Origin of the sequence: Rhizobium sp. NPDC090275, from assembly GCF_044772225.1 — a bacterium.
Lineage (GTDB): Bacteria > Pseudomonadota > Alphaproteobacteria > Rhizobiales > Rhizobiaceae > Rhizobium.
In genome coordinates this window covers 172,229-226,097 of the sequence record NZ_JBIVYL010000001.1, presented here as the reverse complement: position 1 = coordinate 226,097, position 53,869 = coordinate 172,229, and the positions used below count along the sequence as shown (strand labels likewise).

Here is a 53,869-nt window from a genome sequence, read left to right as displayed (position 1 = left end):
TAGATGCTTTCAACAAGGACGTCGTACTGGCGGGTCAAAACGAAACTTCAAGGACGCACTATCTGGTGAAGAGGTAAAGTGGACAACGGCCCTCGAGATGGTTTTGAATTCGTTGGCTGCGCTATCTTCTGAAATGTGCATCGTGGGCACCGCCTTTTCCCTCCTCCCATAGTCTCCCCCCAATTTGACATCAATCAAAGCACAACACGCCCAATCCGCTAAACTCCTCAAAGTTGATCCCATCAAGATCCAAAAGAGGATATCCGATGTACACACGCATTCTCATACCCACCGACGGCTCGGAACTGGCCACCAAAGGGCTGGATCATGGTCTGGCCTTGGCGAAGGCGCTTGGGCTAGCCGTCACCGTCGTTTGCGTCACGGTGCCGCTGGGCGGCCTGGCGCTGCAGGGCGTCGTGCAAGCGCAGGCATTGGAGAGCTATGACCTAGGCGTCAAGGACGATCTCGCCGCCACCGAAAAGCTTGTCCGGCAGAAGGCCGCGGAAGCGAGCGTGGAGGCCGAGTTCATCAACGCGACTGCCATCTCGGCGGCAACCGGCATCCTCGAGACCGCGCAGGCGCGCAATTGCGGCCTGATCGTTATCTCCTCGCATGGCCGCACCGGCATCGTCCGCATGATCCTCGGTAGCCAGACGCAGGAGGTCCTGGCCAAATCGACGATCCCGGTTCTGGTCGTGAAATAGCGGTTGCGCGCCGCGCCTATCTCACCTCGTCGAAATCCGCCGGCTTCCAGCTGCCGTCGAAGGCCGGCTTGTCTGGGCCGTAGTTGCGGACGTAAGCGACCTAGCCGTAACCGGGCGCGGTCTTGATCCCGCGCCCTCCTGCTCCGCCGGCGCGGTCGGGCGCCCGGCTCTTATCTTTACGGGTCTCACACCCAACCCCGCTCGTTTACGCACCAGTTACACCGCCATTTACCGTTACGTACTTACGCCCGTGCGCATAAAGCGAAAGGCTCCCCTCGCGTCGGCTGACGACGATCGATATCCGGCGGCACCGGCCGCCCGGCACAAGGGAGACCGCAATGTTGAACGATCCATCCGTGAGGAGTGCGTCATGACGAACTCACTCCCAAAGAAGCTGTTTTCGGCAACGATCGCGGTCGCGATGGCGCTGACATCCACCACCTTCCTCTCTCCGGCCAGCGCCCAGCAGGCAGCGCCGGCAGCCCCTGCGCCCGCCGCCGATGCCGCGGCTACGCAGGACACATCCAAGCCCAACATTCTCGTCATCTTCGGCGACGATATCGGCCAGACCAATATCAGCGCCTATTCCTTCGGCCTGGTGGGCTACAAGACGCCGAATATCGACCGCATTGCCAAGGAAGGCATGATGTTCACGGACTATTACGCCGAGAACAGCTGCACGGCCGGGCGTTCGACCTTCATCACCGGACAGGTCTGCCTGCGCACCGGCCTCTGCAAGGTTGGCATCCCCGGCGCGACTGTCGGCCTGCAGCCGCGTGACATCACCATCGCCCAGGCGCTCAAGCCGCTCGGCTACGCCACAGGCCAGTTCGGCAAGAACCATCTCGGCGACCGCGACGAGTTCCTGCCGACGAAACACGGCTTCGACGAATTCTATGGCAACCTCTATCACCTGAATGCCGAGGAAGAGCCCGAGCGGCCCTATTATCCGAAGGGCGATGAGGAATTCGTGCGGTCCAATGCGCCGCGCGGCGTCCTGAAGGCATCGGCGGACGGCAAGATCGAGGATACCGGTGCGCTCACCACTAAGCGCATGGAAACCATCGACGACGAGACGACGTCCGCGGCCATCGACTTCATGGATCGGCAGGTCAAGGCCGGGAAACCGTTCTTCACCTGGATGAACACGACCCGCATGCATGTCTTCACGCATGTCAGGGACTCGATGAAGGGCCAGAGCGGCATGCCGGGCAACGAGTATGCCGACGGCATGGTCGAGCATGACGGCGACGTGGGCAAGCTCTTGAAGGCGCTTGACGACCTGAAGGTCGCCGACAACACGATCGTCGTCTACACGACCGATAACGGCCCCAACCAGTTCTCCTGGCCGGATGCGGCAACCACCGCGTTCCGCAGCGAAAAGGACACGAACTGGGAAGGCGCCTTCCGTGTTCCCGCGATGATCCGCTGGCCGGGCAAGATCAAGGCCGGCGAAGTGTCGAACGAGATGATGTCGGGCCTCGACTGGTTCCCGACCTTGCTCGCGGCTGCCGGCGACGGCGACATCAAGGAGAAGCTTGCGAAAGGCACCTCGATCAGCGGCAACCAGTTCAAGGTTCACCTCGACGGCTTCAACCAGCTTCCCTACCTCAAGGGAGAGCAGCCGAAATCCGCACGTGACGAGTTCTTCTACTTCAACGACGACGGTGAACTCGTCGCCTATCGCTACGACAACTGGAAGATCGTTTTTTGCGAACAGCGCCAACCGGGCGGCTTCGTTGTATGGGCCAATCCGTTTACCTGCCTGCGGGTGCCGAAGATGTTCAATCTCAGGATGGACCCCTATGAGCGTGCGGATGTCGTGTCGGATCAATATTACGACTGGGTGATGAAGAACGCCTATCTCGTGCAATACGGCGTCTACAAGGTCGCTCCCTTCCTGCAGACGTTCCGCGAATATCCCCCGAGCCAACGGCCGGCGAGCTTCAGCGTCGACCAGATGATTTCGGCGCTGATGAACTCGATCGACCAGGTTCCAGGCGCGAAATAGCGGGAAACCGAAATTGCCGGGCGCGACCACGATCGCGCCCGGTACATCTGACCTGTCGTAGGCATTTACGAGCCCGCGCCGTAAACGCGGCCGGCATTTACCGTTGCGTACTTACCTCGCGCGCGCGCCTGCGCGATGCTGGGCCCTCACAATCGGGAGACAGCGATGACGCTTGCGTTCAGCGACACCATCGACATCGACGCAGCACCGGCGGGAATGCGCTGGATCGAGGGCGGCACCTTCACCATGGGCTCGGACCACCACTATCCCGAGGAAGCGCCGGCGCATCCGGTGACGGTGGATGGCTTCTGGATCGATGAAACGCCCGTCACCAACCGCAAGTTCATGGAGTTCGTCAAGGCGACCGGCCATGTGACGATGGCGGAGAAGGCGCCGGATGCGCGCGACTATCCGGGCGCGCTGCCGCACATGCTGCGGGCAGGCTCCCTGCTCTTCACGCAGCCGAAGACAGTCAATGGCACCGACATCTCGCAATGGTGGACGTTCAAGTTCGGCGCCAACTGGCGGCGCCCGCTCGGCGGCATCAGCGACCTGCGCGGCAGGCTCGACCACCCGGTGGTGCACGTGGCATGGTCGGATGCGAAGGCCTATGCCGACTGGGCGGGCCTTGAGCTTGCCACCGAAGCGGAATGGGAGTTCGCCGCGCGCGGCGGATCGGAGAGCGAATATGCCTGGGGCGACGAGCTCTCCCCCGATGGCAAGGCGATGGCGAATACCTGGCAGGGCATCTTCCCGACACAGACGACCAAGCCGAAGGGCGAGGAGCGGACATCGGCCGTCGGCTCCTTCCCGCCCAACGGATACGGCCTTTACGACATGATCGGCAATGTCTGGGAGTGGACATCGGACTATTGGACGACGCGCCATCCGGAACCCGCGAAACATTCCTGCTGCATCCCGAGCAATCCGCGCGGGGGTGACGCAGAGGCAAGCTACGATCCGCGCCTGCCCAATATCCGCATTCCACGTCGCGTGCTGAAGGGCGGCTCTCATCTTTGCGCGCCCAATTACTGCCGCCGCTACCGCCCCGCCGCCCGCCATGCCGAGCCCGAGGACACATCGACGAGCCATGTCGGATTTCGCTGCATCAAGAGAGTTGGCCGCAAGGGAGACGCGCGATGAACGCCATGGCACCCTTGCTGACTGCAGCCCGCACCTGCCTTCTCGCCGTCGCCATGCTTGCCGCACCCGCGGCCGCGCTTGCGCAGGAGCCACTCGCCTCGTGGAACGACACCCCTGCCCGCCAACGGATCATGGATTTCGTCAAAGCCACGACGACCGAGGGCGGCGACGGCTTCGTCGCTCCCGATGATCGCATCGCCGTCTTCGACAACGACGGCACGCTGTGGACCGAACAGCCCTTCTATATCCAGCTCGGCTTCATGCTCGACCGGGTGAAGACGCTGGCGCCCGAACATCCAGAATGGAAGACCAAGGAACCTTTCGCCAGCATCCTGAATGGTGACGTCAAGGGCATTGCTCGAGGCGGCGAGATGGGGATGGTCGAGCTCGGCATGGCAACGCATGCCGGCATGACGACGGACGAGTTCGAAAAGATCGTGACCGATTGGTTCGCGACCGCCAAACATCCGAAATCCGGCCGCCCCTACACCGAGATGACCTTTCTGCCAATGCGCGAGCTGCTGGACTATCTGCGCGCCAACGGCTTCACGACCTATATCGTCTCGGGCGGCGGCGTCGAGTTCATGCGGCCGGTGACGGAAAAGCTCTATGGCATCCCGCCGCAACAGGTCGTCGGCAGCACCATCGCCACCCAATATGCCATTGTCGACGATGTGCCGGTGCTGAAGCGCCTGCCGAAGATCGATTTCATCGATGACGGCCCCGGCAAACCTACCGGCATCAACAAGTTCATCGGCCGCAAGCCGATCTTCGTGGCTGGCAATTCCGATGGCGATTGTGAGATGCTGCGTTGGGTGACAGCCAGGAAGCCCGGCTTCGCGCTTATCGTGCACCACACCGATGGCGCGCGCGAATATGCCTATGACCGCCAATCCGCCTTCGGCAAGCTCGACAAGGCGCTGGATGAAGCCGAACGCCGCAACTGGCTCGTCGTCGACATGAAGAACGACTGGAAGAAGGTCTTCGCCTTCGACCAGTAATGCCGCCGGCGATGATCGGTCTTATTGCACAGCGACCGGCTTGGTGATCGACAGCGGCATCGAGATCGTCAGAAACACCGAGTCTCCTTCCGCGCGGTTCTCGGCGGCGAACTCGTGGAAATATTTGATCCGCGCCGAGATCGGCAGCTCGCCTGCCTTGAAGTTCCAGCCGATCGTCGCACCGATCGCAGCCACGCGTCCCTTGAACGGACCGAAGGCGCCCTCGCCGCTATCTCCTGTCAGTTGGTCGTAATAGTAGCCGACCAGACCGGCGTCGAACTGCTCGTTGAAATGCTGCACGGCAGCCCATTCGAAGTGGAACTCGGTGCCGGTGCGATAGTTCGTATCCGGGTTCTCGCCGTTGAAGGTCACGCCGATCGCCGCCGAGAGGTCGAGCCCGATTTCCGGATCGAGCCATGTTCCGGCAGCGCTGACATCAGCACCCCAGCGATGGAACGCGATGTTGGAGATCTCGCCATCTTGATAATCGCCGATCGGGACGTTGACGAGAACGCCCGTGGTCCAGTGGAAATTGCCGGCATCCCAGCCGAGCGTGCCGCTGACGAGCGGATCGCCGACGGTAAACACCGTGTCCTTGGTGGCGCCCGACAGCACGCCGCCGCCCGGCCCCGAGAGCGTCAGGTCGGCAATCGTCTCTTCCCATCCGACGGGGATGGTTGCACCGAGCCCAAGCCGCCCGCCCATCACTTCCTCAGGAACGACCCAGATAACGGTTGGTGCCGCGAGCGCCGCCTTGCCTTCGACGCCGACGGCGACGCGGCCGCCGGTCGGAAGCTGCGTGCCGCCGCCGAGATCACCCTTGTAGAGCCAGATATCGTTTTGAAGGTAGACGCCGGGTGGTGGGAGGATACCCGCGGCCGGCCCCTTGGAACCGAGGAGATAGAAGCCGGCGCCGCGTTCGGCAGCAGCAGCCATGTGCGCGCAGGCAAGCATCGATGCGCCGGCAAGAAGCGCTCCGGTCAGAAATCTCAGTTTCATGCTCTTCCCCTCACTCGTCCCATGGCCCTGCCTTTCGGCTGCCCCGGACCTGCAACAAACCTTCAGTCCCCCCATTCGCCGTCGCAAGTACGCAACGGTAAATGCACCCGTAAATCACTGCCCCGCAATGCTCGCGACGGCCTCGAAGCTCGCGCCCGCCTTCCCAAGCCCCATCTCCAGGCTTGTGACGAGATCGGCCCGAAGCTGCGCCATTTTTGCGGCCTGCCGGAATGCCGCAACGAATGCCGCCCGATCCGGCGCTGCCTCTCCAAGACGCTGCCCCGCGCTCTCCGCGCCCAGTTCACCAAGAGCGGCCACGCGAATGGCGCGCGTCAGGATATCGTTGCCGATGGCCTGCTCGGCGGCAAGCGACGCCTGCGACCACCGTCCGTTCCGGTAGGCATCAAGCGCCAGCACCAGAGAGGCATCGCGCGGCGGCGTTTCCTCCATCGCGACAGCCTCCTGCGCCAGGTCGTTGGCCGCCTTGAAATAGCCGGCGGCGAAGAGCACGAGGCTGAGCGACGCGGCATTCGCCGAATTGTTGGGATTGAGCGCCATCGCTCTGTTTCCGGCATCGATCGCCGCGTCCAGCCTTCCGCTGGCGAAACGCGCCGCCATCAGCGCCCCCTGTGCCCGATCGGAAAGGGGTGCTGCATCCGCCGCGGACTTCGCCATATCAAGGCTTTGCGAAATGGTCGCCGTATCGCGGGCATAGAGCCGGGCCAGCATCGCGGTAGTGTCGGGATCATCGGGATCACCCGCCAGCGTCCGCTTCAGGCATCGCCGAAGAACTTCCACGCCGCCGCCGATTTCACTGCCGTCGAGCATGAATTCCGCCCTCGAAACGCAGGCATTGCCCAAGGCATCCGCAGGAGCCTCCCTGGCCTCAAGCGCATTGATTACGCCACGCGACGACGCGATCTGCCGCGCCACGGCGCCGGCGATCTCAAGCCGCACCGTCGCCGGCTCCTTGCCCTCGGTCTCGACCCGCTCCAGTCCCGATTTGAGCAATGTCCCGCTCGCTGTATCGACGACCTGCCACCACAAGGAGCGATCATCGCTGTCGGCGTAATATTTGAGATCGACCTCGTAACCCCGGCGCGACGGCTGCGTCGGCGAGCCCGGCCTCGTCACCACGATCGTGCTGAAGGCGGAGAGCGCGGTCAGCAGCGTGTCCCTGGCGACGCTTGCCTCGCCCGCCATGTCAGGCGAGGCCGCGCTCATCAGGATGGTCACGGCCGGCTTCAGCGTCACGACAGGGCGGTCGATGGCTTTCCAGCCCGCAACAGCAGCAAGGGCGAGCAACCCGACGCACAGAGCCGCCGGGATCCACCGTGACATTCGCGAGCGTGGCGCCGTCACCGAGCCATCCCGTGCGGTATCCGTCAGCGCGGAGTTCGGGCGATGCGTCAGCAGCGACGGCGCAACCTGAGCGCTGGCGCTTACACCGGTCTGCGGAAACAGTGCGACGTAGCTGCCCTTCGGAATATGAACGGAGACGCCCAATTCGGCGCCGAACGTGGCATAATAGCTGTCGAGCGCAGCTCTGAGACGACTGATCTCGATCCGCACGATCGGATCGATGGAGGCATCGAAATTGCTGGAGCGCCCAAGCACATCGAGCGCGATGGAATAGGCTTTCACACCCTCGGTGCATCCTGCAAACCGGCGCTCGGCGAGGTAGCGCAGTATGTCCCGCTGCCGGTCCGACACCCTGAAGCGGCCATCCGCAAGGAGCCGTTCCAGCTCCACCTCGGCCTCTTCAAGGCTGACTTCACATGCCCTCTCACCGTGTACTTCAGCACTCATGGGCTGTCCCCCCGATACGCACTGATCACTAAAGCAGAACATGAAAACTATCGCGCACTTAACATTAAGTTGCAATACGAAACGCTAACAAGCCCAATAAATGATACATTTCGTGACAGGTAGGCCTTATTACCAGATATGTGAATTCGTGCGTAGGATGTGCTGAGTTACATCGTCCTCGATACCGGAACAGAGCCCTTCATATTCGCTGGTCCGCACGTGGTCGCCTGCCCTGCGAAAGGTCTCGAGCGCAACAGCGGCGATTTCATAGGCCTCGAAGAGTTCGTCAAGATCAGGCGATCGCGATGCAGCCGCCTGCAGGCTTGTTCGCAATGCGGGCAACTTCAACATAAGGCGCGCGAGGCCGCGCCGCGCCGCGTCGCTGGTCGTTCCGCCTGTCCCTCCCTGCCTGCTCATCGTCGTGAGACCTCCCCGCAAGGGTAATCGAAACAGACTAGAGCGGGCCTCCTATCGGTGTAAGTACGCAACGGTAAACAACGCGACGTTACACCGAAGGGCGCGCATTCACGCGGCCGTTTACCGTTGCATACAGCCGTCCGTGCGGATACATCGCCTGGCGCGACGGAGCCGGTGCCTCGCGCCGGCAGATCTTCGCGAGCAGGTCGATGTCACTGTGCCTTGTCGACTGGCCTAGCGTTCTGAATACCGGCGCCGTCACGTCCGGCCGGCTGTACGACGCGTTGCTGACTTCCCGCCATCCGCATCCACCACGTATCGGACAGGACAGGCGCCGCGAGCGCGCCGTCGTGCGGGTTCAGCTTGATGACATCACGGACGGAAATCATGGCGCCCGGCGGTGCGCGCCTGCCCGCTTTCTCCTGCGCCAACAGCGGCACCGCCTGGCCCACGACGGCGGCGGCGATGACGAATGATGTGAGCGATACTGTCCTGTTGTACAGCATGAGCATTCATCCAGCGGGAGATGAAAGCGAGTGTAAGGCCGAAAGCCCGAGGAAGGGAAGTGGCTGCTGAAAATACTGTTGCCAAGGGCTATGCCACAATGCGAGATCGGTTGGTTTCGCCAGCACTTGCAGGCGTCGACAACGAACAGCAAGGACGCATTGAATGAAGACCAATCCGCCGCTGCCGATGGGCTACTCCGAACTTCCGCGTGGCAAGCTCGCCAATGTCGTGACCTGCCTGGAAATGCGCGAGAAGCCTGACGTCAGCGTGCCAGCGCCGGGTGCTTTGCTTTTCGAGCGCTGGCAGACGCCTGCGCTCGACGACTATCGGAAGCTGTTTCGCGAAGTCGGCGAGAATTGGCTCTGGCTCTCGCGGCTGATCATCAGCGACGAAAAGCTCGCGGCGATCATCCATGATCCCGACGTCGAGATTTACGTGATCCTGTCGGAAGAAGGCCGCCGGATCGGCCTGCTCGAGCTCGATTTTCGCGAGCCCGGCGAATGCGAACTCGTCTTCTGCGGCCTCGTTCCCGATGCAATTGGCCAGGGCGCCGGCAAGCTGCTGATCACCCAGGCCGTTGCCCGTGCATGGGCGCGGCCGATCAACCGCTTCTGGCTGCACACCTGCCATTTCGATCATCCGTCGGCCATCTTCTTCTATCAGAAGGCCGGCTTCAAACCCTATGCTTTCCTGGTGGAGGTGATCGACGATCCGCGCCTCTCCGGCCATATGCCGGAGACAGCCGCTCCGCACGTTCCTTTGCTTCGCCCCTGATCGGCAAATCGCTCAGGACCACAAACAGCGGCGTTATCGATCATAACGACGGCGCATCTCGGCCGCCGCCAAAGGCAGGGCGGCACTCGCGACCGCACCGAGCGGCAATTGCCGAAGCAATCGGGTCGCGACGAAGGTGAAGGCCATGGCACCGGCAAGCTTCGCCCATGGATAGGACCCGAGCTGCTCGTGAGCGCTGGCATCCGCCCATTTGGCATTGGCGGTGACAACGGTGCCCGCCTGCTCGCGGATGACATGAAGCCGGGCGCGCAGATTGTCGACCTCTTCCTGCAGCCGTCGCAGCGATCCTTCCTCATCGAGCAGGTCTTCATCGGCCACGTGATCGTCTTCGAGCACATAATCGGCCGGCGGCCCTTGCTGGCCCTCTTCGGCGGGCGCGTCGGCCTCAAGAGCAGCCAGATGCTCCTTCAAGTCGGCCTCCGTCTCAAGACCTTCTACCCTGCCTTTCTTGCCGCTCGCGGCCTCGCTGGTCTTCACGGACGCAGCCGACGACGCGGCGACGGCCGGGTGCTCGCGAAGCTCGTCAGCCGCGATGAACACATCGGTCTTCCCCGCCTCGTGATCGGGATGCGACACCTCGACATCGACGCTGTCGGCAAGCTCGAGCGCCTGCTCCGCGTTCATGATGCCCACCGCCACGCGCCCTTCCTCGGATGTGACGGCGACTTCGACGATGGGCGGCTTCGACTTCTTTTTCATGCCAGTCTTTTTTTCCATGCAAAGTCTCCTTTGGCAGGGAAACACCTGCGGGACTCGATGGGTTCCATGACAGCTCAATCAAATTCGCTGCGACAGACCGTCTCTGGAACGCGGGCTTCCCGATCCCCATATATCTCTGGACCACGGAGCAGATATCGCGACGAACCGCGATCCGCCTTCCGCGAAAACCCACACAATGGATTGGAGATAAAGGATGGCTCAAGCCACACGAACGGCTGCGTCCGAAGGACCCTATGATGCGGTCACGCTTGCCAAGAAGCACCGCATTTCGGTCGAGGACGCCAAGCAAATCATCGAGCAATATGGCGACGATCGTAAGGCGTCCGACAAGGCCGCGCGCCGCATTGCCGTCTGATATGCAAAGCGGCGGCCAGGAACCCCGGCCGCCGCACACGAGAAAAATATATTTATAATATCAGTGCATTGCCGAGAAGTTCGGAATCACATCGAAAGATCGTTCAACAAGCGCTCGAAGTCATCAGCAAGCGCTCAATCGAACCGCAGCTTGCTCTTCTGCTGCCCCGCATCGTCGAAATTGTCGGGATCGAGCCACGCCTCGTAGCCGGCCTTCAGCTTCGGCCAGTCGGCATCGATCATCGCGAACCACGCCGTATCGCGGTTCTTGCCCTTGGCCACCATGTGCTGGCGAAACACGCCCTCGAAGGTGAAGCCGAAGCGCTCAGCCGCCTTCTTCGACGGCTCGTTCAAATTGTTGCACTTCCATTCGAAACGGCGATAGCCGAGCTTGTCGAAGGCGAGCTTGGCGAAGAGATAGAGCGCCTCGGTCGTCACCCGCGTGCGCGCGATCGCCGGCCCCCACAGGATGTTGCCGATCTCGATCACCCCATGCGCGGCATCGATGCGCATCAGCGCCTGACGCCCCTCGGCCCGGCCGCTACGCTTGTCGATGACCGCGAAGAACATCGGGTCGGCCGAAGCCTCGGCCCTTTCCAGCCACGCGCTGAAGGCTGCCATGTCGGCCGGCGCGTCCTCGAAGAGATAACGGAAGCGATCGTCGGCGCCGGGCTGCTGTGCCGATGCGAGCAGATCGCGCCCATGCCGGCCGGCGTCAAGCGGCTCAAGCCTGACATAAAGTCCTTCGAGAGCAATACGCTCCGGGCGCTCCACGCCCTTCCAGTTTGAGAGATCCATCCAAAATTCCTATCGTCTGCGTGGCATAAGATCAGGCGCCGGTGACATCAGTTTGTCGCTTTGCGGTGGAGTTGTTTTTCGATTAAAGAGGTCTGCTGTATCCATCCACTTTTTCAATTTCTGGCAAACCACTTGGCAAGGCACCATGGCTGCAGCATCGACCGCCTGGCTTCCCATCGAGCGCGCCCTGGGCGATCTGGAAGGCCAGATCTACCGCGAGTTGCGCGAGCGCATCCTGTCCGGTGAGATCGCCGCCGGCCAGCGCCTGCCCTCCACTCGCGACCTGTCACGTTCCCTCGGCCTCGCGCGCTCGACAGTCGTCAACGCTTATGAGCGCCTAAAGGCAGAGGGGTATCTAGAAGCAAGGTCGGGATCGGCAAGCCGCGTCGCAGTTCTCAACACCTCGCCGCTCGGCGAACGCGCCAAGCCTGCAGCCCCGATGCCGACAATGACGCCCGCGCCCTCGATGCTGCTGGAGCCCGGCCCGCCGGACCTTGAGCATTTCCCGCATGCTGCCTGGGCGCGGTGTCTGGCGGCACGCGCCCGCCGGCTGCGGATCCACGACCTCGGCTACGGCGATGCCTGCGGCCTGCGCGATCTGAGAGAAGCAATCGCCGAACATCTGGCCGCCACCCGTGGCGTCACCGCCCGTCCCGAACAGGTGCTGATCCTGCCATCGACGCGCGTCGCCATCGATCTGCTTGCAGGCTTGCGATTGAAGGACGCGGGCAGCAACCGCGTCTGGATGGAGGAACCTGGCTACCCCTCGGCGAAGACGCTGATGCGGGCGGCGGGCGGCGAGATCGTCCCGATTGCCTGTGATGCGGCGGGCATCGATGTCGGCAAGGCCGGAGGACTGCCCCCGAGTATCATCTACGTTACCCCCTCGCATCAATATCCGACCGGCGCCACGATGAGCCTGCAGCGCCGACTGGCACTGCTCGATCTCGCCCAGGCGACCGGCGCCCTGATCCTCGAGGACGATTACGACAGCGATTTCCAGTACGGCTCACGCCCGATCGCCTCGCTTCAGGGCATCGATCGCAATGGTGTCGTGGCCTATCTCGGCACCTTCTCGAAGATCCTCGCGCCTGGGCTGCGCGTCGCCTACGCGATCGTGCCCAGCTGGCTGGCGGCGGAAGCATCAGCCGCGCTGCAGATGCGCGGCGCAGTCGTCTCCGTCCATATCCAGGCGGCGCTTGCCGATTTCATTCGCGATGGCAGGCTGCGCGCCTATCTCAGGCAGATGAATGCCATCTACGCCACACGCATGAGAGCCACCACCGATGCGTTGCGGCGGCACTGTGGCCATCTGCTGGACATTGCGGAAGGCGCCGGCGGCTTGCAGCTCGCCAGTTGGTTCAAGGACGCCTCAGTCGACGACGAAGACATCGCAAGAGCGCTGCGCGGCCACGGCCTCGCGCCGCAGCCCATGTCGCGCTTTCATGTCGGGACACCGCGCACCGGCCTGCTGTTCGGCATTGCCCGCGTGGTTCCCGCCGAGATCGACGTCATCGCCGCGCGGCTCGCCAAGTTGATCGAAGCCCAGCTCGAACGCGGAGCCGTCAGAGCGTCGGAAGAAGCGTGAAGAGTTCCTGGGCGCGGTTGACGCCACGCAGCGCGTGCTGGCCGATCGACATCAGGTCGATCTGCGTTGAGGGAACGATCGCCGCGAAGCTTGCCGACATCAGCACCTTGCGCTGCAGCGATCGACAGAGCGACACGATGCGGCTGACCTCGTTGACGGCAGGGCCGATGACCGTGAAGTCGAGACGGTCCTTGCTGCCGATATTGCCGTAGAACACATCGCCCATATGCAGGCCAAGATAAACGTCTGTGACCGGCCGGCCCTCGATGCGACGCTGAGCGGTCAGGTCGGAAAGCCGCTTGTCGAGCAGCGTCCGCGCCTTCAGCGCCGAAAGACAGGCGTCGCTCGGCTTCTGGCCCTTGAAGATGGCAAGTGTTCCGTCGCCCATCAGCTTCAGCACCTCGCCGCCCGCCTCCCGCACCGAGGAAATCACCGCGTCGGCATAGTCGTTGAGCATCGGAATGATCTCTTCCGGATCGACCGTGTCGGAGATATGGGTGAAATTGGCGAGGTCGGAAAACCAGAGTGCCGCCGAAATCCGGTCGCTGCGCCCGCGGGTGATCTTGCCGTGCAGCACCTGGTTGGCGGCGTCGTCGCCAAGATAGACCTTGGCGATTGTTCCGGCGACACCGCTGACGGTCACGCATTTGACGGCCAATGCCAGGCAGGGGAGCAGCTCGCGTAATGCCGTCAGATCGCGTTCCGAGAACCCGGCGGCGGCGCGCGTGGCGAAATGCGAAAAGAAGCAGTCGATCTCGCCGATCGCCCCCTCATCGCCGAACCGATGCGCCATGGCGACAAAGTCAGTGAAACCGGCGGCTTTCAATTCGTCCAGCAGATAGAAATCGGCGGCGTCGCCACGGAGGAAGGAGCGGCGAACCTCGTTTCCGCCCTCGACTTCGAGATAATGAAACGCCGAGCGCAGCCAGTTGTCGGCGAAGTTGCCCGCCCCGGCGACGCCGTAGGCCGAAATACGCTCCACGGCCAGACAGGAATCCCACCGGAAAGCACGACCTTCATAGAGCGGATGAAGCGTGTCGATGACGGCGACCGACCGGCCGATCGGCAACCCGTTCGCGACGCAGCGCTCGCAGAATCCGTCGAGCAGGTCGGCCTCAGACAGGCCTTTCAGCCCGCTCTGCATCAGCCATGTGGTGATTTCGATGACGTGGCGATCGTCCACGGGTGTCTCCTGATCCCGGATCATTGAGGATATCCGGGCATTCGTAGGTTCAGGCATGCGCGGACGGGCTTAATCCGCGCATGCCTCGTTACGGCCCTTGAAGGACCCGTGGGCCGTAACGTGTTGGATCATGCGTGAGGCGCCGAACGGGCTGCCTCACGCGATTGGTCGATTACTCGACGATCGTAACGCTTGCCGTGCGACCGGCGACCAGCGCCGTCTCGCCAGGCGCGCCGTCGAGCGTCACCCGAACCGGTACACGCTGCGCCAGGCGAACCCAGGTGAAGGTCGGCGTGACGTTGGCAAGCTGCGCACCTGTATCGCTGCGCTCGCGGTCTTCTATGCCGCTGGCGACACCGGTGACGCGGCCCTTGAGCGGCTTTTCGCTGCCCATCAGGTAGACCAGCGCTTCATCACCGACCTTGATGCGATCGAGCTTGTTCTCCTCGAAGTAGCCGGAGATGTAGTAGGAGTCGGTGTCGATCAGCGCCGTCACGGCACTGCCCGCCGACACGTAATTGCCAGGACGCATCGAGAAGTTGGTGAGCACGCCGTTGACGGGTGCGCGTACGACCGAGCGGTCGAGGTTGAGCTGCGCCGTGTCGCGGCTGATGACGGCCTGGTTATAGGTCGCCTCGTCCTGCTGGACCGTGGTCTCCGCCTGCTGGATCTTCTGCCGGGTGACCGAATTGTCGCCGAGCTTGCGATAGAGGTCGAGATCGCTCTTGGCCATGTCGAGCGCGGCCTTGCTGCTCTCCATCTGGGCTTCGGCCTGGCGCAGCGCCAGAGCAAAGCGAGCCTGGTCGATGCGGAAGATCACATCGCCCTTCTTGACCGTCTGGTTGTCGGTCGCATCGACTTCGCTGACGATGCCGGAAACGTCCGACGCCAGGTGAACGACATCGGCGCGGACCTTGCCGTCACGCGTCCACGGGTCGTTCATGTAGTAGTCCCAGAGATGCCAGCCCAGCACACCGGCCAGCGCCACGACGACGCCGGTCAGAAGGAAGCGGCCGGAATAAGCGAGAAGCGATTTCATAATGACACCTTGTTCAAAGACAGCGCGAGCGCGCCGAGCAGGCAGAAGTACATGGCCGTATCGAAGAGTGGCCGGTGCCACACGAGACGATAGAATCCGATGAAAGCCAGGATCCGCCGCAGGATGGAGTTGAGAAAGAAGGCAGCAACGGCGATTGCCGCCAGCGTGGGTATGAAGACGCCATAAAGATCGAGTTCCGGTCTCATGCCGCGTTCTCCTTTGCGAGTTGTCCGCCGGCCTGAATGGTCGCGTCAGGCATCACGAAGCGCGCATCCGGATACAGATTGTAGCGAAGCGATGTGATGGCCCGGCGTGCGCCCTCGACGGCCGATGACGGATTTTGGTTGATAAGGTCGACCAACGATGTGTCGATCGCCTTCAAGAGGCCCTCGCTCGGCTGGGCGTGGCCATGCTTTTGTTTTTGCTGATAGAAGCCAGCAATTCCCGACAGAACCTGGTCGACATCCTCGCGGCTGTCGCGGGTCAAAAGCTGCCGGTGGCGCTGCAGTTCCATCGTGTTCAAGCCATTGCGCAGATCGCCAAGGATGTCGTTCTGGGCGACGGCGGATTCGACCGGAATGCGCGCCAAGCGCGGCGCAACCAGACCGAAACGGTCCACCATGCGGTAGAGCAGCCTAGCGAAGTCAGGAGCATCCGACTTGCGTGCAACGGCGACGATATCCGCCCAGCCGGCGCGCAGCACACGGTAGGCCGTCCATTCCGCGCCGACGGAGCGCACCAGCACGGTCGTGCCGCAGGCAATGACGAGGCCGATCACCATCGCCAGATTTGAGTTCAGGAACGAGCTGAGGTCGGGGTTCAAGCGGTCCTGCAGCGCAAGCATATTCGGAAAGTTGACGCCGAAACCGAGGCCGTAAATCATCAGCGAAGGCTTTGGCATCAGCACGCCGGCGGGAATGAGCACCAGGCCCAGAGCCGCGGCCAGCGGCAGATAGCCGTGAACGAGCGGCAGCAGGCCGAACTCGAAGACGAAGGCAACGGCGACCGCGAAGATCGACACATACATGAACTTCAGCATCATCGGCGCCGGATCGTCCATCGTCGCGAAGATGCAGCAGAGCACGCCCGCCATCATGGCTGCGGCGGCACCCTGCGACCAGCCGGTGAAGATCCAGAGTGCTGCGGCGATAAAGGTCGACAACATGACCGCAAGACCCGAATGGATCGCCATGCCATAGTCGCGGTGGATCGGCGTGCGGTCGAAGAGCGTGCCGAAACGCTGCCAGCGCAGCTCGCGCCGGCCGCCTGTCTCGATGTCCTCGCGCAGCGCCAGACAGTCGCTCCAGATCTGCAGGAGGTCGCGCAGGCGGGAGGTAAAATTATGGGCGAGAAGGCCGTTCCATTCCTGCTGCTCGCGGCCCCCCTGCTCGGTCTTTTCCATCAGCGCCAGGATTTCCTGCCGCTCGGCCTCGCCATAGGAGGCCTCGTTCGACAGAAGCTCGGTCACGCGACGGATCAGTTCGTTGGCCGAAGCGGTCAGCTTGCCATCGGTCGCCTTGCGAAAAGCGTGAAGGAGATCGGCAAGGCCGGAAACGACGGGCAGCATGGCGACCATGCGCTGCTGCAGCGTGCGGGTACGGCCGACCATGTCGCGCAGGCCCGATGTGTCGTAGGCGACATGCGTGGTGAAGCTGTGCAGATCGACGGCATCGGCCGCGAGCTTGCGGGCGGCGGCCTGAAGCGCGTCACCCTTGTCGCTGCTGTTGAGCGTGCTGATGGCAAGCGCTGCGACATCACGCACCCAACTATCGATGCGCGCTGCAAGCACAGGGCCGGCATGGCGCGGAAAGACCAGGCGGCTGACGAGCGCTGCGCAGATGATGCCGAGCGCGATTTCCTCGACGCGGGCAACGGGATAGGTGAAGGCGGTCTCGGGGCTGGCAACGATCGGGAAACCGGTGAGCGCGGTCGTGTAGCCGGCCAGCATGAAGGAATAGCTGCGCGGCGTGCGGTCGAGCAGGCTGACACCAAGACAGAAGGCCATCCACAGCGCGATCGTCAGCGTCAGAAGCTCCGGCGAATCGACGAGGTTGGGCACCAGGATGATGGCCATGGCGCCGCCGATCGCAGTGCCGATCAGGCGGTAGATCGCCTTCGACGTGTTCGCGCCCGACAGCGGATGCGCCACGATATAGACCGTGCCGACCGCCCAATACGGGTTCGTCAGATCGAAGCAGAGTGCGATCAGAAGCGCCAGCATCGCCGCGATGAAGGTCTTGATGGAGAAAACGACATCCCAGATGTTTGGGGAGATCGTATTATGGCTGCTCGTCATTGTCCTGCGTTCCGGTTATCGCCGCGGTCCTATCCGCGACGGCGCGCAAAACCTCTATGGCGGCATCGACCTGGTCGGGATCGAGGTCGCCAAGGATTTGCTCTCGCAACTTTGCCGCACAACGTTCGGCGCGCTCGGCGACCGCTGTGCCCTCCCCGGTAAGCTGCACAAGCTTGATCCGCCGGTCCGCCTCATCGGCAACACGGCAGATCAGGCCGTCATTCTCCAAACTGTCGAGCACGCGCACCAGCGTCGGACCCTCCACCCCGACCCGTTCGGCCAGCACATTCTGCGGAATCCGGTCGCCATGGCGGATCAACGCGATGAGCGGTGCAGCGCTGGCGTCGGAAAGCTTGTGGTCGGTCAAAGCGGCGTTGAGCGCACGGCGCCATCCACGCCCGCAGATCATCAGCAAGGGTGCGAACTCGGTCCAGGTCTTCTTCATGTTCGTTGTCATGGAATTAGATAACATCCTATCGATTTGAATTCAATGATATTGGTGCATAGCTGCCATTCGATAGTTAGCGAACTCTTATTCGCCCATTGTCTGGTGATCCCCCTCTCGACGCGCCGAGCCCCCTCCTCGCGAAGCTTGCCATGCGACTTTGCCGTGCGACATGGAAAGTAAAAATTAACCATAAGCGATAATAGATTGTTAGCGAACCGCCTTGCGGTCATCGCCTATGGAGATTTCATGCGCCGCATCGCAATTCTTGCCGGATTATCCGTTCTCGCGGGCTGTGTGAGCGGCCCGGATCATGTTCCCCCGGAGATGCCCCTCCCGGCCAAGTTCAATGAAGGCTCGGCCAAGGCCGATGGCGACGTCTCTACGGTCGCGTGGTGGACCGCGTACCGCGACACCCGTCTGAACGGACTGGTTACCGAGGGCCTCAGTGAGAACCTGTCGATCCAGCAGTCGCTGGAGCGCATCAATGCCGCCGCCGGCAATGTCACAGTGGCGGGCGCCGGCGCCCTGCCGAGCCTGACTGTCGGCGCCGACCATACGCTCAACGGCAGCATGGGCGAACGCCGCAGCACCATCGGTGCCACCAACACCACCGGCGCCAGCGCCAGTGTCGGCTGGCTGCTCGATCTCTTCGGCCAGTATCGCCGCTCGAAGGAGAGCGCCCAGGCTACGCTTGACGCCGCCTACTCGACCGCAGACGTTGCCAAGCTCACCTATCTCCAGGATCTGGTGAACTCCTACATCAACGCCCGCTACTACCAGGAGCGCATCGCGCTCTCCAGGGCCAACCTGAAATCGCGCCAGGAAACCTACGAGCTGACCAAGTTCCAGCTCGATGCCGGTGCGGCTTCCCGTCTCGACGTCGTGCAGGCCGAAGGTCTGGTGCAGTCGACCCAGGCTGAAATCCCGGGCCTGGAAACCAACTTCCGCGTCGCGGCCCACCACATCGCCACCCTGCTCGGCAAGCCCGCCGGCTCGATGGTCGCTGAACTGCAGCGCGGCGGCTCGCAGCCGGTCTTCCGTGCCGGCATCGTCTCCGGCGTTCCGGCCGACCTGATCCGCAATCGTCCCGACATCCGCGTCGCCGAGCGCAATCTGGCCGCTGCCACCGCCAATATCGGCGTGGCCATGGCGCGCCTCTATCCGACGATCTCGCTCTCCGGCTCGATCGCGCCGTCCTTCGTCAATCCGGCCGGCAGCCGCGGCGGCAGCCTGACCAACTGGTCCTTCGGCCCGACGCTGACGCTCCCGATCTTCGACGGCGGCAGCCTGCGCGCCGGTGTCGACATCGCCAAGTCCGACGCCAAGACCCAGTATCTCGTCTGGAAGCAGACGGTTCTGCAGGCGGTCGAGGAAGTGGAAAACGCGCTGTCGGCGGTTCGCCGCGATGCACAGACGGTTGCGGCACTGCGCGCCCAGGTCAAGACGACCCAGGAAACGCTGGATCTGTCGACCGCCAGCTACAAGGACGGCGCCTCCTCGCTGCTCGACGTCCTCGACGCCCAGCGTCAGGTCTCGCTTGCCCAGGCCAGCCTGGCCGCAGCCGTCCAGCAGATGGCAACCGACTACGTCGCCCTCAACGTCGCCATCGGCGGCGGCTACAACCCGGGCGGCAACACCGCCCCGGCCAAGCCGGTTGCCGCCAAGGCAAGCACTGCAAAGGCAGGCTGAGACAACAGAAATTGAGAAAAAGCCCCGGCGAACCGGGGCTTTTTTGAGCACTCGCCGTGTACGATACCGTAAGATACGCCCCCTGCTCATCCGCATCCTGTAAAATCACTCATGGTTTCGACCGATCGTCGCAACCGCTCCAGCACCAGCACGGAAACAGGGGAGTGAGGCAATGGGCAAGTTGAGACCGCTAGGCACGGCGCTATTGGCCGGACTGTTCCTGGCGACCCTAACCGATGTATCGTGGAGCACACAGCAGGCGCAGCAGCGCCAGGCGGGCCGTGACGTCAAGCAGACGACGCGGCAGAGCGCGCGCGACACGAAGCAGGATTGCCGTGCCGCCAATCAACAAAGCAACGCGGCATGCCGGCAGGACAAGCGGCAGACCAAGCAAAGCGGCCGTCAGACCGCCCGAGACCTCAAATACTGAAACACCACGGAGACACGCAACGCTCCGCTTCGACGAAGCGTTGCGTACCTCTCTAATGTTGGCAATCACATGCTGGCCTGCACGCTGTGTAAGCCGGCATAGATACCGTCGCGCGCCATCAGATCCTCGTGCCTGCCCTCCTCGACGATGCCATCGGCGGTCAGCACGAGGATGCGGTCGGCGTGGCGGACCGTCGACAGGCGGTGCGCGATGACGACGGTCGTGCGGCCCTTGGCGAGCCCAAGCAGCGCCTGCTGCACCGCCCGTTCGCTCTCATTGTCGAGCGCGCTGGTGGCTTCGTCGAAGATCAGGATCGCGGGGTTCTTCAAAAACGCCCGCGCAATCGTCAACCGCTGCCGCTGCCCGCCCGAAAGCCGCACCCCGCGCTGGCCGATGTCGGTATCGTATCCATCTGCAAGCGCCATGATGAACTCGTGCGCATTGGCCGCCCGCGCCGCAGCCTCCACCTCCGCATCGGAGGCATTTGGCCGCCCATAGCGGAGATTGTCGGCAACCGAGCCGGCGAACAGATAAACGTCCTGCTGCACCACGCCGACATGTCCACGCAGCGATGACAGCGTGACCTCACGGATATCCGCGCCATCGATCAGGATCGACCCGGCCTGCACGTCATAGAAACGGGGAATGAGCGAGCACAAGGTGCTCTTGCCCACCCCCGACGGACCGACCAGCGCCACGAACTCGCCAGGAGCGATGGTGAAGGACAGGTTCTCGAACACACCTGTCGTGTCGGCGTCATAGCCGAAGCTGACATCCTCGAACCTTATCTCTCCTTTCGGCGCCGGCAGCGCACGGGCACCTGGACGGTCGACGATATCGGGCTCGACATCGAGGATCTCCATCGCCCTCACGAAGCCCGTATAGCCCTCCTGCCAGAGCCGCACGAAATTGGCGAGCCGTTGCACGGGATCGACAAGCACGGCGACGCAGAGCAGGAAGGTCAGGAGATCGGCCACCGTCATCGCCGACGACACGATCCTGATGCCACCGATGACGATGACCAGGATGGTGATGAACTGTGCGAAGCTCTCCGTTCCCACGGAAAACCACGCCTCGCTGCGATAGCCATCGGCACGGCTAACGAGAAAGCGCTCGTTCTGAACAGCGAAGCGATCCCTCTCCAGCCCTTCATTGGCGAAGGACTGCACGACGCGGATACCCGCGAGGCTGTCTTCCAGTCGCTCGTTGACGCCGGCGATCTGTTGCTTGCTGCGTTCTAGCGCGTGGTTCATGCGGCGGTTGAAATGCAGCGCGTAGGCGACCGCGAGAGGCGTCAGCAACAGGATCAACCCGGCCAGGACAGGATCGATATAGACAAGCACCAGCATGGCGCCGCCATATTTGAGGATGGCGATCGAGACGTCCTCGGGGCCGTGGTGGAACAGCTCTCCAAGCCAGAGGGAATCGCTGGTGATGCGACTCATCAGCTGTCCGGTGCGCTGGCGGTCGTAGAAGCTGAAGGAGAGCTTCTGGCAATGATCGAACAGCTCCTGCCTGACGGCGGCCTCGATTCGCGCGCCCATCACATGGCCGCGATAATCGACGAAGAACACCGCGATCATCTGCACCGCGAGCAGCGCCAGCATGACGGCGCCGACCTTGAGGATCAGCACGGTGGCCTCCCCCGCATCCGCGATCACGAGAAGGCGGTTGGTGACGATATTGGCGCAGATCGGCAAAGCCACGGCGGTCGCAGCGACGAGAATGGCGCAGACGACATCGGCGCAGAGCAACGGCAGATGCGGACGGTAGTAGCTGAGAAACCTGGCGACCCGAGATCGGCGCCGCGCATGTTGATCGGCGGTGGTATCAGGCTCGGAGGTGGTCGGGAGTGGTTTACGACGCGGCGCGTCTTTTCGCGCGCGGGCGAATTGAATAGACATGAAGCGGAGTGTCCTTGTGAGTGATCGTTCCTTTCGTTCTGGACAGGATCGCTTTCATGACAGTCTCCCTGGACGAGTTTGCGTTCAGCTTCGCGCCATCCTTAACAGATCAGACGCCCGCCCGCAAAGGCCGCTCCGGGCAGAAAATCAGGAAAACACGCTTAACGTGCGTTAACGGCGTGGTCCGCGCGTCAGCAGGCCATTCGGCCTTTACCCAGGATTTCGATCTGGATCGAGACATTTCGTGCTCTCCCACCGGCCGTTTTCGGCCCGTCGTTTCGTTCCGCGACAACGCGTCTGTCGCAGCCTGAAACACCCGCAAGCCTTAACCTTACTGGGTAACCAATCTATTAGCATCTTGTTGAAAACGAAGGCGGTTATGGCAATCTTCAGCCATGACAAACATCCGCTCTCCAAGATTCAACGCCGATGATATGGGACGGTCGCGGGAATGCGAAAGCGTCTGCAAAGGGGCGATAACCGAAGTTGTCCGTCGCGCAATCGCGGCGGGATGGCGTGAAGCCGAAATCGCGCTTCACCTGGCAGACGCAGCAGAAGATTATGTCATCTACCTGGCAACCAAGCCGGACCGTCGCCTGAAGGCGGCAAACAACAACTAGTTGCGAATGGGGGCGATTGACGTCGCCGGAGCAAGGCCTGCTTACGAGGGGAAGCGACCTGCCTGCTCCGAAACATACGCATCGAGACTGCCTGCGGCGCGATCGCCGCACGATGATTTGAGAGCGGCGTCCCACCCGCCGAACAACAGCATGGCCTCTGAAACGAGGCCATCCTGTTTTGTCTTTCCGGGCTCAGCCTTGCTGGCTCAGCCCTGCGGCCGGTTTCTGAAAGCCTCGGCTTCCGCGTAGAACTTCTTTTCCCACTCCTTGTGGTTATCCAGTCCTTCGCGGATGAACGGCGTGAAGACGGCGAGGTTCATCAGCGCCCAGTTGACGAAGCGGGCCGGAAACTTCAACGGCTTGTCGAAGTCGACAAACAGCACCACACGGGTCTTGTCGGTGTGGTTCCAGGCTTCGTGCTCGTAGGCGTCGTCGAAGATCAGCGCCTTGCCTTCCTGCCAGTGGCAGATCTGGTCCTTGACGCGGATGGCAAGCTTGTCGGCCGGCTCCGGCACGATCATGCCGACATGCAGGCGCAGCACGCCGTTATAGGGGCCACGATGCGCCGGCAGGTGCTTGCCCGGCTCGAAGATCGAAAACATCGCCGTCTTCAGGCCAGGGATCTTCTGCACCGCGCGCCAGGTTTCCGGGCACTGCGCAATGTTCTGTTCCGATTTCACGCCGAAACCGAGGAGAAAGAAGGTCTTCCAGCCGGAATCGGTCGAGATCGTCTTCACGTCGGTCGAGATGTCCTGGAAGGTCGGCAGCTCGCTCTGGCGCACCAGCACGCGCTCCAGCTCGGCGCGGATCTGCGGATAAGCCGCTTCGACCTCCTTCGCCCAGGGGAAGGTGGCGTTGTCGTAGACCGGCGGATTGCCGAGCTTGGCATATTTGAAGTTCAGCTTCTCCGCCCATGCGACGATGCCCATGAAGAAACGTGTCACGGGGCTCGGGCGTCCCATCGGGGCGATGCCCGAGGTGCCGAAGGTCTGTCCCTCGGGCTTGGAGTCGGCGGATTTGGGGGAGGAAAGGTCAGCAGTGCTGTCAGTCATGGGTGTTCCAATGCGCGATGCGTAAACTGTCATCTGTCACTCAGGATATGGACATCGCAGCCGATTGCGCAAGTCGGGCCTCCGTGAGGTGAGGTCAAATATCGCGACCCGGGGGCCATCTCCCCTGGTGACTGGGGGCTTTCCTCGCATACGACCGGTTTCCATTAAAATCAATGGGAGACGGATTTGGAGAACAGGTTGACCACCAGCACGCCAGCGATGATCAGCCCCAGGCCGATGACAGCAGGCGTATCCAGCCGCTGCTTGAAATAGATGAGGCCGACGCTGGAAATCAGCACGATGCCGAGCCCGCTCCAGATCGCATAGGCAATCCCCACAGGGATGACCTTCAGCGTCTGCGACAGGCAATAGAAGGAGGCGGCATAGCACGCGACCATCAGCGCAGTCGGCCAGAACCGGCTGAACTGCTGCGAAAGCTGCAGCGCCGTCGTGCCGATGACTTCGAGCGCGATCGCCGTAAACAGGAGCGCATAGACCGCAACCGGTGCCATGATGGTTTATCCTCTATTCCAGGGAAGTCAGCGAGCGGTCAGCTCGACCAGGCGTGCCAGAAGCGCCTGGCGCTGCGTATCGTCGGAGGCGCCGCCGATCATGTCGGCGAGCCAGAGACCGTCGGCGGCGAAGCGCACGATCTGCGCATCGATAGACGAGTCCGTGCCGACATATTCCTCGATCCGCCCGTCGATCCACTCCCCCCAGCGCTGCCGCAGCCGCGGCTCGGCCAGAAGCGCGATCGTCACCTGCGCCCAGTGGCCGGCGTCGTCAGGGCTGTCGCGCAGCCCGGCGACGGCGTTGAGATAGGCGCGCGTGAAACGGCCGTGCGGCACCGGATCCTCACGCATGCGCTCATCGAGATCTGCATCGAAGCGCGCCAGAAGATCCTCGAAGAGTGCATCCAGCAACGCGTTCTTGGTCGGGAAATGGTGGAGAAGGCCGCCCTTGCTGACCCCGGACGCGCCGGACACGGCATCGAGCGTCACGGCACTCATCCCCTGCTCGTTCGTCAGGCGCGCGGCGACATCCAGCAGCTGCTGGCGGACGATGGCGGGTTGCTTGCGGCGGTGATGAGCGTTTGACATCATGCATAAAGATACCGTCTGGACGGTTTTGTCAAGATGCCGTGAAATTCAGTCATCGAAGCTGGCGCGAAATGTCGCGCTTGGTGGTGCGGGTATCGGTTGCGATCGACGCTGCGGCGGTGCATGAAGGGACAAGCTGTGAGGAGCCGCGCCGTGAGCGAGAACACCATTACACTTTACGAGGCCGTCGGCGGCGACGCGACGATCCGGGCTCTGTCGCATCGTTTCTACGAGCTGATGGACACGCTGCCGGAAGCGAGCCACGTCCGCGCCGTCCACCCGCCGACGCTCGAAGGCAGCGAAGCGAAATTCTACGAATACCTGACCGGCTATCTTGGCGGCCCGCCCGTCTATGTCGCGAAATACGGCCATCCGCGCCTCAGAAGCCGCCACTTCATCGCCGAGATCGGCCCCGTCGAGCGCGACGAGTGGCTTTTATGCTTCCGCCAAGCGCTGGAAGAAACCGTTCCGAACCCGAAGCTGCGCGAGATCATCCTTCCACCGATCGAGCGGCTGGCCGATCACATGCAGAACAAGCAATAGGCTCCCTATAATGACGCTCAATCAGCGCTTCTCACCGCTTTTCCTGGTGCTCTCGGGTCTCTTCGGCTTTGCCGGCGTGGCGCTGGCCGCAGCCGCCGCCCACCTCGACGGCGACGGACACTTCCTCGCCTCGGCATCCGCCATGTGCCTCGCCCATGCCCCTGCCCTTTTGGCACTGGCATTGGCCGGCGAAAAGCTGAAGACCGCATGGCTCGCCGGGCTCCTTATGGGCGTCGGCACGCTGCTCTTTTCAGGCGACCTGGTGACGCTTCGCTTTGCAGGCTCCGGCCTGTTTCCGATGGCGGCGCCCACGGGCGGCTTCGCCATGATGTTCGGCTGGCTGGCGATCGCCGCCGGCGCCATCTTCCGCAACCGCGCCGGATAATCTGGCAGAGAGTAACTGGGTTATGTCGCCTGCGGGATCCGCCCGAAGCGCAGCAGATTGCCGTGCGGATCGTGAATGTAGAACTCTTCCATGTTCCACGGCCGCACCGTCATGTCGCTGAGCTTCTCGACGCCGCGCGCCTTGTATTCCGTGTGAAGCGCGCCGATACCGCCGCCGCGCAGATAGACGGATGTGCGCTCGCAGAGCGAGCGATCATCGGTCAGCCAGAAATGCAGCTCCATCTCGTTGCGGCGCAGGATGAGATAATCCTTGTCCTGATAGACGATCGTTTCGAAGCCGAGCCCGCCGCGATAAAAGGACAGCGTCTCGCCGATATCGAGCGACGGCAAAACCGGCAGAACCTCGATACGATCAGGATTGTCAGCCACCATCGCTCAGATCCCGTCCACGACCTGAAAACCCTCGAACACGGGCGGCCCCTTATACATCGCCTTGCGGTCGCCGGCATTGCGATGGGCGGCGCGGAACTGCTCGGACTTGGTCCAGTTGAGGAAATCCTCTTCGCTGCGCCAGATCGTGTGCGAGGAAAACAGCGTATACCCCTCCTCCGCATTCTCCCGACCGCGCAGCAGTTTGAATTCCACGAAGCCTGGCACCTCCGAAAGGCTGGAATCGCGGTTGCGCCAGACGCTTTCGAATTCCGCCTCCGACCCGATCGATACCTTGAAGCGGTTCATCGCGATAAACATGGGAGCACTCACGCCTTGCGTTTCCTCTCGGCCTCGGGAGCCTCGAAGGCTACCACGTTCCGGCCGTCAAGCGCGTCGCGGCCGAGCGGTTTTTCCGGCAATTCGCCCGGCATGCGCGCTTCCCAGATCGGAAACTGCTCGACATTGGGATAGTACCTGCGCCGCTCTTCGCGTTCCATCATCAGCTCATAGAGTTCGGGAACCATGCCATCGCCATTGTGTGCGGCCAGCTTGTGCAGGCCGATCAACGTATACCCTTCCGGGTGTCTATCGCTCATCGGGTGGCGTTTCGCTCGTTCATCGTCGTCAGCGCCCGCTCGAGGCTCGACTTGCTGCCGTTGCGCAGCGGAATGAAGGTCTTGCCGAACTTCTTGCAGCCGGTCTTTACCCTGAGGCACGCATCATGGCTGATACAGTCGATCGGGCAAAAGACGCAGTCGACGGAGGGAAGCACCGTATCGATGCGCGACACCGCCTCGCGCAGGCCGCCATCGTGGTGGATCAGCTCGGCGCCGAAGTTGCTGGCGATCTGGCGCAGATGCGCCACCTGGCAGTCGCGCCCGCCGACATAAAGGAAGCTGCGGCCATCAAGCTTGGAACGTCCGGAGGTCTCCTCAACCGTGCTTGTATCCGCACTCACGCGGATTTCCCGGTTAGAACCCTTCTTCGCCTTTCGCGCCATTGACCACCCGTTCGTTCATTGATCGGCACACGATTGCTGCGTGTGTGGGTGGACCTTAGTAAACTTGATTTTTAGAGTAAAGTATAAAGTTGATTATTTTGATCATATTTTCTCAAGGGCCCGATTTTGTCATCGGGCCGCCTGTTGTCAGCGACCCGTCGTGACCTGCACTTCCTGCGTAAAGGTCCAGACCGGCTTGCCCCATTCAGACGGCAGTGGCGGGAATGGTGCTGCGCGGCGGACGCCATCGACTACGGCTGCATCGAGTTCCGGAATGCCCGAACTGCGCGCCACCGACAGGCCACCAAGCGCACCCGAACCGGTGATGCTCAACCGGATGCGAACGCTCATCGCGGCGTTCATCCGCCGGTATTCGGAAGGCACGCGGACGGACCGCCTGATTTTCGATTGCACCTTGCCCGGATAGTTGGCGACGGCGGCACTGCCGGAGCCGCCGCGATTCCCGGCGCTGCGCGAATCCTGATCGGAAGCCTGATCGACGCCATCAGACGCGCCGCGGCGGCTATCCTGCTTGTTCTCACCCTCGGAGCCCGAGCGCGTGACAACCTTCTTCGGCGGCTGCTTCTTCTCGACCGGCTTCGGCTTCTCGACAGGCTTCTGCGCCACCGGCTTCGGATCGGGCTTCGGCACGGTCTCCGGCTCGGGCGGAATTTCCGCTGTCTCGGTCGGCTGCACCGGCGCCACGTCTTCCGGCGTCGTGGGCGTCGTCTCGGTCACTTCCGGCTGAACCTGCGTCGGCACCTCGGTCGCCATCGGCTGAACCACGGATGTCTCGGCCGGCACCTGCGATGTCAGCACCTCAGGCTCGACGGCCGTCATGTTCTCAGGCGAGACGCGCGTCACTTCCTGCGTCGGCGCGACGGGCTGCGGATCGACCGGCTGCGCGTCGGGCTGAACCTCTGTCGGCTGCTGCGCGGTTTCGGGCTGCACTTCTTCGGCCACGATCTCCTCCGGCTGCGGTTCGGTGTTCTCGTCGCCCGCCGATGCTTGGTCGAGATCGGAATCGCCGAGCATGATCACGCTCACCGTCTCGCCGGCCTCTTCCTCCGGCTGCTCCGGGGTGACCACGACGCCGACGATCAGCGCGATGGCAAGCGCGCCGTGAAAGATGAAGGAACCGATGCAGGCGGCCGTCACGCCGAGCTTGCCGCGATGCGACCGGGTGGCCGCCGGCATCTCGACGCTCGCATCCATCAGCGGCGCCGCGGCATGACCGTTGCTGGCGCTGCGCGGGTCCTGCGGGAAGGACGAAATCTGCGCCTGGCGCGTATAGTGGAGAACAGCCTCGGCGGCCGGCTGGCGCGCGACGTTGCGAAGATCCGACAACTCGTGGCCGGGGTGCATGCCCGGATTGTTGTCGTTCACACCGCCATCGGCGACCGTCTCGTCGAAGAGAACCTGTCTCGGCTTTGATCTCGCTGAAACCACCATTTTGGATGCCTTGTACCGCTGCAACGCAAGAGGCCGGGGCTACCCCCGGCCGTCGCTCAACCTTCGAAAGGAATGGAAACCTGGGAGCGGGTCACCAGACCCTTCATGCACTCGCCCTTGCCGGGGCCTTCGCACGCCGGCGTGTCGTTGATCAGCACCCGCGTCACCGCCTCGCATTTCACATTCGGCATATCGAACTGCCGTACCCGCTTCTTGCCCTGCGGCAGATCGCGGAAATCGAGAACGGTGATCTTGTCGACGGCGTTCTTGTCGTTGAAGAAGGCGAGCTCGAAGGAAATCTTGGTGATGTCTTGCGGCAGCGTGTTCAGCGCCACGAAGGTCATCATGCAGCCCTTCTGCGATGGGACCAGCCCGTTGAGCTCGACATCGAGCGCCGCCTTTGGCGCGGCAGCCGCGGCGGGCTCCTGCGCATAAGCCTGGATCGCGCCCGAAAAGACCAGCGAGCCGGCCGCCAAAAGCGTTGCAAATCGGGTGACCGGCCTCGTGAATGCCATTGCGTCTCTCCAATGAATTCCTAAAACTTGACTTACAAAGTCCGCTATTGCGTCTTTAAAAAATGATGACTATGAGAGTCAAGATAATTGTAGGTCGCAGGGGCATTTTTGAGCCACCTAAAGAAGCAAAAAAGCCAACGAAATGATGGTCGATAAGCCGGACACACTGAAGCAAACGCTATTGGCGCGCGACGCCGTGGCCGACGTCCGAATCCTGGAGAGCAGCGAGATTTTTCGCGGCGCTAACGAAATCGTCATCCGCCACGACGGCGCCCTGTACCGGATGAAGATCACCCGCCAGGGCAAGCTAATTCTGAATAAGTAGGGGTAGACAATGACTGAGAACACCAAGCCGTCGCCGGCCGAAATCCGCGCCTTCCGCGCCGAAAATCCCAAGATGCGCGAGCGCGATATCGCCGCCCAGCTCAAGGTTTCCGAAGCTGCGCTCGTGGCCGCCGAAGTCGGCATTTCCGCCACCCGCATCGACGGTAGCGCGCTCAAGCTCCTGGAGCGCGTCGCCGAACTCGGCGAAGTCATGGCGCTCTCGCGTAACGAAAGCGCCGTTCACGAAAAGATCGGCGTCTACGAGAACATCAAGACTGGTGGCCAGGGCGCTATCGTGCTCGGCGAGAACATCGACCTACGCATCTTCCCGAGCCGCTGGGTCCACGCTTTCGCGGTGACCAAGAAGGATGGCGACCAGGAGCGCTTGAGCCTGCAGTATTTCGACAAGGCCGGCACCGCCGTGCACAAGGTTCACCTGCGCCCGGCCTCCAACGTCGAGGCCTATCACTCCATCGTGAACGACCTGAAGCTCGAGGACCAGTCGCAGGACTTCGTCGCTGACGACAGCAAGACGGTGGCCGACGAGAGCGGCAGCGTCACCAAGGACGAGCTGCGCGACCACTGGAGCAAGATGACCGACACGCACGAGTTCTTCGGCATGCTGCGCAAGCTAAAGATCGGCCGCCAGGCCGCCGTGCGGACCGTTGGCGACGACTTCGCCTGGCAGCTCGACAACACCGCGACCGCAGAGATGATGCACGCATCCGTAAAGTCCGGCCTGCCGATCATGTGCTTCGTCGGCAATGACGGCATCGTCCAGATCCACTCCGGCCCGATCTTCAACATCCAGCCGATGGGTCCGTGGATCAATATCCTCGACGAGACCTTCCACCTGCACCTGCGTCAGGACCACATCGCCGAGACCTGGGCCGTGCGCAAGCCGACCAAGGATGGCCACGTCACCTCCGTCGAGGTCTACGGCGCCAATGGCGAAATGATCATCCAGTTCTTCGGCAAGCGCCACGAAGGCTCCGCAGAGCGCGCCGACTGGCGCGATATCGTCGAAAGCCTTCCCAAGGCGACGAGCGTTGCGGCGTAAGCCGAAGGAGATGACGATGCGGAACCACAATCGCGGTTCATTCAACAAGACGTCCATGCTGCGGGGCCTCATGGCCCTGCCGCTGGCAGCCTCGCTCCTCGCCTTCTCGCCGGCTGCCCATGCTGAAGACAAGATCGACAGCACCCGCCTGATCTCGATCGGCGGCGACCTCACCGAGATCATCTATGCGCTCGGCGAGGAAAAGCACCTGATCGCCCGCGACACGACCAGCCTGTTTCCCGAACAGGCCCTGAAGCTGCCCGACGTCGGCTACATGCGCGCGCTGTCGCCGGAAAACATCCTCGCCATGAACCCGACGGCGATCGTCGCCGTCGAAGGTTCCGGCCCGCCGGAAGCGTTGACGGTGCTGCGCAGCGCCAGCGTCCCCTTCGAGACGGTGCCGAACGCCTATACGCGCGACGGCATCCTCGCCAAGATCGACAAGGTCGGCGCACTCCTTGGCGTGGAGCCCAAGGCCGCCGAACTGCACAAGCAGGTCGCGACCGATCTCGACGCCGCGATTGCCGACGCCGCCAAGCACCCGGAAAGTGAACGCAAGCGCGTTCTCTTCATCCTCAGCATGCAGGGCGGCAAGATCATGGCTTCGGGCACCGGAACGGCGGCCGATGGCATCATCAAGCTCGCCGGCCTGGTCAACGCCGTCGGTACCTTCCCGGGCTACAAGCCGCTGACCGATGAGGCGATCATCGAAGCCAAGCCCGACGTCATCCTGATGATGAACCGTGGCGATGGCGCGGGCACCAAGAATGAAGACCTGATGAACCAGCCGGCGCTGGCGCTGACGCCCGCCGTGCAGAACAAGGCCATCATTCGCATGGACGGCCTGCACCTGCTCGGCTTCGGCCCGCGCACCGCAAGCGCCGTTCGCGAACTCACCAAGGCGATCTACGGGGGCTGACCATGGCGGTACTGAACGACATGGACGGACGTCGTATCGTGTTTTCGGCCTCGGGGATGCGTGAGCGTCACCGGGCCGGCGACCGCTCGCTGCTGGCACTCGCGGTCATCGCGCTGCTGGTGGTCGGTTCCGTCCTGTCGTTGCTGTTCTCCGTCACGACGGGCGCCTCGGATGCGTCCTTCCTCGACGTGATCGCCAATGTCGCCGGATCGGATGATGCGCTCAGCATGCGCGACCGCATCATCATCTTCGACATCCGCATGCCGCGCGCCATCCTCGGCTTCCTGGTCGGCGGTTCGCTGGCGGTGTCGGGCGCCGTCATGCAGGGCCTGTTTCGCAATCCGCTGGCCGATCCCGGCCTCGTCGGTGTCTCCTCCGGCGCCGGCCTCGGCGCGGTCGTCATGATCGTGCTCGGCGGCGGCTTCGTCGCGCCACTCTACGTCCTGCTCGGCATCTACGCGCTTCCACTCGCAGCCTTCGCCGGCGGCCTCGCCACGACGCTGCTGCTCTACCGCATCGCCACCAGCAACGGCCAGACCTCCGTCGCGACCATGCTGCTTGCCGGCATCGCGCTCGGCTCGCTTGCCGGCGCCATGACCGGTCTGCTCGTCTACATGGCCAACGACCAGCAGCTGCGTGACCTCACCTTCTGGGGGATGGGATCGCTCGCCGGCTCGACCTGGACGAAGATCGCCGCCGCCGGCCCGATCATCCTCCTGTCCTTCATCGTCGTCCCCTTCCTCGCCAAGGGCCTCAACGCCATCACGCTCGGAGAAGCCGCGGCCTTCCACATGGGCGTTCCCGTGCAGCGGCTGAAGAACATCGCCATCGTCACCGTCGCGGCTGCGACAGGCGCATCGGTCGCCGTCAGCGGCGGCATCGGCTTCGTCGGCATTGTCGTGCCGCATGTGCTCCGCATGGCGATCGGACCGGATCACCGCTATCTGCTGCCGGCCTCGGCGCTCCTCGGCGGTTCGCTTCTGATCTTCGCCGACGTTATCGCCCGCACCATCGTCGCGCCCGCCGAACTGCCGATCGGCATCATTACCGCGGCAGTCGGCGGCCCGTTCTTTCTCTGGATCCTGCTGCGCCAGCGTTCCCGCCTTGCCCTTTGAGTATCTGCCATGATCGAAGTCTCCGGCGTCTCCGTCCGCCTGTCGGGCAAAACCATCGTTGAAGACGTCGGCTTCACCGCCGCCTCGGGCAAGCTGACGGCGATCGCCGGGCCGAACGGCTCGGGCAAGACGACCACGATGAAGGCCGTATCCGGCGAACTGCCCTATAACGGCTCGATCCGCATCAACGGCGAAGATGTACGCGGGCTGCAGCCATACCAGCTGGCGGCCGTGCGCGGCGTGCTGCCCCAGGCGAGCAACATCTCCTTCCCCTTCACAGTGCGCGAAATCGTCCGCATGGGCCTGACCTCGGGGCTGAACCGCAATCCCGAGCGCGCCGAGCATACGGCGGCCAAGGCGCTGTCTTCGGTCGATCTCGACGGTTACGAAGGACGCTTCTACCAGCACCTCTCCGGCGGTGAGCAGCAGCGCGTGCAGCTTGCCCGCGTGCTTTGCCAGATCTCCGAACCCGTCGTCGACGGCAAGCCGCGCTGGCTCCTCCTCGACGAGCCGGTCTCCAGCCTCGATATCAGCCACCAGCTGACGATCATGCGGCTTGCCCGCGCCTTCTGCGACGCCGGCGGCGGCGTCATCGCGGTGATGCACGACCTCAACCTGACGGCGCTTTTCGCCGACCAGATCATACTCATGCAGCAGGGCGGTCTCGCGGCCCGCGGCACCGTGCATGAGGTGCTGACCGACGAGACCATGCACGCGGTCTTCGGCTGCCCGCTGCGCATCAACAAGGTGCCTGACGACGGCACCCCATTCGTGCTCGCCCACAGCGCCGTCGGCGGCTGATCACGCGCGGAACCTTTTGCCCATAACCCGCGTTAAGCCATTGATTTGGGTCATTGCCGGGCATCTGTGTTCATGCAAGCTTGCGTTCTGATCCTGTGTTTAACCAGGCGGTGCGAAACCGCGCCGTAACAATGGAGAAAACCATGGCATCTTTCCTTCAGTCCGGCCGTCACCGTCGCAATGGCAGCGCCGCTCTCCACAACATCGAGGCAACGGTCGAGGACCAGATCGCGTCCCTTCAGGACGAAATCGCGTCGCTGACGAAGATGCTGAGCAAGAACTCGCGCAAGCAGAGTGAAAAACTGAGCGCCCAGGCAGCATCCGGCTACGAAGATCTGGTTGCCCGCAGCGAGGACTTACTGCGCGACCTGCAGGATGGTTATCTGCGCGGCGCTTCCGAAGTGCGCGACACCGTTCGCAGGCACCCGGTCGCCACCATCGGCGCTGCTGCCGCATTCGGACTGGTCGTCGCCCTCCTGGCACGACGCTAAGGAGGCTAGATGCTGTTCCCGATCCTCAGCCTCCTGGTAGGCACGAGTGTTCACCGCACCGTTGCGCGCACCAAGCGCAACGGTATTTTCATTGCCATTGCCGCGATTTTCGTGCTGACCGCCTATGCGCTGGCCGTCACAGCCGGCGCGATCTGGCTTGCAGGCATTTACGGCGCCGTTGGAGCAGCACTCTTCCTCGCGGCCTGTGCCCTTCTGATCGCCATCATCGTGATGATCGTCATGATGGTGATGAACGCCCAGGAAGCTCGGCGCGCCAGGGAACGCAAGCAGGCGTTCGAGACGGCCGCCGCCGCAAGCCTCGGCATCATCCGCTCGCAGCCGCTTCTGACAGCCGGCGTCATCGCCGCCATGGTCGCCGCCAATCTCTTCACCTCGAAGGACCGCGACTGACGGCGCTGCCGCTTTCGCTGAACGCATAAAAAACCGGCGCCCGCGAGGGTCAGCCGGTTTTTCCTTGTCCGTTCAATGCACTCTCAGAACGCAAAGGCCTTCGACGTCAGCGGCGACGAGGTCGCATCCGGTCCGAAGTCGGCCTCGCCGGTGATCTGCAGCATTTCCTGCAGCCGCTGGCGGGCGCGGTTGACACGGCTCTTGATTGTTCCGACCGCACAGCCGCAGATTTCGGCGGCTTCCTCATACGAGAAGCCGGATGCGCCGACCAGAATGATCGCTTCGCGCTGGTCACTAGGCAGCTGCTCGAGCGCCTTCTTGAAGTCCTGAAGGTCGAGCGCGCCATATTGCGACGGGTGCGTTGCCATGGATTCGGTGAACAGGCCATCGCTATCCTGGATCTCGCGTCCCGCCTTGCGCATCTGGCTGTAGAGCTCGTTGCGCAGGATGGTGAAGAGCCAGGCCTTCATGTTGGTGCCCATCTCGAAGTGGTCCTGCTTGGCCCATGCCTTCATGATGGTGTCCTGCACGAGGTCATCGGCGCGGTCATGGCGACCGATCAGCGAGATGGCGAATGCGCGCAGGCTTGGGAGAGCCGAAAGGAGCTCGCGTTTGAAGCTTGGTTGCTGCTTGTCCATAGATCAACCTTCACTTCGCTGCTTTGGCCGAGGCCATTTCGGCCTGGTCGAGCTTTTCGAGGAGATCGAGGAAACGATCTGGGATCGCTTCTTCCTGAACGGCAGCATAAAGCGACCTCAAACGCACCCCGATCTGGCTGTTGGGATCCATGATATCGCTTGCACGTAACTCAGCGCGTTGGCCGTCTATGTCTTCGTTGTTCCGGCTTGTCATTAACTTTTCACTTCTTGTCCGTTGTCTCTAAGCCTCGCGTACCGCTGCGGGAAAACCTTCATTCCGGTCCCCCGCCGCCTCGGTCGAATTCTCGCCGGACAACCCTCTCGGAATGCATGTCGTGTCGCAGGTCAGTTTACGATGAGCCCCTTCTCGTGGGCAGTAGAATGCGCGGTGGTAAAAAAAGTTCCTGATCATCTGGAACTTTTTTCAGGTAGTGTGCGTTCTCGATGCACTGGAGCTGTTTTTCGGCCCTGCTTATGGGAGCTTTCTATGACACTTTCTACTCGAATTGCGCCGCACCTTCCTTATCTGCGCCGCTATTCACGGGCGTTGACCGGCACACAGACATCAGGCGACGCGTATGTCGCCGCAGTGCTTGAGGCAATCATTGCCGACATATCCATTTTCCCTGACACATCGAACGACCGCGTCGCACTCTACAAACTGTTCACGACGCTGTTTGGTTCCTCGACGGTGCAGATTCCAGAGCCGTCTTCCCCCTACGCCTGGGAGCAGCGTGCCACCATCAACCTCGGCAAGGTCTCGCCGCGCGCCCGCCAGGCCTTCATCCTGGCCTCGGTCGAAAACTTCCGCGTCGGCGAAATCGCCGAAATCCTCGACAGCGAGGAGAGCGAAGTGGCGAACCTGCTCGACAGCGCGTCGCGCGAGATTTCCCGCCAGGTCGCGACCGATATCATGATCATCGAGGACGAACCGCTGATCGCCATGGATATCGAGCAAATGGTCGAAAGCCTCGGCCACCGCGTTACCGGCATCGCCCGCACCCACACGGAAGCGGTGGCGCTCTACAACAAGACCAAGCCGAGCATGGTTCTCGCCGACATCCAGCTTGCCGACGGCAGCTCGGGTATCGACGCGGTCAACGACATCCTCAAGACCTCGAGCGTGCCGGTGATCTTCATCACCGCCTTCCCCGAGCGCCTTCTGACCGGTGAGCGTCCCGAGCCGACCTTCCTCGTCACCAAGCCATTCAACCCTGACATGGTCAAAGCTCTGATCAGCCAGGCGCTTTTCTTCAACGAAAGCACGAAGGCAGCCGCCTGACGCTATATTTCAGCAATTGCGGAACAATGCGAAAAGGGGAGCGTTCCAGTCCATCTGCAGCGCTCCCCGGATATTAAGATTTTATCTAGCGCTTGCCTCTAAAAAGAAGCGGTGGGCGGACTTTAGGGTCTGCTGGCGGCATAAACGGATTGAAGGAAGGGCGGCTGGGTGAAGAGGACTGGACCATTGGCCGGCACGCCCTTCGCATTGGAAGGCAAGGAGCTCTTGATGGAGCGGGCGCTCGCGAGCGCCGGCATCGCCGTTGTCTATCAGGATCCCGACCTCGGCATCGTCTATGCCGAGAACCTCCCCGCGCATCTTGAACACGCCGTTCTCCCCGGCGGCAGCGACGCCGACATGTTCGGCGAGGTCCACGCACGCAATCTCGAAACACTGAAGCGCAAGGTGCTGGAAACCGGCACGCCGGCCAGTACCGAGGCCGATATCGCCATCGACGGCGAAATGCGCACCTACGAAATCAAGGTGCAGCGCGTCACGCTCGGCCATGAGATCGGCCTGCTGTCTATTATCACCGAGATCACCGAGACCAGACACCGCGAGAAGGTGCTGAAATCGCTTCTGCGCGAACTCTCGCACCGCTCGAAGAACCTGCTTGCCATCATCCAGGGCATCGCCACGCAGACCGCCCGCAACACGCTGTCTCTCGACAGCTTCCTCGTGAAGTTCCGCGGCCGGCTGCAGTCGCTGTCGAACTCCCAGGATCTCATCACCGACAGTAGCTGGCGCGGCGCCTTCCTCTTCGAACTTACGCGCAAGCAATTCGCCCCCTATTGGCCGGAGAGCGCCGGCCCCCTGCCCGTCACCGGGCTCAATGTTCACCTGACCCCGAACGCCGCGGTTCATGTCGGCCTCGCGCTCCACGAGTTGATAGTCAATTCGGCGACCTTCGGCGCCATTGCCGGCGGCGCGCCCGCGATCGCGCTCGACTGTCAGGAAACCACGCACGGCGACCGCAAGGCGATCAGCTTCACATGGACCGAAACGCTGCCCAACGACGAAGTCCACGAATTCAGCGACAACAGCTTCGGCCGCATCGTGCTTGAGCGCGTCGTGCCCTCGTCGGTCAACGGCAAGGCCGATCTGCGCCTGACGCCGGGCCGTATCGAGTATCACCTGCTGATCCCCGACACCGAATTCGAGATCCTCAAGCGCGCGCCGCAACAGGTCGGCGGCGTCTGACCGTCACCACCTGACATTCCATCGATTTTTATTGAATACCGCGCACAAGAAAACAGCCAGTGCGAGGGCGGCGCACCGGCTGTTTTCACTCACCGGGAGGGGACCGTGAGTGTGATCCGAAGGTGGTTTGGGGGCGCGCATTTTTGGGTCGATGCGATCACCATTCGGATATCGCCATAACGGGCTGTGCGAGGAATGGTTCCCGCTCTTCACGAGAAATCTCTGATTTTTTCAATTATTCTTCCGCTGTGAAGATCGGCGCGGCCGCAAGCGCTCATTGAGCAACTTGACAGCAATCACCTCAAAATCGAAAAACCGTTCCAAAACAGCAGCATACGCCTGCTACCAAGCCCGCCTAATGCTAAAATTTTACCGTTTGATAAATTTTTTATCCTGAGTTACGCTTCGTTCCACTGGCCGTTTACCTATAATGAGGGAACTTCAATGGAACGTCTGGACACTGGGATTCATGCTGGCCGGCTTTCGCCCGCTGAGTATGACAAGAATTTCTCCGATCTTCACCCGCGCCTCGACAAGCACGAGGCTCTGGTCGCCTCCGACCGCTGTTATTTCTGTTACGACGCGCCCTGTATGACGGCCTGTCCCACCGCCATCGATATCCCGCTCTTCATCCGGCAGATATCGACTGGCAATCCCCTCGGCTCCGCCAAGACCATCTTCGACCAGAACATCCTGGGCGGCATGTGCGCCCGCGTCTGTCCCACCGAAGAGCTCTGCGAGCAGGCCTGTGTGCGCAACACGGCCGAGGAACGCCCCGTCGAGATCGGCCGTCTGCAGCGCTACGCCACCGATGCGGCCATGCAGGCGGGCAAGCAGTATTACACCCGCGCGGCCTCGACAGGTAAGAAGATCGCCGTCGTCGGCGCCGGCCCGGCCGGCCTCGCCGCCGCGCACCGCCTCGCGGTCAAGGGCCATGAGGTCGTGATCTACGACGCCAAGCCGAAATCCGGCGGCCTCAACGAATACGGCATCGCCACCTACAAGTCCGTCGACGGCTTCGCGCAGAGGGAAGTCGACTATGTGCTCTCGATCGGCGGCATCGATATCAAGCACGGACAATTGCTCGGCCGCGACTTCCAGCTCGCCGACCTGCAGTCGCAATATGACGCCGCTTTCCTCGGCATCGGTCTCTCGGGTGTCAACGCGCTCCGCGTCGAGGGCGAAAACCTCGCGGGCGTCGACGACGCGGTCGATTTCATCGCCGCGCTGCGCCAGACCGACAACAAGGCCGACATCGCCATCGGCCGCCGCGTCATCGTGCTCGGCGGCGGCATGACTGCCATCGATGCGGCCGTGCAGGCAAAGCTGCTCGGCGCCGAGGAAGTGACGATCTGCTACCGCCGCGGCAAGGAGCACATGAACGCCTCGGAGTTCGAGCAGGATCTGGCGACCTCCAAGGGCGTCATCATCCGCCACTGGCTGGCGCCGAAGGCGATCCTTGCGCAGGACGGCAAGGTCGCGGCCCTTGAGGTCGAATACACCACGCTGTCGGAAGGCCGCCTGGCGACCACCGGTGAAACCGGCGTCATTGCCGCCGACCAGATCTTCAAGGCGATCGGCCAGACCCTCGTCTCTTCGAGCCTTGGAAGCCTGCGTCTGGAATCCGGCCGCATCGTCGTCGACGCCGAAGGCCGCACCTCGCTTGATGGCGTCTGGGCCGGCGGCGACTGCGTCTTCGGGGGCAACGACCTCACCGTCTCGGCCGTCGCCAATGGCCGCGACGCCGCCGAATCCATTCACCGAATGCTGGCTGCCGATGCGCAGCCGGCCGTTGCCGTCGCCTGAAGGGGAGAGTGAACCATGGCTGATCTCCGCAACAATTTCGTCGGCATCAAATCGCCGAACCCCTTCTGGCTCGCCTCGGCGCCGCCGACAGACAAGGCCTACAATGTCGAGCGCGCCTTCAAGGCGGGCTGGGGCGGCGTGGTCTGGAAGACGCTGGGCGAGGAAGGCCCGCCCGTCGTCAACGTCAACGGCCCGCGCTACGGCGCGATCTGGGGCGCCGACCGCCGCCTGCTCGGCTTGAACAACATCGAGCTCATCACCGACCGAGACCTCTACACCAACCTGCGCGAAATGAAGCAGGTGAAGATGAACTGGCCGGACCGGGCGCTGATCGCCTCGATCATGGTTCCCTGCGAGGAGGAGAGCTGGAAGGCGATCCTGCCGCTGGTGGAAGAGACCGGCGCCGACGGCATCGAGCTCAACTTCGGCTGTCCGCACGGCATGTCCGAGCGCGGCATGGGTGCCGCCGTCGGACAGGTGCCTGAATATATCGAGATGGTGGTGCGCTGGTGCAAGCAGTACACCCGCATGCCCGTCATCACCAAGCTGACGCCCAATATAACCGATATCCGCAAGCCCGCCCGCGCCGCGAAAGCCGGCGGTACCGACGCCGTGTCGCTGATCAACACGATCAACTCGATCACCTCGGTCAACCTCGACACCTTCTCGCCGGAGCCCTCGATCGACGGACGCGGCAGCCATGGCGGCTATTGCGGCCCGGCGGTCAAGCCGATCGCCCTCAACATGGTGGCCGAGATCGCCCGCGATCCGGAAACCCAGGGCCTGCCGATCTCGGGCATCGGCGGCGTCACCACCTGGCGCGACGCGGCCGAGTTCCTGGCGCTCGGCGCCGGCAACGTACAGGTCTGCACGGCGGCGATGACCTACGGCTTCAAGATCGTCCAGGAGATGATCTCGGGCCTCTCCGACTGGATGGACGCCAAGGGCCACCGCAGCCTCGACGACATTACCGGCCGCGCCGTGCCCAATGTCTCCGACTGGCAGTATCTGAACCTCAACTACATCGCCAAGGCCAGGATCGACCAGGATGCCTGCATCAAGTGCGGCCGCTGCCACATCGCCTGCGAAGACACCTCGCACCAGGCAATCACGCAATTCGTCAATGGCGTCAGGCACTTCGAGGTGATGGAAGACGAGTGCGTCGGCTGCAACCTCTGCGTCAACGTCTGTCCGGTCGAAAACTGCATCACCATGGAGCAGCTTCCATCCGGCAGCCTCGACGAACGCACCGGCAAGACTGTAGACCCCAACTACGCCAACTGGACGACGCACCCGAACAACCCGATGGCCAGGCAGGCCGCGGAGTAAGGCGAGCATCTGAACCCATACCGTGAGACCACACGCTCACGGTATGGGTCACCGCCCCATCGATCGCGCGGCGTGATCTTGGCGATGCCTAAAGCCGGTATTTTAGCAATAATATACATAGGATACTAAAGCGCCCCGGATACAACCCTAAGAGGTTTCCGGAGTAGATCATGAAGTTTCCAATCATCGTCGCATTGTGCGCAACAACCTCATTCCTTGCCGCCGGTGGTTATACCGTGGTGCCGCAGGCGCTGAGCTTTACTCGGACAACGACACCCGCCAAGCCGATGATCGTCGAGAACGGCGTGATCATTCAGCGAGAAACCTCTTGCGACATCAAGGGCAACATCAGCATCAACTCGGGCGAACGCATCTATCACGTCCCGGGCCAGCATTATTACGCAGCCACGAAGATCTCGCCGCAATATGGCGAGCGATGGTTCTGCTCCGAGGAAGAGGCGCGCGCCGCAGGTTGGCGCAAGGCCAGCTATTGATCACGGCCGCGAACGGCATCATACGCCCCGGCTCACATCCGTAACGCCACCCGAAAACACCTTCCGATACGCCCCTGGGCTGGTCCCCAGCCGTCGGCGAAAATGGTGCCGCATCGTTGCCGGCGTGCCGAAGCCGCAGGCGGTGGCGATGTCGTCGAGCGATGCCTCGCCCTTTCGCTCCAGGAGTTCGCGCGCATGACGCAGCCGCTCGGTGAGCAGCCATTCGCCAACGCTCGATCCCGTGGTTGCCTCGAAACGGCGCTGGAAGGTGCGCTGGCTCATCCCCGCCTTGGTCGCAAGCAGGCTGATCGGCTGCTCCTCGTTTAGACGCGACCGCATCCACTCGATGAGCGGCCCGAGCCGCACGCCTTCGCGCGGCTGCGGCACGGGAGCGCGGATGAACTGCGCCTGCCCGCCCTCGCGGTGCGGCGGCACGACGAGGCGCCGAGCGACGGAATTGGCCGCCTCCGCGCCGAAATCGCCGCGCACCACATGCAGGCAGAGATCGATGCCGGCCGCACTGCCCGCCGCCGTCAGCATCCGCCCCTCGTCCATGTAGAGCACATCGGCATCGAGCCCGATCTCGGGATAGCGCTCGGCCACGGAAGCGACATAGCGCCAGTGCGTCGTTGCCCGCTTGCCCGAAAGCAACCCCGAGGCAGCCAGAACCGCGACACCCGAGCATAGCGACATGATCCGCGCCCCTCGCCCATGCGCCGCCTGCAACGCCCTGATCAGCCCGTCGGGCACCGGTGCATCGATCGCTCGCCAACCGGGAACGACGATCAGATCGGCATCATCGAGATCGTCGAGACCACCATCGACGGTGACGCTCAGCCCACCGGCCGCGCGAAGCGGCCCGGCTTCGACGCCGCAGGCGTGAAAGCGATACCAACTCACCCCCATCTCCGGTCTCGGCAGGCCGAAGACCTCGTAGGCGATGCCGAATTCGAAGGTGCACAGACCGTCATAGACGAGCACGGCGACCTTGGGTCCTGACAGCGCGGCAGTATTTGGCATGATCTTTACGCCAGTCGTCATTATGGCCAGTTTCGCCAACACCTATCATCACGCATCTTCTGCGGCAACAGCAACGACAGGAGACAACGATGACCGACATGATCCCGGAACCACAGCCCTCCACCCACCCCGCGCGCCCAAGCCACGTCGCCGAAACCCCGGCCGCGGCACCCGAGGCGATCGCCGCCTATTACGCCCGCAAGCTCGCCTTCGAGACCGATTGCTGGGACGTTCACGCCTCGCTTGCATCGGGACGCATCGACTTCGTCTTGCTCGACGTCCGCTCTCCCGCCATGTTCGCCCTGTCGCACGTGCCCGGCGCCCGGAACCTGCCGCACGGCAAGATGACCGCGCACCGCATGTCCGCGTGGCCATCGGACACGCTCTTCGTCGTCTATTGCGCCGGCCCACATTGCAACGGCACCGACAAGGCCGCCCTTCGCCTCGCAAGGCTCGGCTATCGGGTCAAGGTGATGATCGGCGGCATGACCGGCTGGGCGGACGAAGGCTTCGACTTCGAACCAGGATCATCCAACGAGGCTGCATAGCGGCGGGCATATGCGCCGAACGGGGAGATTGAGTTTTCCACGCCGGCGCGCATAGTCATCGCAGGCTCAAGAGGTGGCCCGCATGACCCGTCATATCGTTGCCATCGGCCCCCTGCCGCCGCCGCTCCATGGCTTTTCCTTCGCCACGGCGGCGATGGTGGAGCTGCTCTCGGAAGACCACACCGTCGTCACCAGCAACCTCTCGCCACCGGAAGGCGGTTCCCGCCTCTGGCGGCATCCGGCGAAGGCGGCAAAGGTCTTCGCCGCGCTCGCCAGTCTCGCACGCGAGCGCGGCCATGCCGGCAAGGCCTGCTACCTCGCCTGCAACGGTGGCTTCGGCCAACTCTACACCCTGCTCCTGGTGGCGTTCGCCCGGCTCTTCGCCTACCCGACCTACCTCCATCACCACAGCTTTCGCTACATCGACCAGCCGAGCTTGACCATGCGCGCCATCCTGGCGCTCGCCGCTCCCGACCTCACCCATGTCTTTCTCTGCGGCATGATGCGCGACCGCTTTACCGATACCTATGACCGGCGCCTGCACACCGTGATCATCTCCAACGCCGCCTTCGTGCCCCCGCAGAGCGAGGACGCGGCGATCCCCGCCCGCCCGCTGACGATCGGCATGCTCAGCAACCTCAGCCGCGCCAAGGGACTGGAGACGTTTCTTGATCTGCTGCGTCAGGCGATCCTTCAGGGGCTGCCGATCCGCGCCGTCCTCGCCGGCCCGGCGACTGACAGCGCCGACCGCGCGATGATCGACGCGGCGCTGAATGAATTCGCGGGCGCGCTCGATTATCGCGGCCGCTTGCTTGGCGACGACAAGGCGAAGTTCTACCGCGATATCGACGTCTTCGTCTTCCCGACCACCTACGCCAACGAGGCCCAGCCCCTCGTCGTCTTCGAGGCCAAGGCGGCCGGAAACGACGTCATTGCATACGATCGCGGCTGCATCCGCAAACAGCTCGATGAGACCGACATCCTCATCCCTGCCGACGCAGAGTTCACGGACATAGCCATCGCTTGGCTCTCGGAAATCCCCTCGGATGACAGGCGGCACCAGCGACGACATGAGGTCCGACAGGTCTACGAGATCAGGCAGAAAACCGCGCGCAAGCAGGCGAAGTCCTTGATGCAGTGAAATTTCCTGCCCGGCGGGTGGAAATCTGGATGGCTTGACGCATATTTTCAATCCTGCTCATTAGAGCAGCTATCTCGCGTACCGAACCGAAAACTGGAAATCCCACAGCATGCCCCCTTGCAGCGCGCTTCGCGCCCACACCAGCGATTGCCACGCAGCGGCAGACGTTTTTCCAGTTCGCCCGATGGCAGACGCTGCCCCGCATGATCGGGAGCATGGCCCGTCATGAACGAGAATTCGAGCGAGAATTTCGGCAAGGTCGACCTCACCAATTGCGACCGCGAACCCATCCATCGCCTCGGCGCCATCCAGCCTTTCGGTTTCCTGCTGGTCGTGTCATCCGACTGGATGGTGGCGCGGGCCTCCGCCAATCTCGAACAGTTCGTCGGCATCGCCTGCGATGAGATCATCGGCCAGCCTGTCTCGCGCGTCATCAGCGGCAAGACCATGCACACGCTGCGCAACCGGCTGAGCATCATGCGCGGCCCCGACGTGGTGGAACGCCTCTTCGGCATCGAGCTTTCCGAAGGCGGCCCGCTCTTCGATATCGCCATCCACATGAGCGACGAGCAGGTGGTGATCGAGGCCGAACCCTCGCAGGAAGGCGCGCAAGGCGGCTCGCCTGTGTCGATCCGCAGCATGATGGGCCGCCTCGACCAGGCCGAAACATTGGAAGCCTTCTTCCGCGAAGGCGCCCGCCAGGCCCGCGCGCTGACCGGCTTCGACCGCGTCATGGTCTACCGCTTCGACGAAAGCGGTGCCGGCGAAGTGGTGGCGGAAGCCGCGCGTGCCGGCATCGGCTCGTTCCTCGGCTTGCATTACCCGGCCTCCGACATTCCCGTGCAGGCGCGGGCGCTCTATACCCGCAATCTCTTCCGCATCATCGCCGACATCGACGCCGTCAACGTGCCCCTGGTGCCTGACATCGATGCGCATGGGCGCTCGCTCGATCTGTCCATGTCGATCCTGCGCTCGGTATCGCCGATCCACATCGAGTATCTGAAGAACATGGGCGTCGGCGCCTCGCTGTCGATCTCGATCGTCGTTGATGGCAAGCTCTGGGGCCTGTTTGCCTGCCACCACTATTCCGCCCGCCTCCCCTCCTTCGAGCGCCGCACGACGTCGGAACTGTTCGGACAGATGTTCGCATCACGGCTGGAGAGCCGCGAGCGGCGGCTTGCGCTCGAGTTCGAAACCAAGGCCCGCCAGATCGCCGACCGGCTGCTGACCTCTGTCGCCGACAATGCCAGCCTGCTCGACGATCCCTCCTGGCTGATCGATGCGCTGGCCGACGCGATCCCGGCCGATGGCATCGGCGTCTGGATCAACGGCCGCTCGGCGCTGAACGGCATCACCCCGTCGCAGGCCGAATTCGGCGAGCTCGTCCGCGTGCTCAACCGCAACTCGGCCGGCCGCGTGTTTTCGACCGACAGCATCGCCGAGACCTGGCCGGGAACAATGTCCGGCGAAATCGTGGCCGGACTGATCGCCATCCCGATCTCGCGCTCGCCGCGCGACTACGTGGTTCTCTTCCGCCAGGAGATCGTGCGCTCCGTGCGCTGGGCGGGCGATCCGCACAAGCCCGTCGAATACGGCCCGAACGGCCCGCGCCTGACGCCGCGCAAGAGCTTCGAGACCTGGTCCGAGCTGGTGCGCCAGCACTCGCAGCCCTTCTCCGCCGCCGAACGCCGCGTTGCCGAAACCATTCGCGTCACGCTGATCGAGGTCGTGCTGCGGCTGACGGATGAAGCGAACGCCGTGCGCCAGCAGGCCAACGAACGGCAGGAACTGCTGATCGCCGAGCTGAACCACCGCGTGCGCAACATATTGAGCCTCATCAGCGGCCTGATCCGCCAGTCACGCGGCACGACCGACAGCACCGACGAGTTCATCGGCCATCTCGAAGGCCGCGTGCAGGCGCTGTCGCGCGCGCACGACCAGATCACCCGCGACCACTGGGCGCCGGCGCCGCTGCGCGCGCTGCTGCAGGCCGAAGCCGCCGCCTATCTCGGCCCGAATGCCGCGCGCATCATCATGAACGGGCCGGAAGTGCTGCTCGCGCCGCAAGCCTTTTCGATCTCGGCGCTGGTCTTCCACGAACTGGTCACCAACAGCGCCAAATACGGCAGCCTCTGCGACAGCGGCACCGTCGGGGTCGATTGGCACAAGGACGATGCCGGCAATCTCGTCATCCACTGGCGCGAAAGCGACGGCCCGCCCGTCAAGCAGCCGACCCGCCAGGGCTTCGGCACCACGATCATCCGCCGCTCGATCCCTTATGAGCTCGGCGGTCAGGCGGATGTGCGCTATGAGCCTGAAGGCCTCGAGGCGCATTTCCTGATCCCCGAGAAGTTCGCGACCTTCGCCGATGGCGCCGTGTCGCTTCTGCCGGAGCAATCGCTTCAATCGGCCAAGGCCATTCTGGAGACGATCAAGGACCGGCCGCTCGACGGGCTCGACATCCTGCTTGTCGAGGACAATCTGATCATCGCCATGGATGGCGAGGACATCTTCCTGCAGCTCGGCGCCCATAGCGTATCGCTTGCGCCGAATGTCTCGAACGCCTTGGCGGTCATAGAAAACCGCAAATTCGACCTGGCCGTTCTGGACGTCCATCTCGGTGAGGAAACGAGCATCGCCGTGGCCGAAAGGCTGGCGGCAAAGGGCGTGCCGCTGATCCTGGCGACAGGTTATGGCGAAGGGGTATCGCAGGCCTATGGCGCCCTCGGTGCCAACCTGCTGCAGAAGCCTTACACGATCGAGAGTGTCGCAAGCGCCCTGTCGCGCATCTCGCCGATCGTCAAGTCATGACGCCGGCTGGTTTGTCCGCACGCTGAGACCATCCACGAAGAGCTGTTCGAGAAAACGCGCCGCGTCCTCGAACCGCCCCTCGCCGGATTGCCCCTGCCCGAGCACGGCGCGCACCTGCACGTCGAAGTCGGCGTAGTGCTGCGTCGTCGACCAGATGGAGAAGATCAGGTGGTAGGGATCGCACTTGACGATCTTGCCGGCCTTGGTCCAGCTACGAATGACAGCGGCCTTCTCGTCGACGAGTTCCTTCAGCGGCCCCTTCAACTCGTCCTCGATATGCGGCGCGCCCTGCAGCACCTCATTGGCGAACAGCCGGCTCTCGCGCGGAAAATCCCGCGCCATCTCAAGCTTGCGGCGGATATAGCCGCGAATCTCGCTCTCGGGATTGCCTTGCGCGTTGAAGGCGCGCAGCGGTTCGAGCCAGGTGAACAGCACGCGATCGATCAGCGCCCGGTGCATCGCTTCCTTGGTGCGGAAATAATAGAGCAGATTGGGCTTCGACATTCCCGCCACCTCGGCGATCTGATCGATCGTCGACCCCCGAAAACCGCTCACCGAAAACACATCGAGCGCCGCTTCCAGGATCTGTTCTTCTTTCTCCTCCTGGATGCGGGTGCGCCGCTGTGTTTTCGCAGCTCTCGGTATCGCCATGTCGCTAATTTTTCTCTTTCAAATTCAACTATTTCAGTCAACTTTAAACACCGGCGATCCGCTGCCGAAAAACCGGGCATATGCCCTGAATTTTGTCTGTATTTTTCCTGATTTTCGCCTTGAGCCCGACGCCGGAAGTTGTAATGTTTACCAGTCGGTCAAATTATCCGTCAGAAGCAAATCAAAGGCAACTGACGATTTTCAGACGCCAATAAAACAAACAAGGCGCTGAAACTGACCACGGGAACAAGCGGACATGCTGACGCATGCGCCGCATAAAAACTGGTGAGGAATACGGATATGGTGGCAGCACCAGGCGAGAACATGCGCGTCAACGCGGACCGTCTCTGGGACAGTCTCATGGACATGGCGAAGATCGGCCCGGGGATTGCGGGCGGCAACAACCGCCAGACGCTGAGCGACGCCGATGCCGAGGGCCGCGGCCTCTTCAAGACATGGTGCGACGCCGCCGGCATGACCATGGGCGTCGACAAGATGGGCACGATGTTTGCGACCCGCCCCGGCACCGATCCCGATGCGCTTCCCGTCTATGTCGGCTCGCATCTGGATACGCAGCCGACCGGCGGCAAGTATGACGGCGTGCTCGGCGTCTTGGCCGCGCTCGAGGTCGTGCGCACGATGAACGATATGGGCATAAAGACCAAGCACCCCATCGTCGTCACCAACTGGGCCAACGAGGAAGGCGCCCGCTTCGCCCCCGCCATGCTCGCCTCCGGCGTCTTCGCCGGCGTCCACGACATCGACTACGCCTATTCCCGCAAGGACCCTGATGGAAAGACCTATGGCGACGAGCTGAAGCGCATCGGCTGGCTCGGCGAGGAAGAGGTCGGCGCTCGCAAGATGCACGCCTATTTCGAATATCACATCGAGCAGGGACCGATCCTCGAAGCCGAAAACAAGCAGATCGGCGTCGTCACCCACTGCCAGGGCCTCTGGTGGCTGGAATTCACGCTGACAGGCCGGGAAGCCCACACCGGCTCCACCCCGATGAACCTGCGCGTCAATGCAGGCCTTGCCATGTCGCGCATCATGGAAATGGTGCAGGGTGTGGCGATGGGTGAACAGCCGGGCGCCGTCGGCGGCGTCGGCCAGGTCTTCTTCTCTCCCAACTCCCGCAACGTCCTGCCAGGCAAGGTCGTCTTCACCGTCGACATCCGCACTCCCGACCAGACCAAGCTCGACCGCATGCGCGCAAAGATCGAGGCCGAGGCCGCCAAGATTTGCGAGGCCCTCGGCGTCGGCTGCTCGGTCGAGGCCGTCGGCCATTTCGACCCCGTCACCTTCGACCCGAAGCTGGTGGACGCCGTCCGCAACGCCGCCGACCGGCTCGGCTACAGCCACATGAACATCATCTCCGGCGCCGGCCACGACGCCTGCTGGGCCGCCAAGGTGGCGCCAGCAACCATGGTCATGTGCCCCTGCGTCGGCGGCCTCAGCCACAACGAGGCCGAGGAGATATCCAAGGAATGGGCATCAGCCGGCGCGGACGTTTTGTTCCACGCGGTGGTGGAGACGGCGGAGATTGTGGCGTGATCCAATTGCGCCTATATTCCAGGGGTGAGTTCCCGCCAACGGAGGCTGGTGCATGTCGTCTGACAACCTCATCCTTGAGCACTTGCGTGCCATCCGTGGCACGGTCGAACGACTTTCCGACGACATACTGGTCATCAAGCAGCGCCTCGGCAGCCTCGAACATCAATACGCGACCATTTCGACACGGCTTGACCGCCTCGACGAGCGCGTTTTGCGCATGGAGCGCAGCCTCGATCTCGTCGAGACCTGAACCAGCCTTCGACAAGCGTTTTCCGGAAGGCGTATTTCATATTCATTAGACTGCTGGACACGGCGCGACGGCACCGTGAACGGTGCCCCGTATCATAAAAACAGGGAACCCGACCAATGAGCACAGTCATCAAGAACGGCACCATCGTCACCGCCGACCTGACCTACAAGGCGGATGTGAAGGTCGATGGCGGCAAGATCGTCGAGATCGGGCCCAACCTCTCCGGAGCAGATATACTTGACGCCACCGGCTGCTACATCATGCCCGGCGGCATCGACCCGCACACCCATCTCGAAATGCCCTTCATGGGCACCTATTCCTCCGACGATTTCGACAGCGGCACGCGCGCAGCACTTGCCGGCGGCACGACGATGGTCGTCGACTTCGCGCTCCCCGCCCCCGGCCAGTCGCTGCTCGAAGCGCTAACGATGTGGGACAACAAGTCCACCCGCGCCAATTGCGACTACTCCTTCCACATGGCGATCACCTGGTGGAGCGAGCAGGTCTTCAACGAGATGAAGACGATCGTTCAGGAAAAGGGTATCAACACCTTCAAGCACTTCATGGCCTACAAGGGCTCGCTGATGGTGAACGACGACGAGATGTTCGCCTCCTTCCAGCGCTGCGCCGAGCTTGGCGCGCTGCCGCTCGTCCATGCCGAAAACGGCGACGTCGTCGCCTCCATGTCGGCGAAGCTGCTCGCCGAAGGCAATAACGGCCCCGAGGCGCACGCCTATTCCCGACCCGCCGAAGTCGAGGGCGAGGCCACAAACCGCGCCATCATGATCGCCGACATGGCCGGCTGCCCCGTCTATATCGTCCACACCTCCTGCGAACAGGCGCACGAAGCCATCCGCCGCGCACGCCAGAAGGGCATCCGCGCCTATGGCGAGCCGCTGATCCAGCATCTGACGCTCGACGAGACCGAATATTTCGACAAGGACTGGGACCACGCCGCCCGCCGCGTCATGTCGCCGCCCTTCCGCAACAAGCAGCACCAGGACTCACTTTGGGCCGGCCTTGCCTCCGGCTCGCTGCAGGTCGTCGCCACCGATCACTGCGCATTTACGACAGACCAGAAACGCTACGGCGTCGGTGATTTCACCAAGATCCCGAACGGTACCGGCGGCCTGCAGGACCGCATGCCGATGCTCTGGACCTACGGCGTCAACACCGGCCGTCTGACGATGAACGAATTCGTCGCCGTCACCTCGACGAACATCGCCAAGATCCTCAACATCTACCCCCGCAAGGGCGCCATCCTCGTCGGCGCCGATGCCGACCTCGTGGTTTGGGACCCGAAGCGCTCCAAGACGATTTCGGCCAAGACTCAGCAGTCAGCGATCGACTACAACGTCTTCGAGGGCAAGCAGGTGACCGGCCTGCCGCGCTACACGCTGAGCCGCGGCGTTGTCGTCGTCGAGGAAGAGACTATGAAGACCCGCGAGGGCCACGGCGAGTTCGTCAAGCGCGAGCCGGTGACCGCCGTCTCGAAGGCGCTCTCGACCTGGAAGGAAATCACCGCGCCGCGCAAGGTGGAACGGACAGGCATTCCGGCAAGCGGGGTGTGATCGATGGCGCGCGGCAGGCTGGTTCTTACCCTCGTTTCGCTTGCCGCGCTGACGTCGGCGGCAAGCGCCGACACATTGCCGATCAAGGGCAGCTACGGCAACAAGGATGGATGCGCCTACGCCAAGTCGGGCGAATCCACCGGATCGGAAAACTTCTTCCTGCTGACATCGGAAGCCATCACGACGGCGGCCTCGGCCTGCACCATCGAGAAGCTGCTGAAGACCGAGGGCAAGAACTTCACCGCCAAGGTCTCCTGCGAGGCCGAAGGCGAAGAGGCGGCAAGCGAGGACACGGCAAAAATCACCTATGGTCCGAAGGGATACACGATCGGCTTCACCTCGGATGCCGGCATAAAGTGGGGGCCGCTGCCACTATGCAAATGACATCACACCGGCACGTTCCCATCCAGCTCCGGCAACAGCACGACGCTCTCCTGCTCGTTGGGGTCGGTGCGCGCGATGATCGCCGTGCAGGGCGTGCTGCTGAGATTGGCCGGCAGATGCGGCACTCCGGCGGGAATGTAGAACAGCTCGCCGGCATGCACCACGACGTGGTGCTCGAGATCGTCGCCATACCAGGTGTGCGCCTCGCCCGACAGCATGTAGATCGCCGTCTCGTGCGCCTCGTGCAGGTGCGCCTTGGCGCGCACGCCGGGCGGGATGGTCAGAAGATGCATGCAGATGCCCTTGGCGCCGACCGTTTCGGCGGCAATGCCCTGGAAATAGCTCAGCCCCTGCTTTCCGTCGTAGGAATGGTCGGGGCGCACGATATGGCAGGTCGGTTTTGATGTCGCATCCATCGTCGTCCTCCTCAAAGCTTGCCGGCGCGGCCCAAACCGCCGCCCATGATATCACGCAAACCGCCGCCGCGCGGGGAAAACAGGATCGATCCGCATTGACGCAAGCTGCCTCCGTCGTATCCGCCAAGGATCTGTGTCTCACCTACCAGGCCAATGACGCGCCGGTGCATGCGCTGAGCAACGTCAACCTCGATGTCCGCAAGGGCGACTTCGTCTCCTTCATCGGCCCATCCGGCTGCGGCAAGACCACCTTCCTGCGCGTCATCGCCGATCTCGAGAAGAAGACCTCGGGCGATATCACAGTCAACGGCATGACGCCGGAGGAAGCCCGCAAGGCCCGCGCCTACGGCTATGTCTTCCAGGCGCCGGCACTTTACCCCTGGCGCGCCATCGACAAGAACATCGCGCTGCCGCTGGAGATCATGAACTACCCGGCCGAAGAGAGGCAGAAGCGCATCGCCGAGGCGCTCGATCTCGTCGGCCTGACCGGCTTCGAGAAGAAGTTCCCCTGGCAACTCTCCGGCGGCATGCAGCAGCGCGCCTCGATCGCCCGCGCGCTGGCCTTCGACGCCGATCTGCTTCTGATGGACGAGCCCTTCGGCGCGCTGGACGAGATCGTCCGCGACCACCTGAACGAGGAACTGCTGAAGCTCTGGGCGCGCACCAACAAGACCATCTGCTTCGTCACCCACTCGATCCCCGAGGCGGTCTACCTCTCGACCAAGATCGTCGTCATGTCCCCCCGCCCCGGCCGCGTCACCGACATCATCGACTCGCCGCTGCCCCGCGAACGGCCGCTGGATATCCGCGAGACCCCGGAGTTCCTCGAAATCGCCCACCGCGTGCGGGATGGGCTGAGAGCGGGGCATAGTTATGAGCACTAGAGGCTTGCATTCCGTGGCTGCCCCCCTCTGCCTTGCCGGGCATCTCCCCCACAAGGGGGGAGATTGGCTGGGCGTAACCGCTCGCCCCGCGCTCACTGTTTGGCAGGGAGCAAGCCACGAGTCGATCTCCCCCCTTGTGGGGGAGATGTCCGGCAGGACAGAGGGGGGTAACGCACGGCACACCCTCGCCAACGCGAGGCAAGCCGCATGACCCCCGACACCCTCAAGGACAAGATCATCCCCGTCACATCAATCCTGGCAGCCCTCGTCGCCATCTGGTACGTCGCGGCCATCCTGATGAACGCCTCCTTCCAGCGCGACATGGACACCCGCGCCGGCCAGACCCCGACCACGATGGAGTTCATCGAGAAGACCCTCTCGCAGCCCAAACCCCTCCTGCCCGCCCCGCACCAGGTGGCGCAGAACGTCTTCGAGAACACCTTTCTGCGCAAGCTCACCAGCAACCGCAGCCTCGTCTATCACTCGGGCGTCACCCTCTCCTCCACCGTGCTCGGCTTTACCCTCGGCACGCTGCTCGGCATCCTGATCGCCGTCGGCATCGTCCATATCAAGGCGCTGGATCGCAGCCTGATGCCGTGGATCATCACCTCGCAGACCATCCCGATCCTGGCGATCGCACCGATGGTGATCGTCGTCTTGGGCGCCATCAACATCACCGGCCTCATCCCCAAGGCGCTGATCTCGACCTATCTTTCCTTCTTCCCCGTCACCGTCGGCATGGTGAAGGGCCTGCGCTCGCCTGAGGTCATGCTGCTCGACCTGATGCGCACCTATAATTCCTCGCCCGCCCAGACCTTCTGGAAACTGCGCGTGCCCGCCTCCGTGCCCTATCTCTTCACGTCCATGAAGGTGGCGATCGCCGCCAGCCTCGTCGGTGCCATCGTCGGCGAGTTGCCGACGGGAGCGGTGGCCGGTATCGGCTCCAAGCTGCTTGCCGGCTCCTATTACAGCCAGACCATCGACATCTGGGCAGCGCTGATCGCCGGCTCGCTGCTGGCAGCGCTCCTGATCATGGTCGTCAGCATTGCCGCGAAGATCGTCGATCGCGCCATGGGCGGGAGGTCGGCATGAAGAACGCGTCCTGGCAGGCAATCGTCGCCCTCCTCCTCACCATCGCGGCCGCGGCAACGCTGCCGCTGTTCTCCGCCGCATCAGGCAAGCCACCATCGACAGGCATGACGGCGATCACCTTCATCCTGATCGCGGCATCCGGCCTCATCTCCCTGCTGCCGCAATCGAAGACCAGCCGCGCGACGGTGCTCTTCATCGGCGCCCATGGCGGCGCATGGCTGCTGCTGTCGAGCCTTGGTGGCAACGAAGGCTACGCGGCAAAACCGTTCTTCCTGCTGATGGCGGCCTGCTGGCTGCTCGCCTGGCGCACCGTCAGCGAGATCGTCGAGATCAGGACCACCTCGCGCGCCGACGACACGGCGCTGCGGCTGCTCGTGCCCGCCATCTTCGGCGCATGGATCCTCATCCTCTGGGAAACCGCCACGCGCGGCGCCGGCATCCCCTTCGTGCTCCTGCCGCCGCCGAGCGCCATTGCCGCCCGCATCGTCGGATCGCTCCCGATCCTCGGCGATGACGTCAGGCAGACGATCTTCAAGGCCGTGCTTGCGGGATATGTCATCGGCTGCGGCGCCGGCTTCGTCGTCGCCATCCTCGCCGATCGCGTCGCCTTCCTGCGCCGTGGCCTGCTGCCGATCGGCAACATGGTCTCGGCGCTGCCGATGATCGGCGTCGCCCCGATCATGGTCATGTGGTTCGGCTTCGATTGGCAGTCCAAGGCCGCCGTCGTCGTCATCATGACCTTCTTCCCGATGCTGGTGAACACCGTCGCCGGCCTTGCCGCAT

General features: G+C 62.9%; 62 protein-coding genes (2 of these 62 cut by a window edge). 36 read left to right on the top strand and 26 right to left on the bottom strand.

Features of this window, described 5'->3' with window-relative positions:
* The 5 genes from ACIQUB_RS01050 to ACIQUB_RS01030 all read left to right on the top strand — a co-directional run.
* Positions 1-77, top strand: the final stretch of a protein-coding gene (locus ACIQUB_RS01050) for a hypothetical protein (protein WP_402928343.1). The gene continues 676 nt to the left of window position 1, outside the view; 77 of the gene's 753 nt are visible here — the last part of the coding sequence; the start codon falls outside the window, past its left edge; the stop codon is at positions 75-77.
* 189 nt (positions 78-266) lie between these two features.
* The gene (locus tag ACIQUB_RS01045; protein ID WP_113238399.1) at positions 267-704 is read left to right on the top strand and encodes a universal stress protein; all 438 of its coding nucleotides are present in this window, start codon (positions 267-269) and stop codon (positions 702-704) included.
* Positions 705-1,074: 370 nt separating this feature from the next.
* Entirely contained in the window at positions 1,075-2,715 is a 1,641-nt protein-coding gene (locus ACIQUB_RS01040) for an arylsulfatase (RefSeq protein WP_113238400.1), read from the top strand.
* A gap of 165 nt (positions 2,716-2,880) precedes the next feature.
* Positions 2,881-3,858: a formylglycine-generating enzyme family protein gene (locus ACIQUB_RS01035; protein ID WP_402928339.1), complete on the top strand. Its 978-nt coding sequence runs from the start codon at positions 2,881-2,883 to the stop codon at positions 3,856-3,858.
* 53 nt (positions 3,859-3,911) lie between these two features.
* A complete protein-coding gene (locus tag ACIQUB_RS01030; RefSeq protein WP_113239653.1) occupies positions 3,912-4,859 on the top strand; it encodes an HAD family hydrolase in 948 nt (315 codons plus the stop codon).
* Between the two features lie 21 nt (positions 4,860-4,880).
* Here ACIQUB_RS01030 and ACIQUB_RS01025 read toward each other — a convergent pair whose 3' ends face one another.
* The 4 genes from ACIQUB_RS01025 to ACIQUB_RS01010 all read right to left on the bottom strand — a co-directional run bounded on the left by ACIQUB_RS01025 (position 4,881) and on the right by ACIQUB_RS01010 (position 8,590).
* A complete protein-coding gene (locus tag ACIQUB_RS01025; protein WP_402928337.1) occupies positions 4,881-5,858 on the bottom strand; it encodes a transporter in 978 nt (325 codons plus the stop codon).
* 114 nt (positions 5,859-5,972) lie between these two features.
* Positions 5,973-7,667, bottom strand: coding sequence for a tetratricopeptide repeat protein (locus tag ACIQUB_RS01020; RefSeq protein ID WP_113239644.1), 1,695 nt, complete (start codon positions 7,665-7,667; stop codon positions 5,973-5,975).
* Positions 7,668-7,796: 129 nt separating this feature from the next.
* Complete coding sequence (locus tag ACIQUB_RS01015) at positions 7,797-8,084, bottom strand: hypothetical protein (protein ID WP_113239645.1); 288 nt, start codon at positions 8,082-8,084, stop codon at positions 7,797-7,799.
* Positions 8,085-8,296: 212 nt separating this feature from the next.
* Positions 8,297-8,590, bottom strand: coding sequence for a hypothetical protein (locus ACIQUB_RS01010; RefSeq protein WP_113239646.1), 294 nt, complete (start codon positions 8,588-8,590; stop codon positions 8,297-8,299).
* A gap of 163 nt (positions 8,591-8,753) precedes the next feature.
* On the opposite strand from ACIQUB_RS01010, the gene ACIQUB_RS01005 reads away from it, so the two are divergent.
* Positions 8,754-9,365 (top strand): GNAT family N-acetyltransferase, encoded by a 612-nt coding sequence (locus ACIQUB_RS01005; protein WP_113239647.1) that lies wholly within the window; start codon positions 8,754-8,756, stop codon positions 9,363-9,365.
* Positions 9,366-9,398: 33 nt separating this feature from the next.
* Here the strand turns inward: ACIQUB_RS01005 and ACIQUB_RS01000 are convergent, their stop codons facing one another.
* Complete coding sequence (locus ACIQUB_RS01000) at positions 9,399-10,103, bottom strand: hypothetical protein (protein WP_402928333.1); 705 nt, start codon at positions 10,101-10,103, stop codon at positions 9,399-9,401.
* A gap of 196 nt (positions 10,104-10,299) precedes the next feature.
* Here ACIQUB_RS01000 and ACIQUB_RS00995 point away from each other — a divergent pair, with 196 nt between their 5' ends.
* Positions 10,300-10,461, top strand: coding sequence for a hypothetical protein (locus ACIQUB_RS00995; protein WP_018897213.1), 162 nt, complete (start codon positions 10,300-10,302; stop codon positions 10,459-10,461).
* A 134-nt stretch (positions 10,462-10,595) separates the two neighbouring features.
* Here the strand turns inward: ACIQUB_RS00995 and ACIQUB_RS00990 are convergent, their stop codons facing one another.
* Positions 10,596-11,258, bottom strand: a complete 663-nt coding sequence (locus ACIQUB_RS00990) for a GNAT family N-acetyltransferase (RefSeq protein ID WP_113239648.1) — start codon at positions 11,256-11,258, stop codon at positions 10,596-10,598.
* Between the two features lie 145 nt (positions 11,259-11,403).
* On the opposite strand from ACIQUB_RS00990, the gene ACIQUB_RS00985 reads away from it, so the two are divergent.
* Positions 11,404-12,846, top strand: coding sequence for a PLP-dependent aminotransferase family protein (locus ACIQUB_RS00985; RefSeq protein WP_113239649.1), 1,443 nt, complete (start codon positions 11,404-11,406; stop codon positions 12,844-12,846).
* On the opposite strand, the gene ACIQUB_RS00980 is transcribed toward ACIQUB_RS00985, so the two are convergent.
* The 5 genes from ACIQUB_RS00980 to ACIQUB_RS00960 all read right to left on the bottom strand — a co-directional run bounded on the left by ACIQUB_RS00980 (position 12,824) and on the right by ACIQUB_RS00960 (position 17,809).
* A complete protein-coding gene (locus ACIQUB_RS00980; protein ID WP_113239654.1) occupies positions 12,824-14,029 on the bottom strand; it encodes an adenylate/guanylate cyclase domain-containing protein in 1,206 nt (401 codons plus the stop codon). The two genes, ACIQUB_RS00985 and ACIQUB_RS00980, sit on opposite strands and share 23 nt — an antisense overlap.
* 172 nt (positions 14,030-14,201) lie before the next feature.
* Positions 14,202-15,068: an HlyD family secretion protein gene (locus tag ACIQUB_RS00975; RefSeq protein WP_113239650.1), complete on the bottom strand. Its 867-nt coding sequence runs from the start codon at positions 15,066-15,068 to the stop codon at positions 14,202-14,204.
* A complete protein-coding gene (locus tag ACIQUB_RS00970) occupies positions 15,065-15,274 on the bottom strand; it encodes a DUF1656 domain-containing protein (RefSeq protein WP_018897209.1) in 210 nt (69 codons plus the stop codon). The genes ACIQUB_RS00975 and ACIQUB_RS00970 overlap by 4 nt, the downstream gene beginning before the upstream one ends.
* Positions 15,271-17,364, bottom strand: coding sequence for an FUSC family protein (locus tag ACIQUB_RS00965; protein WP_113239651.1), 2,094 nt, complete (start codon positions 17,362-17,364; stop codon positions 15,271-15,273). The genes ACIQUB_RS00970 and ACIQUB_RS00965 overlap by 4 nt, the downstream gene beginning before the upstream one ends.
* The gene (locus ACIQUB_RS00960; RefSeq protein WP_402928326.1) at positions 17,348-17,809 is read right to left on the bottom strand and encodes a MarR family winged helix-turn-helix transcriptional regulator; all 462 of its coding nucleotides are present in this window, start codon (positions 17,807-17,809) and stop codon (positions 17,348-17,350) included. The genes ACIQUB_RS00965 and ACIQUB_RS00960 overlap by 17 nt, the downstream gene beginning before the upstream one ends.
* Before the next feature lie 249 nt (positions 17,810-18,058).
* Here ACIQUB_RS00960 and ACIQUB_RS00955 point away from each other — a divergent pair, with 249 nt between their 5' ends.
* Both ACIQUB_RS00955 and ACIQUB_RS00950 read left to right on the top strand, forming a co-directional pair.
* Positions 18,059-19,501 (top strand): efflux transporter outer membrane subunit, encoded by a 1,443-nt coding sequence (locus tag ACIQUB_RS00955; RefSeq protein ID WP_402928323.1) that lies wholly within the window; start codon positions 18,059-18,061, stop codon positions 19,499-19,501.
* Positions 19,502-19,673: 172 nt separating this feature from the next.
* Positions 19,674-19,931 (top strand): hypothetical protein, encoded by a 258-nt coding sequence (locus ACIQUB_RS00950; RefSeq protein ID WP_113239328.1) that lies wholly within the window; start codon positions 19,674-19,676, stop codon positions 19,929-19,931.
* Positions 19,932-19,996: 65 nt separating this feature from the next.
* Here ACIQUB_RS00950 and ACIQUB_RS00945 read toward each other — a convergent pair whose 3' ends face one another.
* Entirely contained in the window at positions 19,997-21,835 is a 1,839-nt protein-coding gene (locus ACIQUB_RS00945; protein WP_402928320.1) for an ABC transporter ATP-binding protein, read from the bottom strand.
* 56 nt (positions 21,836-21,891) lie between these two features.
* Between ACIQUB_RS00945 and ACIQUB_RS00940 the strand changes: the two genes are divergently transcribed.
* Complete coding sequence (locus ACIQUB_RS00940; RefSeq protein WP_113239326.1) at positions 21,892-22,146, top strand: hypothetical protein; 255 nt, start codon at positions 21,892-21,894, stop codon at positions 22,144-22,146.
* A gap of 84 nt (positions 22,147-22,230) precedes the next feature.
* Entirely contained in the window at positions 22,231-22,455 is a 225-nt protein-coding gene (locus tag ACIQUB_RS00935; protein ID WP_018897204.1) for a hypothetical protein, read from the top strand.
* Positions 22,456-22,661: 206 nt separating this feature from the next.
* On the opposite strand, the gene ACIQUB_RS00930 is transcribed toward ACIQUB_RS00935, so the two are convergent.
* From ACIQUB_RS00930 to ACIQUB_RS00920, 3 genes are all read right to left on the bottom strand, one after another.
* Positions 22,662-23,507, bottom strand: a complete 846-nt coding sequence (locus ACIQUB_RS00930) for an aspartyl/asparaginyl beta-hydroxylase domain-containing protein (RefSeq protein WP_112980372.1) — start codon at positions 23,505-23,507, stop codon at positions 22,662-22,664.
* Positions 23,508-23,677: 170 nt separating this feature from the next.
* Complete coding sequence (locus ACIQUB_RS00925; protein WP_047514405.1) at positions 23,678-24,019, bottom strand: SMR family transporter; 342 nt, start codon at positions 24,017-24,019, stop codon at positions 23,678-23,680.
* A gap of 27 nt (positions 24,020-24,046) precedes the next feature.
* Complete coding sequence (locus tag ACIQUB_RS00920; RefSeq protein ID WP_018897201.1) at positions 24,047-24,607, bottom strand: TetR/AcrR family transcriptional regulator; 561 nt, start codon at positions 24,605-24,607, stop codon at positions 24,047-24,049.
* A gap of 153 nt (positions 24,608-24,760) precedes the next feature.
* Here ACIQUB_RS00920 and ACIQUB_RS00915 point away from each other — a divergent pair, with 153 nt between their 5' ends.
* Positions 24,761-25,150, top strand: a complete 390-nt coding sequence (locus ACIQUB_RS00915) for a group II truncated hemoglobin (protein WP_113239325.1) — start codon at positions 24,761-24,763, stop codon at positions 25,148-25,150.
* A 10-nt stretch (positions 25,151-25,160) separates the two neighbouring features.
* Complete coding sequence (locus tag ACIQUB_RS00910) at positions 25,161-25,535, top strand: DUF423 domain-containing protein (protein ID WP_113239324.1); 375 nt, start codon at positions 25,161-25,163, stop codon at positions 25,533-25,535.
* A 20-nt stretch (positions 25,536-25,555) separates the two neighbouring features.
* Here ACIQUB_RS00910 and ACIQUB_RS00905 read toward each other — a convergent pair whose 3' ends face one another.
* The 6 genes from ACIQUB_RS00905 to ACIQUB_RS00880 form a co-directional block, all read right to left on the bottom strand.
* Positions 25,556-25,927, bottom strand: a complete 372-nt coding sequence (locus tag ACIQUB_RS00905) for a VOC family protein (RefSeq protein ID WP_113239323.1) — start codon at positions 25,925-25,927, stop codon at positions 25,556-25,558.
* Positions 25,928-25,930: 3 nt separating this feature from the next.
* Complete coding sequence (locus ACIQUB_RS00900) at positions 25,931-26,245, bottom strand: antibiotic biosynthesis monooxygenase (protein WP_113239322.1); 315 nt, start codon at positions 26,243-26,245, stop codon at positions 25,931-25,933.
* A gap of 8 nt (positions 26,246-26,253) precedes the next feature.
* Positions 26,254-26,523: a hypothetical protein gene (locus tag ACIQUB_RS00895; protein WP_113008285.1), complete on the bottom strand. Its 270-nt coding sequence runs from the start codon at positions 26,521-26,523 to the stop codon at positions 26,254-26,256.
* Positions 26,520-26,927 (bottom strand): DUF2325 domain-containing protein, encoded by a 408-nt coding sequence (locus ACIQUB_RS00890; RefSeq protein ID WP_047514424.1) that lies wholly within the window; start codon positions 26,925-26,927, stop codon positions 26,520-26,522. The genes ACIQUB_RS00895 and ACIQUB_RS00890 overlap by 4 nt, the downstream gene beginning before the upstream one ends.
* Positions 26,928-27,074: 147 nt before the next feature.
* The gene (locus ACIQUB_RS00885; RefSeq protein WP_113239321.1) at positions 27,075-28,379 is read right to left on the bottom strand and encodes a TonB family protein; all 1,305 of its coding nucleotides are present in this window, start codon (positions 28,377-28,379) and stop codon (positions 27,075-27,077) included.
* A gap of 56 nt (positions 28,380-28,435) precedes the next feature.
* The gene (locus tag ACIQUB_RS00880; protein WP_402928310.1) at positions 28,436-28,894 is read right to left on the bottom strand and encodes a hypothetical protein; all 459 of its coding nucleotides are present in this window, start codon (positions 28,892-28,894) and stop codon (positions 28,436-28,438) included.
* 142 nt (positions 28,895-29,036) lie between these two features.
* On the opposite strand from ACIQUB_RS00880, the gene hemP reads away from it, so the two are divergent.
* The 7 genes from hemP (at position 29,037) to ACIQUB_RS00845 (ending at position 34,015) form a co-directional block, all read left to right on the top strand.
* Positions 29,037-29,219 carry a hemin uptake protein HemP gene (hemP, locus tag ACIQUB_RS00875; RefSeq protein WP_113239319.1) on the top strand — a complete coding sequence of 61 codons (183 nt, stop codon included), beginning with the start codon at positions 29,037-29,039 and terminating at the stop codon, positions 29,217-29,219.
* Positions 29,220-29,228: 9 nt separating this feature from the next.
* Positions 29,229-30,278: a ChuX/HutX family heme-like substrate-binding protein gene (locus ACIQUB_RS00870; protein WP_113239318.1), complete on the top strand. Its 1,050-nt coding sequence runs from the start codon at positions 29,229-29,231 to the stop codon at positions 30,276-30,278.
* Positions 30,279-30,288: 10 nt separating this feature from the next.
* Positions 30,289-31,197: an ABC transporter substrate-binding protein gene (locus ACIQUB_RS00865; protein WP_113239329.1), complete on the top strand. Its 909-nt coding sequence runs from the start codon at positions 30,289-30,291 to the stop codon at positions 31,195-31,197.
* A 20-nt stretch (positions 31,198-31,217) separates the two neighbouring features.
* A complete protein-coding gene (locus ACIQUB_RS00860; protein WP_402928727.1) occupies positions 31,218-32,312 on the top strand; it encodes a FecCD family ABC transporter permease in 1,095 nt (364 codons plus the stop codon).
* Between the two features lie 9 nt (positions 32,313-32,321).
* Positions 32,322-33,113: a heme ABC transporter ATP-binding protein gene (locus ACIQUB_RS00855; protein ID WP_113239316.1), complete on the top strand. Its 792-nt coding sequence runs from the start codon at positions 32,322-32,324 to the stop codon at positions 33,111-33,113.
* Between the two features lie 143 nt (positions 33,114-33,256).
* Positions 33,257-33,604 carry a DUF883 family protein gene (locus ACIQUB_RS00850; protein ID WP_113239315.1) on the top strand — a complete coding sequence of 116 codons (348 nt, stop codon included), beginning with the start codon at positions 33,257-33,259 and terminating at the stop codon, positions 33,602-33,604.
* 9 nt (positions 33,605-33,613) lie between these two features.
* Positions 33,614-34,015: a hypothetical protein gene (locus ACIQUB_RS00845; protein WP_047514448.1), complete on the top strand. Its 402-nt coding sequence runs from the start codon at positions 33,614-33,616 to the stop codon at positions 34,013-34,015.
* Positions 34,016-34,098: 83 nt separating this feature from the next.
* On the opposite strand, the gene ACIQUB_RS00840 is transcribed toward ACIQUB_RS00845, so the two are convergent.
* On the bottom strand, positions 34,099-34,653 hold the full coding sequence (locus ACIQUB_RS00840; RefSeq protein ID WP_018897185.1) for an RNA polymerase sigma factor: 555 nt from the start codon (positions 34,651-34,653) through the stop codon (positions 34,099-34,101).
* Positions 34,654-34,663: 10 nt separating this feature from the next.
* Positions 34,664-34,867: a NepR family anti-sigma factor gene (locus tag ACIQUB_RS00835; protein WP_018897184.1), complete on the bottom strand. Its 204-nt coding sequence runs from the start codon at positions 34,865-34,867 to the stop codon at positions 34,664-34,666.
* A gap of 273 nt (positions 34,868-35,140) precedes the next feature.
* On the opposite strand from ACIQUB_RS00835, the gene ACIQUB_RS00830 reads away from it, so the two are divergent.
* The 5 genes from ACIQUB_RS00830 to ACIQUB_RS00810 all read left to right on the top strand — a co-directional run bounded on the left by ACIQUB_RS00830 (position 35,141) and on the right by ACIQUB_RS00810 (position 40,764).
* Complete coding sequence (locus tag ACIQUB_RS00830) at positions 35,141-35,935, top strand: response regulator (RefSeq protein WP_026282760.1); 795 nt, start codon at positions 35,141-35,143, stop codon at positions 35,933-35,935.
* A gap of 186 nt (positions 35,936-36,121) precedes the next feature.
* Positions 36,122-37,135: a PAS domain-containing sensor histidine kinase gene (locus tag ACIQUB_RS00825; protein ID WP_113239314.1), complete on the top strand. Its 1,014-nt coding sequence runs from the start codon at positions 36,122-36,124 to the stop codon at positions 37,133-37,135.
* 444 nt (positions 37,136-37,579) lie between these two features.
* Entirely contained in the window at positions 37,580-38,941 is a 1,362-nt protein-coding gene (locus tag ACIQUB_RS00820) for an NAD(P)-dependent oxidoreductase (RefSeq protein ID WP_402928301.1), read from the top strand.
* A 15-nt stretch (positions 38,942-38,956) separates the two neighbouring features.
* On the top strand, positions 38,957-40,270 hold the full coding sequence (preA, locus tag ACIQUB_RS00815; protein ID WP_113239312.1) for an NAD-dependent dihydropyrimidine dehydrogenase subunit PreA: 1,314 nt from the start codon (positions 38,957-38,959) through the stop codon (positions 40,268-40,270).
* Positions 40,271-40,440: 170 nt separating this feature from the next.
* Positions 40,441-40,764 (top strand): hypothetical protein, encoded by a 324-nt coding sequence (locus ACIQUB_RS00810; RefSeq protein ID WP_113239311.1) that lies wholly within the window; start codon positions 40,441-40,443, stop codon positions 40,762-40,764.
* Positions 40,765-40,782: 18 nt separating this feature from the next.
* On the opposite strand, the gene ftrA is transcribed toward ACIQUB_RS00810, so the two are convergent.
* Entirely contained in the window at positions 40,783-41,805 is a 1,023-nt protein-coding gene (ftrA, locus tag ACIQUB_RS00805; RefSeq protein WP_113239310.1) for a transcriptional regulator FtrA, read from the bottom strand.
* Between the two features lie 77 nt (positions 41,806-41,882).
* On the opposite strand from ftrA, the gene ACIQUB_RS00800 reads away from it, so the two are divergent.
* The 3 genes from ACIQUB_RS00800 to ACIQUB_RS00790 all read left to right on the top strand — a co-directional run bounded on the left by ACIQUB_RS00800 (position 41,883) and on the right by ACIQUB_RS00790 (position 46,284).
* Positions 41,883-42,332, top strand: coding sequence for a rhodanese-like domain-containing protein (locus tag ACIQUB_RS00800; RefSeq protein ID WP_402928725.1), 450 nt, complete (start codon positions 41,883-41,885; stop codon positions 42,330-42,332).
* A gap of 82 nt (positions 42,333-42,414) precedes the next feature.
* Complete coding sequence (locus ACIQUB_RS00795) at positions 42,415-43,473, top strand: glycosyltransferase family 4 protein (RefSeq protein ID WP_113235307.1); 1,059 nt, start codon at positions 42,415-42,417, stop codon at positions 43,471-43,473.
* Between the two features lie 225 nt (positions 43,474-43,698).
* Positions 43,699-46,284: an HWE histidine kinase domain-containing protein gene (locus tag ACIQUB_RS00790; protein ID WP_113235306.1), complete on the top strand. Its 2,586-nt coding sequence runs from the start codon at positions 43,699-43,701 to the stop codon at positions 46,282-46,284.
* Here the strand turns inward: ACIQUB_RS00790 and ACIQUB_RS00785 are convergent.
* Positions 46,279-46,935: a TetR/AcrR family transcriptional regulator gene (locus ACIQUB_RS00785; RefSeq protein ID WP_113235305.1), complete on the bottom strand. Its 657-nt coding sequence runs from the start codon at positions 46,933-46,935 to the stop codon at positions 46,279-46,281. The genes ACIQUB_RS00790 and ACIQUB_RS00785 overlap by 6 nt on opposite strands.
* A 300-nt stretch (positions 46,936-47,235) precedes the next feature.
* Here ACIQUB_RS00785 and ACIQUB_RS00780 point away from each other — a divergent pair, with 300 nt between their 5' ends.
* The 4 genes from ACIQUB_RS00780 to ACIQUB_RS00765 all read left to right on the top strand — a co-directional run bounded on the left by ACIQUB_RS00780 (position 47,236) and on the right by ACIQUB_RS00765 (position 50,694).
* On the top strand, positions 47,236-48,489 hold the full coding sequence (locus ACIQUB_RS00780) for a Zn-dependent hydrolase (protein WP_113235304.1): 1,254 nt from the start codon (positions 47,236-47,238) through the stop codon (positions 48,487-48,489).
* Between the two features lie 52 nt (positions 48,490-48,541).
* On the top strand, positions 48,542-48,739 hold the full coding sequence (locus ACIQUB_RS00775) for a hypothetical protein (RefSeq protein ID WP_113235303.1): 198 nt from the start codon (positions 48,542-48,544) through the stop codon (positions 48,737-48,739).
* Between the two features lie 116 nt (positions 48,740-48,855).
* The gene (gene hydA, locus ACIQUB_RS00770) at positions 48,856-50,310 is read left to right on the top strand and encodes a dihydropyrimidinase (protein ID WP_113235302.1); all 1,455 of its coding nucleotides are present in this window, start codon (positions 48,856-48,858) and stop codon (positions 50,308-50,310) included.
* Positions 50,311-50,313: 3 nt separating this feature from the next.
* Positions 50,314-50,694 (top strand): hypothetical protein, encoded by a 381-nt coding sequence (locus ACIQUB_RS00765; protein ID WP_113235301.1) that lies wholly within the window; start codon positions 50,314-50,316, stop codon positions 50,692-50,694.
* A 2-nt stretch (positions 50,695-50,696) separates the two neighbouring features.
* Here ACIQUB_RS00765 and ACIQUB_RS00760 read toward each other — a convergent pair whose 3' ends face one another.
* Positions 50,697-51,110 (bottom strand): cupin domain-containing protein, encoded by a 414-nt coding sequence (locus ACIQUB_RS00760; protein ID WP_037186067.1) that lies wholly within the window; start codon positions 51,108-51,110, stop codon positions 50,697-50,699.
* 95 nt (positions 51,111-51,205) lie between these two features.
* Between ACIQUB_RS00760 and ACIQUB_RS00755 the strand changes: the two genes are divergently transcribed.
* The 3 genes from ACIQUB_RS00755 to ACIQUB_RS00745 form a co-directional block, all read left to right on the top strand.
* A complete protein-coding gene (locus tag ACIQUB_RS00755) occupies positions 51,206-51,994 on the top strand; it encodes an ABC transporter ATP-binding protein (protein WP_113235313.1) in 789 nt (262 codons plus the stop codon).
* A 207-nt stretch (positions 51,995-52,201) separates the two neighbouring features.
* Positions 52,202-53,086: an ABC transporter permease gene (locus ACIQUB_RS00750; protein ID WP_113235300.1), complete on the top strand. Its 885-nt coding sequence runs from the start codon at positions 52,202-52,204 to the stop codon at positions 53,084-53,086.
* Positions 53,083-53,869: the 5' portion of an ABC transporter permease gene (locus ACIQUB_RS00745; RefSeq protein WP_113235299.1), read on the top strand. 335 nt of this gene lie beyond the right edge of the window; only the first 787 of its 1,122 coding nucleotides appear in the window; it begins with the start codon at positions 53,083-53,085; the stop codon falls past the right edge of the window. Before ACIQUB_RS00750 ends, ACIQUB_RS00745 begins: the two co-directional genes overlap by 4 nt.

Excerpts from the sequence above, each read along its gene's own strand:
- ACIQUB_RS00970 (WP_018897209.1), bottom strand. The coding sequence starts at position 15,274 with ATGAGACCGGAACTCGATCTTTATGGCGTCTTCATACCCACGCTGGCG.
- ACIQUB_RS00930 (WP_112980372.1), bottom strand. The coding sequence starts at position 23,507 with ATGACTGACAGCACTGCTGACCTTTCCTCCCCCAAATCCGCCGACTCC.
- ACIQUB_RS00935 (WP_018897204.1), top strand. The coding sequence starts at position 22,231 with ATGACAAACATCCGCTCTCCAAGATTCAACGCCGATGATATGGGACGG.
- ACIQUB_RS00960 (WP_402928326.1), bottom strand. The coding sequence starts at position 17,809 with ATGAAGAAGACCTGGACCGAGTTCGCACCCTTGCTGATGATCTGCGGG.
- ACIQUB_RS00760 (WP_037186067.1), bottom strand. The coding sequence starts at position 51,110 with ATGGATGCGACATCAAAACCGACCTGCCATATCGTGCGCCCCGACCAT.
- ACIQUB_RS00810 (WP_113239311.1), top strand. The coding sequence starts at position 40,441 with ATGAAGTTTCCAATCATCGTCGCATTGTGCGCAACAACCTCATTCCTT.
- ACIQUB_RS00955 (WP_402928323.1), top strand. The coding sequence starts at position 18,059 with ATGCGCCGCATCGCAATTCTTGCCGGATTATCCGTTCTCGCGGGCTGT.
- ACIQUB_RS00775 (WP_113235303.1), top strand. The coding sequence starts at position 48,542 with ATGTCGTCTGACAACCTCATCCTTGAGCACTTGCGTGCCATCCGTGGC.
- ACIQUB_RS01005 (WP_113239647.1), top strand. The coding sequence starts at position 8,754 with ATGAAGACCAATCCGCCGCTGCCGATGGGCTACTCCGAACTTCCGCGT.
- hydA (WP_113235302.1), top strand. The coding sequence starts at position 48,856 with ATGAGCACAGTCATCAAGAACGGCACCATCGTCACCGCCGACCTGACC.
- ACIQUB_RS01040 (WP_113238400.1), top strand. The coding sequence starts at position 1,075 with ATGACGAACTCACTCCCAAAGAAGCTGTTTTCGGCAACGATCGCGGTC.
- ACIQUB_RS01025 (WP_402928337.1), bottom strand. The coding sequence starts at position 5,858 with ATGAAACTGAGATTTCTGACCGGAGCGCTTCTTGCCGGCGCATCGATG.
- ACIQUB_RS00945 (WP_402928320.1), bottom strand. The coding sequence starts at position 21,835 with ATGTCTATTCAATTCGCCCGCGCGCGAAAAGACGCGCCGCGTCGTAAA.
- ACIQUB_RS00800 (WP_402928725.1), top strand. The coding sequence starts at position 41,883 with ATGATCCCGGAACCACAGCCCTCCACCCACCCCGCGCGCCCAAGCCAC.
- ACIQUB_RS00785 (WP_113235305.1), bottom strand. The coding sequence starts at position 46,935 with ATGGCGATACCGAGAGCTGCGAAAACACAGCGGCGCACCCGCATCCAG.
- preA (WP_113239312.1), top strand. The coding sequence starts at position 38,957 with ATGGCTGATCTCCGCAACAATTTCGTCGGCATCAAATCGCCGAACCCC.
- ACIQUB_RS00925 (WP_047514405.1), bottom strand. The coding sequence starts at position 24,019 with ATGGCACCGGTTGCGGTCTATGCGCTCCTGTTTACGGCGATCGCGCTC.
- hemP (WP_113239319.1), top strand. The coding sequence starts at position 29,037 with ATGATGGTCGATAAGCCGGACACACTGAAGCAAACGCTATTGGCGCGC.
- ACIQUB_RS01015 (WP_113239645.1), bottom strand. The coding sequence starts at position 8,084 with ATGAGCAGGCAGGGAGGGACAGGCGGAACGACCAGCGACGCGGCGCGG.
- ACIQUB_RS00965 (WP_113239651.1), bottom strand. The coding sequence starts at position 17,364 with ATGACGAGCAGCCATAATACGATCTCCCCAAACATCTGGGATGTCGTT.
- ACIQUB_RS01035 (WP_402928339.1), top strand. The coding sequence starts at position 2,881 with ATGACGCTTGCGTTCAGCGACACCATCGACATCGACGCAGCACCGGCG.
- ACIQUB_RS00920 (WP_018897201.1), bottom strand. The coding sequence starts at position 24,607 with ATGTCAAACGCTCATCACCGCCGCAAGCAACCCGCCATCGTCCGCCAG.
- ACIQUB_RS00900 (WP_113239322.1), bottom strand. The coding sequence starts at position 26,245 with ATGTTTATCGCGATGAACCGCTTCAAGGTATCGATCGGGTCGGAGGCG.
- ACIQUB_RS00910 (WP_113239324.1), top strand. The coding sequence starts at position 25,161 with ATGACGCTCAATCAGCGCTTCTCACCGCTTTTCCTGGTGCTCTCGGGT.
- ACIQUB_RS00865 (WP_113239329.1), top strand. The coding sequence starts at position 30,289 with ATGACGATGCGGAACCACAATCGCGGTTCATTCAACAAGACGTCCATG.
- ACIQUB_RS01045 (WP_113238399.1), top strand. The coding sequence starts at position 267 with ATGTACACACGCATTCTCATACCCACCGACGGCTCGGAACTGGCCACC.
- ACIQUB_RS00780 (WP_113235304.1), top strand. The coding sequence starts at position 47,236 with ATGGTGGCAGCACCAGGCGAGAACATGCGCGTCAACGCGGACCGTCTC.
- ACIQUB_RS00795 (WP_113235307.1), top strand. The coding sequence starts at position 42,415 with ATGACCCGTCATATCGTTGCCATCGGCCCCCTGCCGCCGCCGCTCCAT.
- ACIQUB_RS00860 (WP_402928727.1), top strand. The coding sequence starts at position 31,218 with ATGGACGGACGTCGTATCGTGTTTTCGGCCTCGGGGATGCGTGAGCGT.
- ACIQUB_RS00830 (WP_026282760.1), top strand. The coding sequence starts at position 35,141 with ATGACACTTTCTACTCGAATTGCGCCGCACCTTCCTTATCTGCGCCGC.
- ACIQUB_RS00855 (WP_113239316.1), top strand. The coding sequence starts at position 32,322 with ATGATCGAAGTCTCCGGCGTCTCCGTCCGCCTGTCGGGCAAAACCATC.
- ftrA (WP_113239310.1), bottom strand. The coding sequence starts at position 41,805 with ATGACGACTGGCGTAAAGATCATGCCAAATACTGCCGCGCTGTCAGGA.
- ACIQUB_RS00940 (WP_113239326.1), top strand. The coding sequence starts at position 21,892 with ATGACAGTCTCCCTGGACGAGTTTGCGTTCAGCTTCGCGCCATCCTTA.
- ACIQUB_RS00850 (WP_113239315.1), top strand. The coding sequence starts at position 33,257 with ATGGCATCTTTCCTTCAGTCCGGCCGTCACCGTCGCAATGGCAGCGCC.
- ACIQUB_RS00995 (WP_018897213.1), top strand. The coding sequence starts at position 10,300 with ATGGCTCAAGCCACACGAACGGCTGCGTCCGAAGGACCCTATGATGCG.
- ACIQUB_RS00820 (WP_402928301.1), top strand. The coding sequence starts at position 37,580 with ATGGAACGTCTGGACACTGGGATTCATGCTGGCCGGCTTTCGCCCGCT.
- ACIQUB_RS01000 (WP_402928333.1), bottom strand. The coding sequence starts at position 10,103 with ATGGAAAAAAAGACTGGCATGAAAAAGAAGTCGAAGCCGCCCATCGTC.
- ACIQUB_RS00950 (WP_113239328.1), top strand. The coding sequence starts at position 19,674 with ATGGGCAAGTTGAGACCGCTAGGCACGGCGCTATTGGCCGGACTGTTC.
- ACIQUB_RS01010 (WP_113239646.1), bottom strand. The coding sequence starts at position 8,590 with ATGCTGTACAACAGGACAGTATCGCTCACATCATTCGTCATCGCCGCC.
- ACIQUB_RS00880 (WP_402928310.1), bottom strand. The coding sequence starts at position 28,894 with ATGGCATTCACGAGGCCGGTCACCCGATTTGCAACGCTTTTGGCGGCC.
- ACIQUB_RS00790 (WP_113235306.1), top strand. The coding sequence starts at position 43,699 with ATGAACGAGAATTCGAGCGAGAATTTCGGCAAGGTCGACCTCACCAAT.
- ACIQUB_RS00750 (WP_113235300.1), top strand. The coding sequence starts at position 52,202 with ATGACCCCCGACACCCTCAAGGACAAGATCATCCCCGTCACATCAATC.
- ACIQUB_RS00765 (WP_113235301.1), top strand. The coding sequence starts at position 50,314 with ATGGCGCGCGGCAGGCTGGTTCTTACCCTCGTTTCGCTTGCCGCGCTG.
- ACIQUB_RS00840 (WP_018897185.1), bottom strand. The coding sequence starts at position 34,653 with ATGGACAAGCAGCAACCAAGCTTCAAACGCGAGCTCCTTTCGGCTCTC.
- ACIQUB_RS01030 (WP_113239653.1), top strand. The coding sequence starts at position 3,912 with ATGCTTGCCGCACCCGCGGCCGCGCTTGCGCAGGAGCCACTCGCCTCG.
- ACIQUB_RS00885 (WP_113239321.1), bottom strand. The coding sequence starts at position 28,379 with ATGGTGGTTTCAGCGAGATCAAAGCCGAGACAGGTTCTCTTCGACGAG.
- ACIQUB_RS00835 (WP_018897184.1), bottom strand. The coding sequence starts at position 34,867 with ATGACAAGCCGGAACAACGAAGACATAGACGGCCAACGCGCTGAGTTA.
- ACIQUB_RS00990 (WP_113239648.1), bottom strand. The coding sequence starts at position 11,258 with ATGGATCTCTCAAACTGGAAGGGCGTGGAGCGCCCGGAGCGTATTGCT.
- ACIQUB_RS01020 (WP_113239644.1), bottom strand. The coding sequence starts at position 7,667 with ATGAGTGCTGAAGTACACGGTGAGAGGGCATGTGAAGTCAGCCTTGAA.
- ACIQUB_RS00845 (WP_047514448.1), top strand. The coding sequence starts at position 33,614 with ATGCTGTTCCCGATCCTCAGCCTCCTGGTAGGCACGAGTGTTCACCGC.
- ACIQUB_RS00975 (WP_113239650.1), bottom strand. The coding sequence starts at position 15,068 with ATGAAATCGCTTCTCGCTTATTCCGGCCGCTTCCTTCTGACCGGCGTC.
- ACIQUB_RS00895 (WP_113008285.1), bottom strand. The coding sequence starts at position 26,523 with ATGAGCGATAGACACCCGGAAGGGTATACGTTGATCGGCCTGCACAAG.
- ACIQUB_RS00905 (WP_113239323.1), bottom strand. The coding sequence starts at position 25,927 with ATGGTGGCTGACAATCCTGATCGTATCGAGGTTCTGCCGGTTTTGCCG.
- ACIQUB_RS00985 (WP_113239649.1), top strand. The coding sequence starts at position 11,404 with ATGGCTGCAGCATCGACCGCCTGGCTTCCCATCGAGCGCGCCCTGGGC.
- ACIQUB_RS00890 (WP_047514424.1), bottom strand. The coding sequence starts at position 26,927 with ATGGCGCGAAAGGCGAAGAAGGGTTCTAACCGGGAAATCCGCGTGAGT.
- ACIQUB_RS00870 (WP_113239318.1), top strand. The coding sequence starts at position 29,229 with ATGACTGAGAACACCAAGCCGTCGCCGGCCGAAATCCGCGCCTTCCGC.